The organism is Nocardia sp. NPDC051030 (assembly GCF_040683015.1).
In the GTDB taxonomy this organism is placed as follows: domain Bacteria; phylum Actinomycetota; class Actinomycetes; order Mycobacteriales; family Mycobacteriaceae; genus Nocardia.
Genome location: NZ_JBFBCD010000006.1, coordinates 230,687 through 288,357 on the forward strand (window position 1 = coordinate 230,687; position 57,671 = coordinate 288,357).

The 57,671-nt window shown below is 63.8% G+C and carries 47 protein-coding genes (1 of these 47 cut by a window edge); 30 read left to right on the forward strand and 17 right to left on the reverse strand.

All coding sequences use genetic code 11. The annotated features are described in order from the left end of the window. The first annotated feature begins 31 nt into the window (after positions 1–31). Entirely contained in the window at positions 32–418 is a 387-nt protein-coding gene (locus tag AB0N05_RS21895) for a hypothetical protein (RefSeq protein ID WP_364697107.1), read from the forward strand. Positions 419–453: 35 nt separating this feature from the next. On the opposite strand, the gene AB0N05_RS21900 is transcribed toward AB0N05_RS21895, so the two are convergent. From AB0N05_RS21900 to AB0N05_RS21915, 4 genes are read right to left on the reverse strand one after another with little or no spacing between them, the layout of a single operon-like run. Next, a complete protein-coding gene (locus AB0N05_RS21900) occupies positions 454–1,386 on the reverse strand; it encodes a hypothetical protein (RefSeq protein ID WP_364697110.1) in 933 nt (310 codons plus the stop codon). Then, positions 1,383–1,868, reverse strand: coding sequence for a DUF6301 family protein (locus tag AB0N05_RS21905; protein WP_364697113.1), 486 nt, complete (start codon positions 1,866–1,868; stop codon positions 1,383–1,385). Before AB0N05_RS21905 ends, AB0N05_RS21900 begins: the two co-directional genes overlap by 4 nt. A 32-nt stretch (positions 1,869–1,900) precedes the next feature. Further along, positions 1,901–2,467, reverse strand: a complete 567-nt coding sequence (locus AB0N05_RS21910) for a hypothetical protein (RefSeq protein WP_364697116.1) — start codon at positions 2,465–2,467, stop codon at positions 1,901–1,903. Positions 2,468–2,500: 33 nt separating this feature from the next. Beyond that, entirely contained in the window at positions 2,501–3,559 is a 1,059-nt protein-coding gene (locus tag AB0N05_RS21915) for a hypothetical protein (RefSeq protein ID WP_364697119.1), read from the reverse strand. Between the two features lie 283 nt (positions 3,560–3,842). On the opposite strand from AB0N05_RS21915, the gene AB0N05_RS21920 reads away from it, so the two are divergent. After that, entirely contained in the window at positions 3,843–5,429 is a 1,587-nt protein-coding gene (locus tag AB0N05_RS21920; RefSeq protein WP_364697121.1) for a YncE family protein, read from the forward strand. A 6-nt stretch (positions 5,430–5,435) separates the two neighbouring features. On the opposite strand, the gene AB0N05_RS21925 is transcribed toward AB0N05_RS21920, so the two are convergent. From AB0N05_RS21925 to AB0N05_RS21940, 4 genes are all read right to left on the reverse strand, one after another. Beyond that, positions 5,436–7,397: a serine/threonine-protein kinase gene (locus tag AB0N05_RS21925; RefSeq protein WP_364697124.1), complete on the reverse strand. Its 1,962-nt coding sequence runs from the start codon at positions 7,395–7,397 to the stop codon at positions 5,436–5,438. Between the two features lie 149 nt (positions 7,398–7,546). Then, positions 7,547–8,047, reverse strand: a complete 501-nt coding sequence (locus AB0N05_RS21930; protein ID WP_364697127.1) for a YbaB/EbfC family nucleoid-associated protein — start codon at positions 8,045–8,047, stop codon at positions 7,547–7,549. A 4-nt stretch (positions 8,048–8,051) separates the two neighbouring features. Then, positions 8,052–8,372 carry a hypothetical protein gene (locus tag AB0N05_RS21935; protein ID WP_364697130.1) on the reverse strand — a complete coding sequence of 107 codons (321 nt, stop codon included), beginning with the start codon at positions 8,370–8,372 and terminating at the stop codon, positions 8,052–8,054. Between the two features lie 86 nt (positions 8,373–8,458). Then, the gene (locus AB0N05_RS21940; protein ID WP_364697133.1) at positions 8,459–9,946 is read right to left on the reverse strand and encodes a hypothetical protein; all 1,488 of its coding nucleotides are present in this window, start codon (positions 9,944–9,946) and stop codon (positions 8,459–8,461) included. Here AB0N05_RS21940 and AB0N05_RS21945 point away from each other — a divergent pair. The 4 genes from AB0N05_RS21945 to AB0N05_RS21960 all read left to right on the forward strand — a co-directional run bounded on the left by AB0N05_RS21945 (position 9,945) and on the right by AB0N05_RS21960 (position 19,352). Then, a complete protein-coding gene (locus tag AB0N05_RS21945) occupies positions 9,945–10,802 on the forward strand; it encodes a hypothetical protein (protein WP_364697135.1) in 858 nt (285 codons plus the stop codon). The genes AB0N05_RS21940 and AB0N05_RS21945 overlap by 2 nt on opposite strands. Before the next feature lie 444 nt (positions 10,803–11,246). Beyond that, positions 11,247–18,131 carry an alpha/beta hydrolase gene (locus tag AB0N05_RS21950; protein ID WP_364697138.1) on the forward strand — a complete coding sequence of 2,295 codons (6,885 nt, stop codon included), beginning with the start codon at positions 11,247–11,249 and terminating at the stop codon, positions 18,129–18,131. Between the two features lie 11 nt (positions 18,132–18,142). Continuing rightward, positions 18,143–19,054 carry a hypothetical protein gene (locus AB0N05_RS21955; protein WP_364697141.1) on the forward strand — a complete coding sequence of 304 codons (912 nt, stop codon included), beginning with the start codon at positions 18,143–18,145 and terminating at the stop codon, positions 19,052–19,054. A gap of 34 nt (positions 19,055–19,088) precedes the next feature. Further along, positions 19,089–19,352 (forward strand): hypothetical protein, encoded by a 264-nt coding sequence (locus AB0N05_RS21960; RefSeq protein WP_364697144.1) that lies wholly within the window; start codon positions 19,089–19,091, stop codon positions 19,350–19,352. Positions 19,353–19,895: 543 nt separating this feature from the next. On the opposite strand, the gene AB0N05_RS21965 is transcribed toward AB0N05_RS21960, so the two are convergent. Continuing rightward, positions 19,896–20,222: a hypothetical protein gene (locus AB0N05_RS21965; protein WP_364697146.1), complete on the reverse strand. Its 327-nt coding sequence runs from the start codon at positions 20,220–20,222 to the stop codon at positions 19,896–19,898. Between the two features lie 404 nt (positions 20,223–20,626). Here AB0N05_RS21965 and AB0N05_RS21970 point away from each other — a divergent pair, with 404 nt between their 5' ends. The 16 genes from AB0N05_RS21970 to AB0N05_RS22045 all read left to right on the forward strand — a co-directional run bounded on the left by AB0N05_RS21970 (position 20,627) and on the right by AB0N05_RS22045 (position 35,384). Then, positions 20,627–21,202 (forward strand): hypothetical protein, encoded by a 576-nt coding sequence (locus AB0N05_RS21970; protein ID WP_364697149.1) that lies wholly within the window; start codon positions 20,627–20,629, stop codon positions 21,200–21,202. Positions 21,203–21,339: 137 nt separating this feature from the next. Next, positions 21,340–23,265, forward strand: coding sequence for a hypothetical protein (locus AB0N05_RS21975; protein WP_364697152.1), 1,926 nt, complete (start codon positions 21,340–21,342; stop codon positions 23,263–23,265). Then, the gene (locus AB0N05_RS21980) at positions 23,262–24,035 is read left to right on the forward strand and encodes an ESX secretion-associated protein EspG (RefSeq protein WP_364697155.1); all 774 of its coding nucleotides are present in this window, start codon (positions 23,262–23,264) and stop codon (positions 24,033–24,035) included. The genes AB0N05_RS21975 and AB0N05_RS21980 overlap by 4 nt, the downstream gene beginning before the upstream one ends. A gap of 77 nt (positions 24,036–24,112) precedes the next feature. Beyond that, the gene (locus tag AB0N05_RS21985; RefSeq protein WP_364697158.1) at positions 24,113–24,478 is read left to right on the forward strand and encodes a hypothetical protein; all 366 of its coding nucleotides are present in this window, start codon (positions 24,113–24,115) and stop codon (positions 24,476–24,478) included. A gap of 22 nt (positions 24,479–24,500) precedes the next feature. Next, the gene (locus AB0N05_RS21990) at positions 24,501–24,788 is read left to right on the forward strand and encodes a YbaB/EbfC family nucleoid-associated protein (protein WP_364697161.1); all 288 of its coding nucleotides are present in this window, start codon (positions 24,501–24,503) and stop codon (positions 24,786–24,788) included. 115 nt (positions 24,789–24,903) lie between these two features. After that, positions 24,904–25,218, forward strand: a complete 315-nt coding sequence (locus AB0N05_RS21995; RefSeq protein WP_364697164.1) for a type VII secretion target — start codon at positions 24,904–24,906, stop codon at positions 25,216–25,218. Continuing rightward, positions 25,215–26,567, forward strand: a complete 1,353-nt coding sequence (locus tag AB0N05_RS22000; RefSeq protein ID WP_364697168.1) for a hypothetical protein — start codon at positions 25,215–25,217, stop codon at positions 26,565–26,567. Before AB0N05_RS21995 ends, AB0N05_RS22000 begins: the two co-directional genes overlap by 4 nt. 91 nt (positions 26,568–26,658) lie before the next feature. Next, positions 26,659–26,982: a PE family protein gene (locus tag AB0N05_RS22005; RefSeq protein WP_364697171.1), complete on the forward strand. Its 324-nt coding sequence runs from the start codon at positions 26,659–26,661 to the stop codon at positions 26,980–26,982. 14 nt (positions 26,983–26,996) lie between these two features. Then, a complete protein-coding gene (locus AB0N05_RS22010; protein ID WP_364697174.1) occupies positions 26,997–28,031 on the forward strand; it encodes a PPE domain-containing protein in 1,035 nt (344 codons plus the stop codon). Continuing rightward, complete coding sequence (locus AB0N05_RS22015) at positions 28,028–28,816, forward strand: ESX secretion-associated protein EspG (RefSeq protein ID WP_364697177.1); 789 nt, start codon at positions 28,028–28,030, stop codon at positions 28,814–28,816. The genes AB0N05_RS22010 and AB0N05_RS22015 overlap by 4 nt, the downstream gene beginning before the upstream one ends. A gap of 100 nt (positions 28,817–28,916) precedes the next feature. Continuing rightward, positions 28,917–29,216 (forward strand): WXG100 family type VII secretion target, encoded by a 300-nt coding sequence (locus tag AB0N05_RS22020; protein WP_364697180.1) that lies wholly within the window; start codon positions 28,917–28,919, stop codon positions 29,214–29,216. A gap of 46 nt (positions 29,217–29,262) precedes the next feature. Then, complete coding sequence (locus AB0N05_RS22025) at positions 29,263–29,592, forward strand: hypothetical protein (protein WP_364697183.1); 330 nt, start codon at positions 29,263–29,265, stop codon at positions 29,590–29,592. 118 nt (positions 29,593–29,710) lie between these two features. Further along, positions 29,711–31,222 carry a type VII secretion protein EccB gene (gene eccB, locus AB0N05_RS22030; RefSeq protein ID WP_364697186.1) on the forward strand — a complete coding sequence of 504 codons (1,512 nt, stop codon included), beginning with the start codon at positions 29,711–29,713 and terminating at the stop codon, positions 31,220–31,222. A gap of 113 nt (positions 31,223–31,335) precedes the next feature. After that, positions 31,336–32,544 carry a hypothetical protein gene (locus tag AB0N05_RS22035; RefSeq protein WP_364697189.1) on the forward strand — a complete coding sequence of 403 codons (1,209 nt, stop codon included), beginning with the start codon at positions 31,336–31,338 and terminating at the stop codon, positions 32,542–32,544. Positions 32,545–32,552: 8 nt separating this feature from the next. Further along, entirely contained in the window at positions 32,553–33,854 is a 1,302-nt protein-coding gene (locus AB0N05_RS22040) for a hypothetical protein (protein WP_364697192.1), read from the forward strand. Positions 33,855–33,863: 9 nt separating this feature from the next. Then, positions 33,864–35,384, forward strand: a complete 1,521-nt coding sequence (locus AB0N05_RS22045; RefSeq protein ID WP_364697195.1) for a serine/threonine-protein kinase — start codon at positions 33,864–33,866, stop codon at positions 35,382–35,384. A gap of 10 nt (positions 35,385–35,394) precedes the next feature. On the opposite strand, the gene AB0N05_RS22050 is transcribed toward AB0N05_RS22045, so the two are convergent. Genes AB0N05_RS22050 through AB0N05_RS22060 form a run of 3 tightly spaced genes read right to left on the reverse strand, consistent with a single transcriptional unit; the run spans position 35,395 to position 39,444 of the window. Beyond that, positions 35,395–36,924 (reverse strand): serine/threonine-protein kinase, encoded by a 1,530-nt coding sequence (locus AB0N05_RS22050; RefSeq protein ID WP_364697198.1) that lies wholly within the window; start codon positions 36,922–36,924, stop codon positions 35,395–35,397. A gap of 10 nt (positions 36,925–36,934) precedes the next feature. Beyond that, positions 36,935–38,209: a hypothetical protein gene (locus AB0N05_RS22055; RefSeq protein ID WP_364697201.1), complete on the reverse strand. Its 1,275-nt coding sequence runs from the start codon at positions 38,207–38,209 to the stop codon at positions 36,935–36,937. Between the two features lie 8 nt (positions 38,210–38,217). Continuing rightward, positions 38,218–39,444, reverse strand: a complete 1,227-nt coding sequence (locus AB0N05_RS22060; protein ID WP_364697204.1) for a hypothetical protein — start codon at positions 39,442–39,444, stop codon at positions 38,218–38,220. Positions 39,445–39,664: 220 nt separating this feature from the next. On the opposite strand from AB0N05_RS22060, the gene AB0N05_RS22065 reads away from it, so the two are divergent. The 3 genes from AB0N05_RS22065 to AB0N05_RS22075 are packed head-to-tail and all read left to right on the forward strand — an operon-like array spanning position 39,665 to position 43,709. After that, a complete protein-coding gene (locus tag AB0N05_RS22065; protein ID WP_364697207.1) occupies positions 39,665–40,888 on the forward strand; it encodes a hypothetical protein in 1,224 nt (407 codons plus the stop codon). A gap of 9 nt (positions 40,889–40,897) precedes the next feature. Beyond that, positions 40,898–42,151 (forward strand): hypothetical protein, encoded by a 1,254-nt coding sequence (locus tag AB0N05_RS22070; protein ID WP_364697210.1) that lies wholly within the window; start codon positions 40,898–40,900, stop codon positions 42,149–42,151. 13 nt (positions 42,152–42,164) lie between these two features. Then, entirely contained in the window at positions 42,165–43,709 is a 1,545-nt protein-coding gene (locus tag AB0N05_RS22075; RefSeq protein ID WP_364697213.1) for a serine/threonine-protein kinase, read from the forward strand. On the opposite strand, the gene AB0N05_RS22080 is transcribed toward AB0N05_RS22075, so the two are convergent. From AB0N05_RS22080 to AB0N05_RS22090, 3 genes are all read right to left on the reverse strand, one after another. After that, positions 43,702–44,712: a hypothetical protein gene (locus tag AB0N05_RS22080; protein ID WP_364697216.1), complete on the reverse strand. Its 1,011-nt coding sequence runs from the start codon at positions 44,710–44,712 to the stop codon at positions 43,702–43,704. The genes AB0N05_RS22075 and AB0N05_RS22080 overlap by 8 nt on opposite strands. Positions 44,713–44,853: 141 nt before the next feature. Beyond that, complete coding sequence (locus AB0N05_RS22085; RefSeq protein ID WP_364697219.1) at positions 44,854–45,099, reverse strand: DUF397 domain-containing protein; 246 nt, start codon at positions 45,097–45,099, stop codon at positions 44,854–44,856. Between the two features lie 9 nt (positions 45,100–45,108). Beyond that, positions 45,109–45,966 carry a DUF5753 domain-containing protein gene (locus tag AB0N05_RS22090; protein WP_364697222.1) on the reverse strand — a complete coding sequence of 286 codons (858 nt, stop codon included), beginning with the start codon at positions 45,964–45,966 and terminating at the stop codon, positions 45,109–45,111. A 180-nt stretch (positions 45,967–46,146) separates the two neighbouring features. On the opposite strand from AB0N05_RS22090, the gene AB0N05_RS22095 reads away from it, so the two are divergent. Then, on the forward strand, positions 46,147–46,617 hold the full coding sequence (locus AB0N05_RS22095; RefSeq protein WP_364697225.1) for a DUF4254 domain-containing protein: 471 nt from the start codon (positions 46,147–46,149) through the stop codon (positions 46,615–46,617). Positions 46,618–46,639: 22 nt separating this feature from the next. Beyond that, positions 46,640–46,897, forward strand: a complete 258-nt coding sequence (locus tag AB0N05_RS22100; RefSeq protein ID WP_364697228.1) for a hypothetical protein — start codon at positions 46,640–46,642, stop codon at positions 46,895–46,897. Here the strand turns inward: AB0N05_RS22100 and eccE are convergent. Both eccE and eccA read right to left on the reverse strand, forming a co-directional pair. Beyond that, on the reverse strand, positions 46,867–48,549 hold the full coding sequence (gene eccE, locus AB0N05_RS22105) for a type VII secretion protein EccE (RefSeq protein WP_364697231.1): 1,683 nt from the start codon (positions 48,547–48,549) through the stop codon (positions 46,867–46,869). The genes AB0N05_RS22100 and eccE overlap by 31 nt on opposite strands. A 283-nt stretch (positions 48,550–48,832) precedes the next feature. Next, positions 48,833–50,671 (reverse strand): type VII secretion AAA-ATPase EccA, encoded by a 1,839-nt coding sequence (eccA, locus tag AB0N05_RS22110; protein WP_364697234.1) that lies wholly within the window; start codon positions 50,669–50,671, stop codon positions 48,833–48,835. A gap of 154 nt (positions 50,672–50,825) precedes the next feature. Between eccA and eccD the strand changes: the two genes are divergently transcribed. The 3 genes in view from eccD to eccCa are tightly spaced (at most 17 nt apart) and all read left to right on the forward strand, a layout consistent with a single transcriptional unit that may run on beyond the window. Further along, positions 50,826–52,301: a type VII secretion integral membrane protein EccD gene (gene eccD / locus AB0N05_RS22115; RefSeq protein ID WP_364697237.1), complete on the forward strand. Its 1,476-nt coding sequence runs from the start codon at positions 50,826–50,828 to the stop codon at positions 52,299–52,301. After that, a complete protein-coding gene (gene mycP, locus AB0N05_RS22120) occupies positions 52,298–53,743 on the forward strand; it encodes a type VII secretion-associated serine protease mycosin (RefSeq protein ID WP_364697240.1) in 1,446 nt (481 codons plus the stop codon). Before eccD ends, mycP begins: the two co-directional genes overlap by 4 nt. 17 nt (positions 53,744–53,760) lie before the next feature. Continuing rightward, positions 53,761–57,671, forward strand: the 5' portion of a protein-coding gene (eccCa, locus tag AB0N05_RS22125) for a type VII secretion protein EccCa (protein WP_364697243.1). Its footprint extends 115 nt past the window's final position; only the first 3,911 of its 4,026 coding nucleotides appear in the window; the start codon lies at positions 53,761–53,763; the stop codon falls past the right edge of the window.

The following is a 57,671-nucleotide window of genomic DNA, read 5'->3' on the forward strand; positions in this document are numbered from 1 at the left end:
TGAACGATCCTGCGGCGTTGAGGAGTGTGACGTGCTGTACTACAAGGCGGTTTGCAAGGGAGAATTCGGAAAGACGCCGCCCTTCACCATCTTCGTGACCACGAGCGAGTCCGATGATGCGTTGGTCTGGGCTCAGCGGATACAGATGTGGCAATACGACCCCGCGCGAGCGATCAGATTCACCACCGACTACAAGAACGATGACCGCTGGGAGATCGTAGATCGCGCAGCGGCGGAGGAGTTTTCACGCGTCCTGGCTGTCGATGGATCGTCGGTCAGCGAATTGCCGAGCGAGGACTGGATCGAGTGGTTCTTCTCCTGGAAGGGTGACCCGCCAGACCATGAGGATGTCTCGTGGGACGACGATCACTACGTCCGGAAGATGAAGGAAGATAAGGCGCGCCGAAACGACTTGTAGTGTGGGCCGTTCGGAATGGTCTGCCGGAGTCTGCTCTAGCGTTTGGGGACGAGGAGTAGTCGGATATCGGTCAATGTGTGAAACACGACGAGTCTGAGATCGGCATTGACCCAAGTGGTTTCGCTGGGATAGGTGGAAGGTGGCTCGGTGGAGTCGCCGAGGGCTTCGTACAAGGTGGGAGTCAGCAACGTGTAGCGGTAGCCGAGTCTCGGCTGATCGTCGTCGGGTATCGGCGTGCTGATCGGGATTTCCAGTGCTTGCGCTCGGCCGTCCTTCCAGTAGAGGTACCCCTTGGCTGTTTCCGGGCCGGTGTCGAGTTGATACACGCCGGGCGCGAGTTCGCGCATCACCCATCGGAAGGTCCGCGCTACGAGGTCGGGATCGTGCTGCCAGGCAGGGTCGAGTGAGATCAGCTGCGTAGCCAGCGTCATGACCTCGTCGTACTCAAGGGAGGGCCAGGCCGGTCTGGTAGCTACTACGGGGGCGGGTGGGGGATCCGGGAGTTTCTGGCTGTCGCGGAGGGAAGGGATTCCGAGTAGTGGCAGCTCGAGTGAGTAGTAGTGGTTGCGCGCGTCGGTGTTCCAGGCGTCGTAAGTCAGTGCCGTGGGGCTGGGAATTTGATGGAATCGGCGGAATCCGGTGACGATCATGGTCGCCAGCCGGCGATAGTTCGCGGAGTTCGACGGCCATGGCAGTTCGATCCACCAGTTGGTGCCGTGATCGGTGTTGCCGGGTGGCTGCCATCCGGCCGTGGTCATTACCGTCGAGTCGGTCCCGAAGGGGGTCTCGCGGTCGGACTTCGGTCTGCCTTGGAATTCTCCCCAGACTGCGTCGCTGAGTTGCACGACCTGTGAATGGACGACGTACGACGTCGAGGGGCCGGCACCGCTGAGGGTCACGACCGCGCCGTCGGGAAGTGTGCTCAACTGCTCGGCCAGCCGGTCGGTAAACTTGTCCCAGTCGGTCAAAACAGTCCCTGCTCTTGAGATTCGCTGATCTCGTCGTTATCGGCGAGCCCCTCATTGGTCCACAGGTCCAGGTGCACGGACAGGGGCAAGGCCTTGAGAAGCAGCGTGGTTTGTGCACCGGCCCAGCGAATTTCGGGATACTTACCCGGAATGCGGGCAGTCGGAGTACCGACCGCGCCAGTCAGCGCCGCCGTCATGGCGGCGAATGCGTCAGTCACCCTCGCCCAGCCATCGTTGCCCGCATAAGTGGTGACGCGCACGCTGATTCGTGCGGGCCGTCCTCCCAGGCTGGATATTCCGCCGGAGGATCTGCCGAATCCGGTGTCGAACTTCACCGACTCGGACAAAGTGTGGTTGAGGGTCCATCCGAAGTCCGTGATCAGTTTCGGTGCGTCCGCCAAGGTCCATGACCATTCGAGTGAGCGCAGCCGAGTGGCGAGTTCGACGATCTCGCTATCGGTCAACGTCCGCCATTCCGTCATCGGAGCCCCCCATCGCTGTAGGTTGTCGGTTTCTAGTACTCGAACATCCCGGTTTCCGGCCACTTCGAGGTCGTTCGATAGTGCCTGCGTGCCCAGGTCATCGCGCGGGTGAACGGCTCCGGGGCTTCGATCAGGCTCCTCCGCGGCTGCAGCGTTTTCTTGCCGATGATCAGTAGGTAGCTGTTCGTCGGTTCTGCTGGTTCGATCAGGGATGCCGCCGTCACCTGGTATTCGAGCTCGGTCTCGTCTTCCCGTGTTCTTTGCAGGGTCACCCTCCACCGCAGGGGATAGATCTGATCTCCTGGGATCGGCAGTCCGTTCCGGATCGCTTCGTCGTACTGTTTGCCGATCAGTGCTGGGTGAAGGCTCGGGTGCACGGTCACCGCTCCCGTCCGGGCGTTCACCACAAAGTTCGCCTGCCCCGGTTCACTTGGCTGGGTTGTGTTCTGGGAGTTGTCCGCAGAGAGATTCGGATGGCAAACCCAGCCGTACGCCGTCGGATAGATGTGGAACTTCGAGCCAGGCGGGAAGATGTGGGCCAGGTATCCCTCCACCTGGTCCGGGGTGCGGTACGGCTCCGGCACCGGCGATACCTCCATCGGGGAGTTGTACGAACGGTTGAAGCGTCCTACTCAGCGCTCGATTGCGAAGAGCGTGCCGCTGTTGTCGAGGACGTACACGTTGCCGGTGGTCTGGTCGAGGGTTGTGTCGGCGAACCCGACGGTCTTCATTTCCGGCGTGACTGTGACTTTGCCCTTTGCGTCACCGGGAGCTGCGCCATACACCTTCAGGTATCCCGCATGGTCCTTGTCGTCACCCCCGATGATGAAGATGTCGCCGGTGCTCGGGTCGACCCCCAAGTCAGGTGCTGTCTGGGTGAGTGGGACCTTCGAGGTGACCGTCTTTCCCTGCGGATCGATGACATACAGCACCGCAGGGTCGAGAAGTTCCTTCTCGTTGACCGTTGCGTAGAGAGTGTTCGTTTTCGAGCTGAAGGCCAGGCCGCTTGCATAGGTTCCCAGCGGAATGGTGGCGGTCGCAGACTTCGCGGCGGGATCGATGATGGTCAGGACCGTGCTGCTGCCCCGATAGATTGCGGCATACACCAAGTGGGTCTTCGGATCCGCGACCATATCGGAGACTCGCCCCTCGATCGGGATCTCGGCGGTCAGTGCATTGGTCTTTGCGTCGATGATCGAGAGCGCGGAGGTCTTGTCGTCCCATGTCGGGCCGACGACGCCGGCCACGTAGACCGTGTGGCTTTCGGAGTCGACCGCGACGACCTCCGCTGCCGAGGTGACAGCGACATTGGCTTGGATCGACTTGGTCGAGGCGGAGATCACGCTCACTTTGCTCTTGTCCACCCCGCCGTCGTTAGCCGCGACGTACAGCGTGCCGGTGCCGGGATCGATTGCAGCGCCGGAGGATACGGAACCAACCTTGATGAAGGAGACTTCACCGGAAGCGAGATCGATCGCCCGGACTGCTCCGTCGCCGTCGGTGATGAACGCGGTGTGCGAACCAACCGTCAACTCGCGGTGCGAACTGTAATCCGAGAGTGGGATATTGGTTCGAACGGTCCGCGCGGTATCTGCAAACCTGGCTTCGCTGGAGTCATCCTGGGTTACGACAACCACTGTCGCGCCGGCGGCGACTCCGACCACAATGCCTGCGACGATCGCCAGCAGCACGGTGCGTAGGCGTTTGCTCGACGACCTTCCATGCGGCTGCGGCGAGTTCTGATTCGGGGCACCCCCGGCCCCGATCGGGGATCCGAATCCCGGAGCGAACTGGTGCGGCGGATTCTGCTGGTACGTCGAGTTCATCGGCCCCCCTGCGGTAGTTCTGTACCGCTAGCACCCTAGAGGATTCGTGCAGACCACGATGCCGGCGGTCAACGCTGAAAGGCCGTCCGGTACGGAACCAGTTATGCTGTCGGGCGCTGTGTACAGGGGAGTGGAGGGGTTCCGAACAATGAGCCAACCGGTGGCGGCCTTACGTCTTGCCCGCGTGTACGACGGCCGCGACGAGGTTGGGCGACCGACTGTGAACAGGTATCCCGTCGACTCCGGATTGCGTGACGCGTTGCTCGCATATCTGGAATCGGCACCGGTGGTATTCGCCGCACGCAGCCTGGACGTAGACGAGTTCGCGCCCAGTGACAGCGATGTGCCGCTGAACTATCGCACCGACGGTGTCTGGGTGTGGGCGGGTTCGGTGCCGCACTATCTGCGCAAACACGGTCTGCCGCCGGAACCTGAGCTGGTGCAGCACATCATGAATCGCGGTTTTCAGGTCGGTGTGGTGGACGATTCGCGTCGAGAATTGGCGATCGCGGCGCTCGGTAAGCCGCATATGGAAGCACTGACCCCGGTGCGCCAGGCCCCGTTGTCCACGCCGCCACCCACCCTCCTGCCGCCCGCTCTGTCACCGCCACCGGTGAAAAATGGCCGTAGACAGACAATTCTGATCGCCGCCATCTGCGGAATTGTCGCTGCGCTGGTTTCCGGCTTTGCCACGGTGGCTGTTTTCAAACAGGACAGTGCACCTGCCGCTTCGGCTGAGGCACAGACGACTACGCCCACAGCAAATTCGACGGTCCCCGCGGTGAGTGGAACAGTGCCGCTCGGAACGCACCCAGAGGACATCGCGATCGAGGGCAAGACCGCTTATATCGCTGACACCCTCGACAACACAGTGTGGATGATCGACACGACGACGATGACAACCAAGGGCTTGCTCCCCATAAGCAACTCTGTCACCAGCGTGGCCGCCAACGCGAAGGCCGGTGCTGTGTATGTGAGTACCACCGACGGCCACGGCCAGGGATGGATCAATGTCATCGCGACCCGAAAGTACGGCTCCCCGAAGGTCGATGCGGTAATCCCGATCGGCCGCCACGCCAAGCGCATCGCGGTCGACCAGGACGCCAACAGGGCTTACGTCACCATCGGCTACGACGATGACAACTACGGCATAGCGATAATCGACACCAGTTCCAACACGCTGATCGGCACAGTGGAGCACGACGTTATGGGCGGGAGGCCGATGGATGTGGCCGTCAATCCATTCACACACACCGTTTATGCCAGCGTCTGGGATCGAAAAGGCTCGGGCTCGTCACTCGTGGCTCTCGATCCGAACACCCGGACTGTCATGGCCACAGTACATTTCGAAGCTCGCGCCCTGCGACTCGCTGTCGATTCGAACGGAGGGCTGGTGCACGTACTTTTCTCTGACTACACCTCGCCCACCAAATCCATCACGTCGGTCTCGATGACGACCAATACGATCGCGCGATCCGTCGATATCGGGAAGTCAGTGGTCGAATCCCTGGCGGTAGACCCGGACAACCATGTCCTCTACTTCGGGACTCTGGAATCCCCCAGGGGAATCTCGGTGCTCGATACCGCGACCAACACCGTGACGACAACGGTTGGCCGCGGCAACAGCTCATACATGTGGAGTTCGCCGGGATCGGTGGCAGTCGACCCGCAAACGCATGCTGTTTACGGCACTGACCAGGCGGCGCCTGGAAAGTTAGTGGTGCTCAAGCGGTAGTTCACCTCACCGCTTGATCGCCGAGACGTATCCTCCACCGTAGACGTACAGGATGTGGCTACCGGGGTCAGCAGCGATTCCCACATCCGAAGGGACACTCAAGGTTTCGCGGATGGTCCGGGTATTGGGGTCGATGACTACCACCCCTTCGGAAGTGCATGCCGCGTAGACCGCGTGACCCGGATCGACAGTCACCCCGTGCAGGCGGCAATCCGCGGGGATGATCGTACTGCGGGTATTGGTGATGGTGTCGACGACGGCAAGCCCCGATCCAGATGTCACATAGGCGGTATGACTACTCGGATCGAGAGCGATCCGCCCAGGCATACCGCCGGGCTGGATCGACGAAACAACTGCGCGCGATGTAGTGTCGACGACTTTCACGCTGCCGTCGCTGAAGCTCGTGACGTAAGCCATGCCCGTGGTCGGGTCTACCGCTACGTCCTCCGACTGAAATCCGACATGGGGGATGGTGGCGACGACAGTTTTGGTGGCCGGATCGATCACCGAAACGTCGCTGCTCATGTCGTTGGGTGCGATTGCAGGATCGGTAATGTCGACGACGTACACGAGGTGAGTTTTGGTGTCCACAGCCACATTCCACGAGGACTTCCCGGTGGGAACGGTCGCGGTGACCTTATTGGTCGAGGTGTCGATGATCGAGACGGTGCTGGCGGCATTGGTCGTAGACCCACTGTTGGATCCGCTGTTGACGACATAGACCGTCCGGTTGACCGAATCCACCGCCACGCCTCTGGGGTTTTCCCCGACCGGAATAGTCGCTGTGACTTTGTTGGAAGTCATATCGATGACGGTGACGGAGTTGCTCGACGGGTTGGCCAGATAGAGCGAGTGGGTGCTCGGATCGGCATCCATCGTTCCGTCCATTGCGCTGCCGACTGGGATCTCGGTGATTGCCTGGCCGGTCTTACCGCCAGCGGCAGTGTCTCGATTCGCGATAACAAAGCCGGCGGCGGCCACAGCGGCGACGGCTACTCCCGCCGCGGCCGTGATGGCTATTGTCTTCCGCCGCCGGCGATTCGGGCCTACGCCGGTCCCGAAAGCCGGTGGAACCGGGCCCACAGCAGGCATAGTCGGGATGGGCGGCGCATAGTGCTGGACCGGTGCTGTAGGCCCTTCCAACGCATGCCCCACCGCCGAGACCAACTCGTGGCAGCTGACGAATCTATCGGCCGGATGCTTCGCCAGCGCGATCGCGAGTATCTCGTCGAGCGCAGGCGGGAGATGCGGGCACGGCACGGTCACCCGGGGCGGTGGCGAGTACAGGTGCGCATGCATAACCTGCGCCGCTTCCGTTGCCGGATACGGATTCTGGCCGGTAAGGAGCTTGTACAGCGAGCACGCGAGACTATAGATATCGGACCGGTGGTCTACCGCTTGCCCGCGGAGCTGCTCCGGCGAGGCGTAGGCGAGTGTCGCGACGAGACCACCCGTCCGGGTCAGCTCCGTCGCATCCGCCGCCGATTTGGCAATACCGAAATCGGAAAGCAGGACCTGCCGCCAGTCCCGGGACGAGAGCAAGAAATTGGAGGGCTTCACATCACGGTGCAGCAGGCCATGCTGGTGCGCGTAGTCCAGGCCTTTACCGATCTCACCGATGATGTGCAGTGCCCGCTGCGGCGGGATCGACTGTGGATCCTGAGCCAACAGCGTGCCGGCGTCGACACCCTCGACATACTGCATGGCGATCCACAGATAGCCCTGGTCCTCGCCGCGGTCGTAAACCGACACGATGTTCGGATGCGTGAGTCCGGCAACGATATTCGCTTCGCGGATGAACCTGGCCCGGTATTCGGGATCACTACTCAGCTGAGGTTGGAGAACCTTCAAAGCATCGAAGCGAGGAAGCGTCGGATGCGCAGCCAAATACACGCTGCCCATCCCACCCGTACCCAGAACCCGCTCGATCCGATACCCGCCGATAACGGCTCCAGTGCTGACAGTCACCGGCGGTTATTCTCGTGAGCGTGCGTGCTGGTCATGGAAATCCCCTCCAGATTTCTGCAATCATCTCTGTCGACAGGCACAGCGAGCTACATCTGAGATATGAAGCTCGACCTGACTGACATGCTTGCGTTGGCCTACTAGAGCGCCGGTCACCAATTATCGTTCGCGCTGATTCGTCCCGGCCTGAGGTCGTCGAGCTCTTCGACGTCGGTGAAGACCATTTCCGGGTCGCGCCGCTGGCGCTCAGGAGCATTCGGTGGAGCGGTGGAGGCCGGAATCGGTTCGGGGATGCGCTCATTGAGATCGGGAAGGTCCTCGATCAGGTCCGACATTTTTGGCATGCGGCCGCGACGTTCCTGGATCGGGTTCATGAGTTCGGCACTCTTCCGGCCCAATTCGGTTGCGGCGGTTTGGGCAGCCTCGGTGACCGCCTTGGCCAGTTCCTCGTGGGTGAGGTCTTCGGTGTCAACGAATTTGGTTTCGATGACCACACCGTCGGCGTTCAGGGTTACTGTCACTCGCTTCTGCAATGCCGTTCCGGCGGCGGTGAGTTGGGCACGCTTCTGCTGAATGTCGGCGAGGACCGCCATCTGCACCTGGAACTCGTCGATCATCGACGCGAGTTCGGCCTTCATGAATTCGTTGGCCATAGGGCTACTTGAAAGCGCTGGCGTTGGTTTGATCCGTGTTGGCGTGCAACTTCGACGAATCGTTCTGCCCGGTCGACTGATCGTCGGACTTCTTGGAGGCGTCTGCGGTCAGCTTCGTCAGGTTCTCGCGTGCGGCGGTGTAACCCTTCCCGTCTTCACCGTTGGCGAACTTCTCGCCGTAGGTGTCGTCACCCCAGGGTTCGCCCTTGCCGTCGATCGCGGACTCCAGCCTGGTAAGCACTGACTTGAAACGGTCTGTCACATTCGCGGTTTTAGTGCCCGCCTGCCGTAGTAGTTCGGGATCTACTTCAACTTTTCCGGCCATGACTCTGACTCCTCCCCGTGCGGCGATGCCGCCGACATTAGCCGCTGAGCAGCGTCGAAGGCAATGCGAAGCATCCGTTTTCGTGATCAGCGAGCGGTTCTAGCGCGGTAGCGCTGGGTGAATCCTGCGATGTATACGGTCGGAGGCACCGAAGACGATGAGGCTTCGATCACTCCGTCGTCGGCGATGTAGTAGATCGCCCGACCCAGCATGATTTCGCCCGGCTGCGTCGGCACGTAAACCATCCAGCCGGACTCGATGCGGTCTGCCGTCAACTGATCGAGCGGGTAGCCGGTGGTGTCCCGGCCGCTGTTCAGAATGTGCCGGTGCACTTGCTCGATCGCATCGATTCGAGACAGCGGGGGTGCGGTGACGAACGTGCGCAGCCCGGCGAGCGAGAACTGATTGAGCGCGGCATCCACGTCGAATCGCGCCGGATCGATTGCGGCGGCGATGGTGTCGAAGGTAACGACGCCCGCCTCTGCTGCCGCGACCAGCGTCGCCAGTGCTGCCTTCACCTGATCGGTCAGCGGTCCACCGGTGGCTTCGGCAAGCCCACCGGCCATGATCTCGGTCGTGGTGTCGGCGGTCCAGATGCCCGGCACCGCAGCAGCCAGACCGGGACCGGTCGGGGATCCGCCGCGGTACCACCGGCCGTTATCCCACCAGTAACAGAATGACAGCAACCCGGATCCGGTGCGCGGGTTCAGAATCGCGTCGGTCACCCAATCCGGTGCTCCCGCATAGAGTTCCGGCATTGGCGTGCTGCCGTTGTATGCCGCGTCCAACTCAGGTGAGTTCCAGACACCGCCGGAGATGACGGCTCGATCGCCCGGCAGGATATAGAGAGTGCTGCCACTGCGCTTCGTGCTCTCGTACCAAGCGAGCGACGGCAGGATCCGCGGTCCTTGCGGCGCTTCGATAGCGGCGAAGGTTGCTGCGATCGCCGTCCAGCGTGCCCAGAGCAGCGGCAGCGGAGGAAAGTCCGTCGTGGAGGCTTCTCCGCGGATGCCCTTGGCGCGGTCCATTCGAGCCTGCTCGGCAGCCAGTCGCGGCGGGCGCTGCTGTCGCCCGTCGTTCCCCACATACGCTGCCAGCCAGACCGGCAGCCGCCGACGCGGATATTCGGCGAGATCGGCCTGATACGCCTCGGGCGGAAACAATTGATCGTCGGGGAACGGCTCGTCGCCGTAGTCATAGTCCGTCTGTATCTCACCGGCGCTGGTGAGGACAATCCGCATTCTCCACCACGGACCGTCGGGCAACTGTGCGGCGACTTCGCGCTGCTCCTGCACCAAAAGCAGTGTCGCCTGCGAAGGCTCGGCACGCGCTACGCGCTCCTGTGCCGTGTACACGACATTCCATGCCTGTGTGGCGACTGTCCATGCGAATACGGCGTCGAGGCGTTCCCAGCCCTCCGGCCCGTCGGCGGCGAGTTCCCGGGCGATGCGATGGCTGAGTTCGCGGGCTTGCTCGTTGATCTGATTCTCATCGACGGTGGTCTGCGGTCCGGGATGGGAAACAACGGTCATTCCGATATCGGGATCGCCACCGGCCTGTACAAAACTGTTCATGAGTGTCTTCATGAACTCGTCATCCGGGTTCCCGGCCTGCGGACTGTTCACGCTGTCGCTCCCCTCGTCGACCAGGCGGCACTGGCTGCCCGTTCGGATACGTCTGCGACCCTACACATTCGCCGGCAGTGTTTCAGATCCGGCTATCACGGTTGCTCCAGGTTTACTTGCGTGCGCTGATGCGTCCGTCATCGGCAATGTGGAGGGTGCCGAGAGCCGACATGACGGAGTCTCCGGAGACAGTCACATCCCACCCGTCGTCGACCCTCAGCGGCTGAAACTTCGCTCGTTTGGTGTGCACCCCTGCACCCTGGAGATACAGGCGGACCCGTTCGACGGCTTCGGATTGTGGCAGCCCACCGGGTGGAGCGACATGAACCGGCCAGTCTCGTGCGATGAAACCGAGACGCTCGACTTCGCGCGCTCGCTGCTCTTCTGGGGTGGAATCTCGCCTGCGGACAAGGGTTCGCCAGAGCGGGTCGCGCTTGGACCAACGGTAGAAGAAGGGCTTGCTGCTCAGCTGTATTCCTGCGGTTATCCGTTGCGGGGCATCCCGTTTGGTGAGCGTGATAACCCCGGAATGCCCATGTCGACGAGGGAGGAACATTGTGTAGCGTTCCTCGCCTGGACGGCCCTTGACCGCTCTGGAATCGTCGTACCAAATGGTGGAAAACCGCTCGATCAGATCGTCGAACGCGGATGCTGGGCCGCCGTAGGTCAACCCGGCGACCAGGCCGTGAACCCGCCCGTTGAATCCCTTGTCAACCCGGTTGAAGCCCTCGCCAACGAGATCGGTGCGACTCCAGTTCTCCGAACCGTCGTGACTCGCGACGAATCCGGCTCCCTCCAGGAGTGAGACGAGTTCCCTGGCTCGGCGCTGCCCGTGCGCGACAACCGCTGCGGCTTGTCGTCGGGTGAGGGGGTTGAGCGTGGATGACCACCCGCCCCAGTAATGGGTGGTCTTTTCGGGCCCGATAACGGCGATGCCGTGCGGGATGAACCACAGAGATCGCATGGTGACACCCCTCGTCATCAGATCCGGCCTGTTCAGCTGAACATACCCGAGCGCCCCCGATCGACTTGAGGCTGCTGGTAGGTAGCGGGTCTCGGTCGCCCAGTTGCTGATCAACGATTTCTATGGCAGCGTGGCGCAAGATCGTCGCCTGTTCGTTCTCGAAACTATCAGGTGGACAGTGGAATAGCTGAGTAGTCGTTTCGAGCCGGGGGCGGGAGTGGCAGCACGGGGGTGTCGGTCCAAAACCGCCGCTAATCGCGTGGCCTGCCACGCGAGGAGGCTTCGGTGATCTGGCGTCCGCCCGGTGCCGACTACTACGGCTGGCTCGTCGGCATGCAATGGCCGCAAGGCAACGAAGACCTCATGTGGAGCCTGGCCGACGACTGGAAGGCCGCTTCGGCGGGGCTGAACAGCATTCAGGGCGATATCGACGCCGCGATGGCGGCAGTACGACTTGCCTACCCTGAAGGCGATGGCGGCGACGCCATGCTGAGCCAGCTGAAACTGTTGAAGTACGGCGGTGACGGTGGCGCGGGATCGATCGACAGCCTCGTCAAATGGTTCGACAGCATTGCCGGTCTGGCGGAGAACACCGGAACCGAGTTCGAGTACACGAAACTCATGTTCCACGCGATGTTGCTGATCATGGCGGTGGACATGGCGATTGCCGCAGCCACTCTGATCGGTGCGCCAGCCGCCGAAGCGGCCGTGATCGCAGCCAACCGCGTCACCACGCGAGTGCTGATAAAACAGTTGCTCAAGAAACTGGCTCAGCAGGGCCTGAAGTTCACCGAGATTGCCGAGCTCAAGGCGGTGATCAAAGAGCTGTCGATCAGGGCGGGCAAGTTCGTGGCCATGTCCGCTGGCCTCGGTGCGGTACTGGGCGCCGCGCCCGATGCCGCCATCCAGTTGTGGCAGGTCGAGCACGGCCGCCGTAAGGAATTCAACTGGGAACAGGTCGGCACCATGGCGGCGGCGGGGGCGGCCGGAGGGCTCGTCGCCGGCGGGGTTGGCGCACGTCTGCACGGTCTGTTCGGTACGCCGGCCAGCACTTTGGCTCGTGTGACGACCACGGGGATAACTGCCCTGGCGGCCGGTGGGTCCGCAGGTTTGGCAGGTTGGGCGACAAGCGGATTGATCACCAACCATTGGGAACTCGACCCTCGGATGATCACGGCCGGTATGTGGGGTGGTGCGGCGCCGGGAGCAGTGCGTGCCGTCCGCCCGACCGTATCCGCTCCGCATGTTCCCGAAGCCACTGCATCACTCAAAAGCGAACCGGCGCCGAGTAATCCTGGCACGCACAACGTCGGCGCTGATTCGCACCAGAATCAGTCGGTCGTGCCCGACCACTCCACCACCGACAGCTCGAAGCTAACGGGGAATGCGACGCACCTCGGGGATTCCACTGTTGGTAAACAGAATCCCGAGGTATCTCCGGCCGCCGCCCGGGTCACGGATCCCGTGGGCAGTCAACATGTGCCGACAGATCCGGTGGTGCACAACGAGATTGCTGGCAGTCCGGTTGCGGGGACACAGCAGGCGGCTGCCGCCCCTAGCGCGCATCAAGCGCCCAGCGTGGCAGATCCGAAGGTTTCCGGCAACGTCCAATCCGCCGGTCCCGCACACATATCGGGTGAGCCCCGCACGCCTGTGGACGGGCGGCCCGCGCCCACTGTAACTCCGCGAGCGGATACCCACGGTTCCGCAACGTCGGCGGACAGCACCCGAGCCGGGGCGGCCCCCAGCCGAGAGGCGGCGGGACCAGCGGCGCAGGTACAGGCCAAGACCACCGGCGCCGAAGTGACATCACGCGCTGGCGAGCGGGTCGAGGCCGCACAGACCGAACGGGCAGGCGTGCCCGCGGCCGATCGACCGGATACCCGGATCGGTGGCCGAAACGAAGACCCCACCTCAGGGCGGGAATCCACTCCTGATGGGCCGTCGGATCGAACACCCGCACGCGACGAACAGCAGCCGCATCGGGACGAGTCCGGGCGAACGCGTGATGAGGACGCCTCGGGGAACGGACGTAGTCCCGAGCGGGATGGTAGTGACCCGGCGCATAACGGCCAAACGCCTCATGACGCACAGCCACCCCACGGTTCAGATTCGGCTGCGCCGTCCGAACATGCGCCGCGATCTGTTCTGCCCGAAGATCATTCGATCACAGAGGCCGAGCGAAACCATGCGCTGAACGCCCTGAACAAGCTCGGGGACGAGATCGAAGCACGGCATCTGCTGCACGTCGACGACATCGACCAGGCCGGAGCGCACGCGAAGGCTGCGGAGAACCACGCCTGGTGGCAATCGCTGACCGGCGACGAGCAGGCGGCGATGGTCCGAACCCATCCGCACGAAGTCGGCAATGCCGATGGTGTTCCACCGCATGTCCGAGATCAGGCCAACCGGTTGTCGATTACCAGGGATCTGGCCGAACTGCGGGAACGTAATCCGCGCGTGGACAAATGGACGAGCCGGTTCACCGATCCGGAGGGTCGCCAGCAATTCAAGAATCTAGAGAGCACGGTGCGGAATCTGCAGCATGCAGAGGACCTCGCTGATGCATTCGCCAGACGGAATCAGGCCGATCTAGACGGCCCGGCGGGCCACCGGCCGCCGGTGCACGTCCTGTCCTATGACTCGACCGCCTTCAATGGTGAAGGGCGCGCGGTCGTCGCGTTCGGCGATGTGGGGAAAGCATCCACTGTCTCATGGCACGTCCCCGGCATCACCACTACGGTTCGTAGTCTGGAAGTGAACCTGAACAACGCGTTCAACCACTACTCGCTGACGTCCGACAATGTGCGGGATCCCGCCGCGGTGGCTTCGATCGCATGGATCGGCTACGACGCGCCGAGTGGTTCGCGGATCACCAAGGAGATGACGAATCCGGCACTGGCCCAGCGCGGCGGACAGTTGCTGGCCCGAGATGTGGCTGGGTTCAATCAGACTCGCAAACTCAATGCGGCGCTGCCGGATGGTGCTCCGTCGCCGGACGTCCATCTCTTCGGGCACAGCTATGGTTCCACCACAACGAGTTTCGCTGGGGCAGGCGGTCGCCTGTCCGGCGAGGTGTCGACCATTACTCTGCTGGGCTCGCCGGGCGCAGGCCCGGTGCTGCACGCGTCCGAGTTCGGTATCGGCGGCGACAACGTGTTCGTTGCCAGCTCGTCCCGCGACCCGGTCACTTGGATTGGTTCCAGCACTCCCGGCGAAATCTCACGCGCTGCACCAGGACTCGGAATGGGCCTGGGGCTGGACCCATCGGTCGAGGCTTTTGGGGCTCGTCGGATCACTGCCCAATTTCCTGGCGGTACACAAACGCTCAGCAATATCGGCACGCACACCGGGTACTACAAGTTCCACGACGAGAACCACCAGGTTCCGAGTGAATCGCTATACAACTTCGCGAAGATCGCCGCTGGAGACAGCGCGAATGTCATCCCCGAGTTCGCTCGTCCGGATCACGAGGGTCTCAACGCGTGGCAACGCAATATCGGTTCGTTGCCGAGCGACCCGGCTCACCTGCGCCCACCCATCTACGACCCGCACGAAGGCCCCCCGATCGGCTACGAGCATCTCGTGGACGAGTACCGAAATCCGGACCCGGTTCCGGATCGCGCAACCCTCCCCGAGGACCATCAACCGGTCAATGACTGCGGACCGCAAGCCCTTCGGCACGCCCAAGAGCTAACCGGAAACGAGAACATCCGCGTTCCGAATGACCCGGATATTGCGCATAGCGGTATGTCCGCCCGCGAACTCGAAGACGCGGCCGGTGCCCGCATGCAACGCATGGAGACCCCCGGCGTACTCGCCGACCACCTGACCCGCCTGGGCGAGGGCGCCACCGCAATCGTCGTGCACGAGTTCCACGGTCCCGCTGACGCGAACGGCATCGGTGCGCACGCCTACACGATCACGAACGAGGGTGGTCGACTACTAGTCCACGACCCCGCCATCGAGGGTGGCCCCCACCGATTCCCGCCAGATACCACGAACGTTCGATCAACGTACGCGATCGTCTACGACTCGCACGGCAACCCGGTGCATCCGGTCGAATCCGCTGCCCCGGTCCGTCCGGGTGCCACGCATCCGGAAGTCCGTATCGGCCAACCTGATCCGCACAGTACTCGCCCCGGACACCAGCCCGACCCGAACCAATCACGTTCTGCACCAGACGAACACGGCCGTCGCCCGACCGAACCAGAGTTGACGCCGCACGAACAGGCCGCCAAAGACGCCTGCGATCGGCTGCCACAAGCCGAACGCGATGCTCTCAACGACTATGCCGGCGATGCATACGCCGAAATCAACCGCCATTTGCGGTTCGGCGACGACCTTCACACGGTCTCCCGAGAGACCATCGACTTGATTCGTAGTGGGCTGAACCAGCTCCCAGACCACGTCGGCCTGGTCAAAAGGTCGATCACTCTCTCACCGGAAGAGATGAAGAAGTTCTGGTATGACAACCCCCGCGGCAGGGTGCTCCCAGACCCCGGATTCGTCTCGACCTCGAAGACCAAGTTCAAATGGAATCCGAACGTCGAGCTGACAATCGTGTCAGCTACCGGGAAAGACATTTCGTTCCTCCGGCCTCCCGGCAAGCGCGGCGAAGCAGAGGTACTCATCCCGGACGGCCGAGAATTTCGTGTTCTGGATCGGAACATGGGCAAAGACGGGATTCTGCGCCTCAGGTGGGAGGAGATCACCGAAGATTCGCCGCCGACGCATGCCGAGGATTCTGCCCCCAATTCGGCTCCGCACGACCTGGAACCGGATGAGCGTTTCCCCGAGGAACGCGTCGCGGACCACGACAAAGGCTTCTCGCTCGATATTGAGGATTCAGCATCGCCCAAGGTTCACGATGATGGCGCTGCGCCCACGCCCAGCCATGTTGAGGATCCGGACTCGCGACCTGCCTATTCTCCACCTGAGGATCAGCAATCAGGACCTGGACGAGACACCGAGCCGCTCCAGGATCACCCCGATGTCACCGCCCCAGCCCGTGACCACTCGGGGGTCGTGGACCTCAACGAACACTTCGGAAAGATACGAAAGCAGACCGAGGAGATTTTCGCCGCGTACCACGACCAGGATCGCCGCGCCGAGCTACCCGAGCTGCGCAGCGAATTCGCCAGACTCCTCGACGACGTAGGCCTACTCGACAACGCCACCGCCGTAACCCCGTGGCGAATGCTCCAAGCCCACGATCCCGAACTGGCCCACTACTTCGAGAACAACGCCAGATTCCTGCTCCCAGACCCCTCCGACACCACACCCGCCCGACCCCACGACCAACGCTCGGAGCACGCACCGCAACATCAGCGGACCAACGAACCGCATAGCCGCGACCCGGAGCACCGTCCGAACCAGGATGTCTCGCAACCGGATCCCACTCACCTACCTTCCGACCACACTCCACCCGCGGACCCGCTAGGCCACTACGCCGAACGCACCCCTGCCGGCCTTTCCATCCACGACGACCCCACAACTCGCGAACTCGCCCGCCGCGTCCCCGAAGACCCCCGCTACTTCACCATCGACGCCCACCTGACCGAAGACGGCCACATTGTGATCGACGGCCGCAAATACACCATGGAAGAGTTCGCCACCCGCCTCCCTGAACTCGGCTACGACGGCGGCCGCCCCATTCGCTTCATCGGCTGCGACGCTGCCACCAATGGCGCGGCCCCCCGTCTCGCCCACGCCCTCAATCGAGATGTCCTTGCCCCCACCAAATCCGCCTGGACCGACACCGACGGCCGCGTCTACGCCAGCACCGCCGAAACTCACCCCGGCGGCACCCGCCGCCCCCGCATCCCACCCGACGGCGAATGGGAAATCCACCACCCCAACGGAACCAAAACCAAAGCCTCCGAAGACGGCTTCGTCCCCGGAACTCATGAGCAGGACAAACATGGTGTCACCGGCGATGGCGCAGGTGAGCGTGCCGCTCGACCAGGTGAGCAAGAGCGCCCATCGCACCAGAACATCGAGTGGCGAGAGCCGGAGCACACCCAGACCAAGAAGGTGGTCGTGGAGCCTGGCGAGCCGTTCTTCGACCACAACCGCCCGGTGAATCAGAATCCGAGTTTGGAACCCCGTACCAGGTACGAGATTACGGACTCCGAGGGGCGGCGTACGACGGTGTATACGGATGGGTCGAACCCTCCGAGGATCACACACATTGATGCTCTTACCGACAACACCCGCACCGGATATGTCGAGAAGCCGGTCGCGAACCCAGACGCAAGTTACCCCCTGCCGGATGTGAACTATCGGATCGATACTGGGCATCCGGATCCCTTTACGCACAAGACAGACGAGGCAGGCCGCCCCGTCTACGACATAGACCGGTTCGGTCACCCTGACGGTCCTGAGTACAGGCCGGGAGGGGCAAAGTACCGCGAGATTCACGATTGGGACCCGGACGTGAAGGCGTTCACCAGTCGCACCGATCTGGAATCAGACTGCCGCTATGAGGTCTTCAATCGAGACGGCGGTGGTCCCCCGAAGCACCATGGCACTTTCTACACCTCCCCCGAACGCGCGGCAGGCGACAAGTCGCAGTTCACTCATGTGAATACCTGGACCGACCACAACCCAGAGCTCGGCAACCGCCGCACCATGCGACCTTTCGACGCACGTGCGCACGGAGAGGTGCCGGATGGCCTTCCGCTGGCGAACACTCGCTTCCAGGTCGGGGACCGTCTCTTCCACACCGACGATGTCGGCAACGCCTCAACGTCGTTCAAACCAGACTACGTTTCGCCTCATCCGGGCCGTGACGGTGACGTGCAAGGGCAAGTGGGCAGAGGTGGTTCGGTTGACTACTCGAGCGAGGTGTATCGGGGTGGCCATACGCAGGACCACAAATCCGGTTCGGTCAACGAGGCGATCGGGCTCATTTCGCAGTTGTACCGGGAGAACAACATACTTAAGACCAGTACAGATCCGAAGAGCCTCCACAACGACAGTTGGCGACGATCGGAGATGGATCGTCGCAACGCCTACGATGCTGGCATCGAGATCGAACGTGTTCGTGTGTTCGCGTCTCTGCCGTCGATAGGCCTCACCCCTGACCACGTTTACTGGATGGAGCAACGTGTGGACCCGGATACCGGGCAGCCTGTACTGCACTTCAGAAGTCACATCAATATCTAGGAGCCGCCTCGATGTCCGACCCCCACACCCACCCCCACGACCGGCTGGGGCACCCTCGGGAACCACAGCGGGTGCGTGAAGCCCAGTCGAATCGCATCCTGGAATGGGTCGTCGGACGGTTGCTGGACAGCACCGTAGACGGCTGGGCGCGTATCGATTTGAAGGTTGCGATGGCAGCCGACATCATCGACATGAAATACACGACTATCAACAGCGATGGCTCGGTGCAACTACGAGAAATTCCACCCGGGATGCTGCCTGCCTTCGTTGATATGCGGAATCTTCGCTACGAAGACGAGACCGGAACCTGGTTCTCGCTGCGTGTCCAAGTCGAGCCCCCAGGTTCGTACAAGGGCACCTTCAATTTCACAGTCGACCCGATCTGGAACCCGCCGATCTCTCCTGACACCTATCAGAAGGATCTGGAGCTGTATCCGCGCTCGCAGGAGAGTATTCCTCGATGGCTGAGTGCGAAGCTTGACCCGGATCTGCCGCTGGTCCCTGTTGCACCTGGAAGTCTTGCCGAAATAGTTGAATACACCAATCGTGTTTCACTTCAGGTTCGATTGACTCTGCCGCAAGGGTGGAGCTACGCCCAGGTCCAATTTCGCGAGGTTGGAGGGTATTTCGAAACGAGTGCACTGGTCCAGGATGTCACCGGCCGGATGATCCCCTGGACTCCGCCGATTGAGGTTGGGGAGCGGTTCAGTGAGTTGCGAGCCGCGTCGAGAGGTCGACCAGCGATCTTTTACAAGGCTCGGTTTGAGGTCTGGTACACGGGAGAAGAGGACCTGCGGAGTTTCGGGCCTGATGAGCCGGGCTGGATCAGCCCGCCGCCTCCGGAGGCATACCAGGAGGAACTGCGTCGCTCGGAGGGTTTCGAATATGACTTGCCAGCCTGGCTAACTGCGCACTCAGTCTGACGTGCAGGGTTTTCGATAGAAGCGGAGAATGGTAATGAGCAGTTCAGGCAAGGTTCCGGAGGGTTGGGATCCTGAGGTATTCGCACAAATCCGTGCCGAATCCGATGCCGAACAAGCGGCACTGTCGCCCGAGGATCGGGAAAGATTCGCCAAAATGGATTGGGCATATCTCGATAGTCTCGATACCTCCGACAACTATGCGCCAGACAGCCTCCAAGACAAAATGCGCGATGTGCCCGGATTTGACGATAACTTGAACCCATTTCCCCTCACCAGGCAGCCCGACGAGGAGTCGTAACGCGATCATGGACTGGTGTTACATATGAATCTGGGTGTGCCAGTGGGCCCAGGACTTGACGCACACGCCGCGTCGGTCGCGCGAGCTTCCTCGATAGCGACGGCGCAATTTGAGAGACAGGCTGTCCCTCAAGATGGTTCGGATCGAGCGTCGGCTGGGATCGGTGGATAGGCTTGCATCCGTCGGCGCTATGCGCCGTCTGGGTAACGGCAGGTTGCGAATAGCCGTGGACGTGTTGTTTCCTTACGGCAGATATGCGTGAGCTCTAACGTCGTTGACAATTAAGCAATTTCGGCAGCATCGTCGTCGAGATAGCCACCAGCTCTGGAAGCGGCATGTCAGCAACATGTTCGCCGCTGTGATGGTCGGGATCGTGTTCTGCCGCGCGCACGGCGGCAAGCCCCGGATTGGGCCACGGAATCTATTGCCGGGCAGGGCGTATACCAATCACGCCATCCGGGACTGGGCGCGCCGGCACGGCATCCGGGTGGTCATTCCATGACCGGGCGACCTGACCACTCACCGCGGTCTACAGGACACGACCTAGTCGGTGGAGATAGCGCGTCGCGTCGCGACCAGGGTCGCACCTGCCCACACCACGCACAGGACAAACACACCCCCTGGGATGATCATCCGCCACGGGTTGTTCTTCCACGTCAATTCCTCATCGTAGGACGTGCTTTGGCTGGTGCTTTTGTAGCCGCCACACCGGTCTCCGGCGTTCATCTTCTCCCCACCGCAGGACGCGGTGTCGCCGCGAGAGCATGCACCGATCAGGAAGAACACCACCGCCACAGTGGCGATGATGCCCGCCCACTTCAGGTGCGTAACCGCCTTGTCGAGCACCCGATCCTCGCTTTTCTCCGACACAGATCCAATTCCCTTCCAGACCACACGGGTTCGCGCCGCCCTCGCGCTCGGCTTGGTGGCGCGAAACTCACTTCACCGCAATCTCAGCGCATCGGAGTCTCGTGTGCGAATCGGGAGGCGAGAAGCACCCCTGCAGAATTCGGCGGCAGCACGAATCGATCGAGCCTCGATGACTCCGACAATGCACCGGACAGCCTCCAGGACAAGATGCGTGATGTGCCCGGGTTTGGCGACAACCTGAATCCGTTTCCCCTCACGAGGGAGCCGGGGGGGGGACTCGTAAGCTGGTCACGAGTGCACCGCGCGGGACGCCGCAGTGCACAGTTCCCGTGTCTGGCAAGATCAATCGGTGCCGGGGTGGAAAGTGTCTGCCCGGTGGGGAATTCGATGTGGGGAGTACAACTGTGAAGCATCCTGTATTCGCGGCCATCGGGGCTGTTGTTGCGATCGCCGCTCTGACCGGCTGCGGGTCCACGACTTCGAGCGGGGCGATGGCGACGTCGGCAAGTAGTAGTTCCATCGCCGCGACGACCACACAGGATCGTGCAGCCGGGTTGGGCTCGGCGTCGAAGACCACCTGCGCCGCGTTCCTGGCCAAGAGCCGGTCCGACAAGCAGTCGTTGCTTCGGCAGGTCATCGCCGAGAACCCGAACTGGAGTGGGCACGATGCAGATGATCTGGGCATCACGTGGGCGGAAATGAACTGCAAGGGCAGCGGTAAGGAGAACCAGGCGATCGGAGTCGCGTTGGAGGTTCAGCCCTCGACCGTGGCGACGTTCCAGAATGTGTCCACCATGACCTGCCGTGAATTCCTTATCAAGGACACCGACGATGACACGGGAATCGCGCTGATGCAGCAGCTCACCAAGGAGACGCCGAGCGTCGGCGCCGCGGGCCCCTTCCCCACGCTCATCAAGATCCGAACGGAGTGCAAGAAGCCCGGTTCTGCGGACAAGACACTGGCCTCGGTGGCCAAGTAGCTGCGGATGATGCGGTGAAAGGCATAGCGGCCCAAGTGATCATGGGAAGCTGAGCCGACGCAGGTCGTCATCCACGGTATGACTACGACCGCGCCAGTGGTTACGCTGCGAACACATCCACCTGGGAGGGGATACCGATGGCAGACGGCGACAACACCTTTACCGGCCTCAAGGCCGACGCCCGCGACGGCGGGTTCACCCCGACCGATCCCTCCAAGGGGTTGAACTTCAACCATGACGTGGCGACAACGCTGGCGACGCATTGTGCCACCCTGCTGGACACGGTGGATGCGGCTCTCGAGGTCGTTCGGCCGACGACGGACCTGAAGGCACTCAACCAGAGGACCTCGGGAGCGAGTCTGGCGGACAAGTTCAACGCGGCCGCCAAGAATCTGGTCGAGACGGTGCTGAAGAACCACCAGGCAATTCTCACCGATATGGGCGAGACATTCGCGGCGGCAGGCGGGATATACAGTACTGCCGATCAGGGATCGGCTGAGGCATTCAATGGGAAATACACTGATCAGCAGCTGAGTTCTGCGTTCCAAAGCCTTCGCGCAAAGCCCGGTCAGCCCGGCTTGGCTGTATCTGGAATACACGTCGATTCGGTGAAGCTCCCAGGTTGGGGGCAATCGAGTTGGAGTGCCGGCTGGGACGGAACCGACAACGGGTATTCCTGGTCCGGTACTGCAAAGAAGGATTACGGCAACAAGCTCACCGACACTCAAGAAGTATCCGGACTCAACAATAGTGCTCACGCAAATGGGGTCACGCTCGACCCGGTCTACATCGAACCGGACTATGGCGCCCAATATGAGTGGGATGATTTTCATAACCATTGGGTACATGTCAAGGATTCGAAGGTTGTCGATCAGCTTGCGAACTTCGCGCAAGAATGGCATACGGCGCATGTGTATATCAAGGCTGAGGTGGCAAACTTTAAAGCTGCCGCAATGAAGTACCTTCAGGGATATCAGGGCAACATGTCGGAGGTGGACAAGGTCTGGGCGTCACCGGCGGCGCTCAAGGCACAGACCGCCATCGTGAAATACCTGACCAACCTGGAGGGTTTGACAAATTCTATGGCGGCCATGAGCGAGAATTACGCTTTCGCTAATGGATGGCTCAAGAAGTTGCAGAATTTCCTGCCCTACAACAGTATTTCCGATACTTACCCTGCATCCAGTAGAAGTGCTAATCAAAGTGAAATCGATAAAGCGATGAAAGCCATGCGAGAGGCATGGAATAATTGGTACGTCGAGGGTCTCAAGGATTCCAGTGCTGCCGTTCCGATCATGCAAGATCCGAAGGCTGCGATTGCGGTAGAGCCGCCGAAGCAAGAAGGCCCTCCGAATCCGAAGACTACGCAGGTCGACAATACTTCGCCGAGTGGTAGTCCAAAGGTTCAGACACCGAATCTGGATAACGCTGATCCTGCCAATACTAATCCCACGAATACCAACCCGACGAACACGAATCCAACAACAACGAACCCGACTAACACTAACGACACGTCGCTTTCAACTATCGCCTCCACGCTTTCGAGCATGGTGTCAACGGGGGCGCAGGCTTTGGAGACGGTCGCTACGCAGATCTCGACAGCTATTCAGTCCGCGCAGAAGACCACTACGACGACTACGAGTCCCACGGATACGACGACCACCACGACGAGCCCGGTCGATACGGCATTGACCAACCTTGCGTCCTTGATTTCTGGTGGTGGTAGCCCCAGTTCGACCAACCCCATCACTACGGGGGGTAGCCCGACTACGGTGAAGACCGACGACAAGACCACCACCAAGCTCTACCCGCGCGCAACCGTGGCGGACGACAGCGGGACGACGACTTCTACAACCACCTCGCGCGCGGGTTTAGCGTCGACTTCGACGTCAGGAACCTCGTCGACTACGCCCATGAGTGGAAGTCCCATGGGGTCGAGCGGCGCTGCGGGCGGGCAGGGACAGAAGGATTACAAGCGGGCCAGCTATCTCAATTCCGCACAAAACCTGGACGAAGTCCTGAATGTCGCTCCCGAAGCTGTGACATCGGTGGCCGAAAAATGACCTCGAGCTGGCGGTTCACCGAGGCCGAGTTCTACGTCCTCTGGATGGATCAGGCGGGGGAAGAACCACCCGAACCGTTCATGTTCACGTCCCCGACAAGGACTCCAGAGGACTTCGAAACCGAGCTACGCGAGGCACGAGAAAGCCTGAGCGACAAGTTGGCTGGCTTCCATTCGGCCTCCGATGCCATGGCGAACCCGGATCTGTTCCTGTCCGCATACGGGTGGAACGAGCAGGATCGGTGGGGCAAGGGCTCGCTGATTCGTGTGCTCGCAACGAGGAAGGGGGCGAAAGGTTATGTAATCACCCAGCTTCCGGGGTCAACGTATTGGCGTCGAGGTGGATACACGGTGGTCGAGTGTGATCCGCTCCGGCTCGCCGATGCGGTCATCGGCGCCATGCCCGCCGCTGGTCGTGGGAGCCGGGGAGACATCGGGCTGACATCCAATGATCAGGATTTGGACCATGACTTCGGCCGTTCAGCCATTTCCGCTCCCTCTGACACCGCAGTATCGAGGACCAAGGAATTCCTGAAAGCACCGGCGACGAGCGCAGGTGAGATCCACATCGTCCAAGGCAGTTCGGTTTTCGGCCCACGGGGCATTACTCGCCATCTGGTGCGTTTCCGGGATCTCGCTGAGGACGGCCGCTACGCCGTGACCGAGAACCCTGAACAGGCTCTTGCGGTGGACGAAGCCAGGTTTACTTCTGTGCTCAACAGCTACATCGCGGCGGTGATCCGCACGATCAAGGAGGAGCGCGGAACGTGAAGTGCTGGGAACTAGGTGGCGTCGTCGGCGGGCCCTGTGATAGTTGTACGGTTAGCTAACTGGGAGGGGAGTTGTTCATGACCGAGTCGGGGGCGGCGAGTTCTGGGGCTGCTGAGCAGGATTGGCCTTCGGTCACTGCGGCTAGTTCGAACGGGGCTATTCGGGTTCGGACCACCGAGCAGGGCCTGCCGCTGGCGGTGAAGATCGATCCAGCTGAGCTGCATCGGGATCCAACCCAGTTGGCTGCGGAGTTGCTGCGGGTTTGTCAGCGGGCTGCGAATCGCGCCGGGCTGGCCAGGCGGAAGCAGTTGGAAGAGGCCGGGATGAGTGCTGCGGGGTTGGCTCGGACCGGGTTGCCGACTGAGGCTGATGTTGCTCGACAGGAGATTGTCGAGGAACAGGATTACGATACTGAGCCGCAGAGTTGGCTCCGTACGGTGTGAGGGGCGCGTGATGGTTCAGTCTATGGATGAGCTCGAGGATCGGGTTCGTCGGCAGCTGTATCGGTTTCAGGATTTGGCCGATCAGATGGCCGCGGTTCGGGGGCGGGAGACGTCCGAGGACGGGGCTGTCACGGCCGAGGTCGATGGGAATGGTGCGCTGAAGGATTTGCAGTTCAGCAGTGCTGTTTCGCGGATGACGCCGGGGGAGTTCGAGCGGGCCGTGGTGGATACGGCGGCCGCGGCGGCGCGGAATGCTTTCGAGCGGCGGGCCGAGATCGTCAACCACTTCAATGAGGAGATGGCCGGCTAGCGCGGCCGGTTTGTTTACGCAACCTTGAGCCAGAGTTTGCGCCTTGCTATCTGGCACAACCTAATTCGTGCTTGTACTGTTCATTCAAGATCTTTGTACCTGGGAGGGATCACCGATGGCTGCCGAACTTGTTAGAGCTGACCTCGAGAAGATTGCGGCTTACGGCACTGAGCATGCGGGAATCGCGGCGAACATCGCCGGTGCCGCGGCCGCCGACTCGATCAGCGCGCTCGCGCAAGCGGTGCCGGTGTTCGGCATCATCGGTCAGGACTTCCTGCTGGCTTTCGCTATCGCGCAGGGCAATTACCTGACCTCCTCGGCCGAGGTTGCCGCCGTGCACGGCCAGACCGCGATCAGCGCCATGTCGGCCGTCGGCGTCTACCAGGGTGCCGATCTGACCTCGGCGACGAGCTTCCTCAAGTCCCTGTGACCGAAGCAACTGGCGGTGCGACCGCCGCACCGAACACGACCGTGCTGGATGTGCTGAACTCCAGCGGGGTCGGATCGGCGTTGAATCAGCCGGTATCGGAGGTGTTGAGCGGGCTGAACCTGCCTGCGCTGCCGCAGCTTCCGTCGATCACGCTGCCGGATCTGTCGGGCATTCAGATGCCCACACTGCCGACGATCGATCCGACCACGCTGATCTCCCCGGTGATCAGCTTGATCTCCTCGTTTGGCAGCGGCACGCTCGGCACTGCGCTCACCTCGATCTTCTCGGCGGTTTCCAGCGCGCTCTCCTCGTCGTCGACCGCCAGTACGGCGGCGACCACCGCGGTCTCGTCCGGATGGCAGGGCGTAGCCGCGCAGGCAGCCGAGGTGAAGAGCAAAGAGGTTGAGACCAATGTCCCGGGGCTGCTCGCGCAGGCCGAGAATCTGAAGGTGATCCTGCTCGAAGCGGAGCAGATCGTCGCGGAGGGATACGCCGAACTTTCCGCGCTCATCGCGAGATTCGTCGGCGAGGTCATCGCCGGGATGACCTTCTTGCTCACTCCCGCCGGATTGCCGTATCTGATCACCATGGCGACGGATGCCGTCTCGGAAGCGGGCGCCATCACGGCGAAGACGCGGGTTCAGTTGTCCGCCAGCACCGTCGCGGTCACGGGCGCGGGCACCAAGCTGCTGATCGCCGGCGCGCCCACCGCTGCCGATGCCGCGTCGCTGGCCAATCAGGTCTCGCAGGCGATGTCGCCGTTCGTGAGCGTCGGCACGCAGGTCGCGGAGAAGGTGGTCGAAAAGGGCAGCAGCGTGGTGACTTCCGGTGCGTCGGCCGTCAGCTCGGCGATCAGTAGCATCACCTCGAGTAACAGCACCACGACCACTACCACCACCAGTCCGACCACCACCACGACCACGAAAACCAACGACGAGAAGACGACCGAGAAGACTCCGACCGACACCACCACGACCACCACGGGCGGCGGACTCGATACCGGTGGCAGCGGAATCGTGAGCGGCATGCCGAACGGTGGATCGCCGTCGAGCCCGCTCTCCGGATCCAGGATTCCGACGAGCGAAGTCAGCTCCGGGACGCCTACCGGTCGCTCTCTCACCTCGAACAAGTCGAATTCGACGACCACGGTGCCCAGCATGATGTCGCCGTCGGCGGCCGGTGCGGGACGGGCCGGGGATGCCGGGGAGTCCGATGTGGATCGGATGCCGAATCTGGTCACCGGTGCGCATGGTGACGAGGTTGTCGGGCTCATCGAAGGCGTGTCGATCCCGGTTGTCGGTGCCATCGAAGCCGTCGACGAACCACCGGACAAGGCGCTCACACTCTGATGGCTCGCACCGGTGCGATGCCCGACAGCTGTCAGCGTTTGAAACTGACGGTGTTTATAACTGAAAACGCAGGGGTAACAGGAGGATTGGCATGAGCACCACCGATTTCGAGGGTTTGCGGTTCGACGCGTCGACGGCACTGTCCGTCGCCACGAGCCTCGACGCGCTCGCCGACCGCATTGCCGAGGGCATGGGGATCGAGCAGGCGAAGCTCACCGTCTCACCGGCCGGGTCCGACGAAGTGTCGGTGCGGGCCTCGCAGACGCTGAACACCGTCGCCGCCTCGTTCCAGCAGTCCGGCGGCGCCGGCGTGGACGAGGTGCGCAAGCTGGCCGCCACCCTGCGCGCGCAATTCGATCAGTTCGGTCAGATCGAAGAGCAGAGCGTGCAGAGCTTCACGGCGCCCGCGGTGTGAGCGGATCGTATTTGATGGAACCGACGACACCCGGCTTCACCGGCGTTGTCTGGGATGCCAGGCAACCCGAACAGCTGGCCCGAGACCTGGTGAACGGGGCCGGCGCCGTGCCCGCCGCCGAGGCGGGTCTCGCATGGGGGCGCTTGAGCGCCAGTTTCGGCGCGGCCGCCATCGAGTACGAACGCATTCTCGAAACCCTCGACAGCGCTTGGGAATCGAAGAACAGCAAGCCGTTCATCGAACGCATCAAGGCGTTGCGGGATTGGCTGGTTACCTCGGCCGGGGCGGCGGCATCCAATGCGGCACAGGCCGAAACACACGCTGCCGCATACGAAATCGCTCGACTCGCCATGCCGGATGCCGGTGATGTCGAGAAGATGCGGGACATGCAGAAGCTGCTCGAGCAGCTCGGGGCGGCCCTCGGTGCACCCATGCTGGCCAAGGTCGCACAGGCCGACACCGACGCCGATGCGGCGAAAGCCGTTGCGGCGCGGGTGATGACCACCTACGAGGCGGCCACCGAACCGCTCTCCACGCCTTGGGAGCAGCAGGCTCCGCCCGCCGTCACCGAGGGGCTGGTCACGACGGTGGAGACCACCGCACCCGTCGCGGAGGAGACCGCGCCGAGTCTGGCATCCCTGGGCGGGCTCTCCGGGTTGAATCTCGGCGGGATCAGCATCGCGCCCATCAAGACGGAACTGCGCGTCCGCAATGCCGAGAACAACACGACCACCACCACGGAACAAGTTGTGGTGCAACCGGTCACGGTGCAATCGGGGGGTTCGATGCCCATGGCTCCGGCGGCAATGGCCGGTGCCGCGGGCCAGTCCGAAGAAGAGCACACCCCGCGCTCCAGCCTCGGCGGTTCGCCCAGTGACGCGGAGCTCGGATTGACCTCCGGCATGCAGGTCGCGCCCGCCGTGCTCGGCGGTCTGGATCCGAATGCGCAGCGCCCGTCGGTCGATATCGCGTTCAATGCATCGAGTACGGGTTCCGAAGTCGCGAAGCCTGCGGCCGCTACGACCGGTGAGGAGGTGACGTCCCCATGACCACACTCACCAATGACGGCGTGATGGTGCTCGCCGCCCAACTCGGCGTGCAGACCTTGCCTCTCGTGCTATCTGTTGGGCCCCAACAGGAGTCGCATCGCGAATGGCGAATAGCGCAGGAACGTGCACGAGCCGAACTCCTCACCGCCCGACTACTCGACCGCCATGGTGATGTCGATCCCGACACCGCCGCAGCACTTTTCGTCCTGGCTCAACCGGATCGTGAACTGGCAGCGCGCATCTTCACCAGCGAAGGCCAGGTGCGAGTCTGCATCGCCCGCCGGGGCGAAGAAAACGTCCTAGCGGTCCGCCGCGGCGACCACCTAGAATTCCACTCCATCTGGGCAGACGGCTCCGGCGATTCCCTATCCCGCCCCATCCTCAACGCGCTGTCCCCCTGCCCGCCCGCCGAAGTCTCCAGCTTCAGTGCCCTCTCGGCGGACCTGAGCGAACGCTTCAACACCGCAATAACTTCCGAGGATTACACCAGCGCCGTCTACAGCCTCGGCGTCCCCGACACCGACGCCATCGCCTACGGCCTCGCCCTCTCCTCCTGCCACGCCTACGCCGAAGTGGTGGCCTACGCCTACACCGACGGCGTCACAGACCGATCCCCGGGAGCCGTGGTGGTGTACGACACCACACGAGGCCGCATTGTGGCCGCCCCGGCGATCGCCCCGGACCAGCAACTCTGGTCCACCCTGACACCGGGCAGCGATCACCGTATCGCGCAGTCGATCTCGGCACTGATCGAGTCGCTGCCTGGGGGGAGGTGGCTGTCGTGATCCGCACGTGACCAGGACAGCTGATCCACTCCCAAACGGGTGCTGCGCCAGCCGCATTACCCGCTCATCCCGCAAATAGGCAGAGACAAAGGTACATACGATGGTTGCATCAGCACATGACGTTGCCGTAGCGGCGCAAGGCAAAATGGCCGACGTTATCGCCTCGATCAAGTCGACCCTGAGCAAGGTCACGGACGCCGTGGACGCGGCGAAGGTCGGCTTCCAGGGTGAAGCGGCGGGCGCGTTCCAGACCGCCGCCGCCAACTGGGACACCGAAGCCGCTCGCCTGAACGGCCTCCTGAGCCAGTTCGAGCAGCAGGTCGGCCAGGGTACGGCGACCTTCCGCTCCCTGGAGTCCGAGAACGAGTCGGGCTTCAAGCAGCTCACCAACCTGGCCTGATTGAGGCGTCAGCCTCGACTTACCGACACCTGACGAAGGATCTGACATGCTTTACGACCCCAAAACCATGAACGAGCTGGCGGCCTCCCTCAAGGAGAACTTCGGTCAGCTGAAGGTCATCGCCGGCGATGGCGACCCGAACAGCAGCAGCGACCTGCACGACGCGACGCAGCAGCTGACCCAGGCGTGGACCAACGAGCACACCGGCGACGCGAACTCCGCGCTGACGTCCTTCAACGCCGTGAAGGCCAAGTGGGACGCCGAGTACAAGGACACCCTGCACACCCTGAACGCGGTGGCCTCCGAGGTCGAGAATGCGCTCGGTCGCGCCCTGGGCGCCGACCAGAAGATCGGCGACGGCTTCGGCGGCGTCTAAAAAGCCGATCGAACTGTTCGATACAGCGCATCCCTCTGTCGCAGAGGGGTGCGCTGTTGTCGGAACATCGCCCAGTAGTCTCGTGCCCGAAGTTCTCGGCCCGACGGAGGATTAGTTAGTGCCAGCCCAATTGACCACCCGTGCCCAGGTCAATGGGTACCGCTTTCTTCTGCGCCGACTGGATCACGCCTTGGTTCGTCGCGACGTGCGCATGCTGCACGACCCGATGCGGGCGCAGTCCCGGTCGTTGATTTCAGGTGCGATTCTGGCCGTCCTGGTGGTGGCAGGCTGCGCGATTCTGGCCTTCATTCGCCCGCAGGGCTCCATCGGCACGGCGAATATCGTCATGGGAAAGGACAGCGGCGCACTGTATTACGTGTACCGCGACAAAGACGACAAGAACAAGATGACCCTGCATCCCGCGCTGAACTTGGCTTCGGCGCGGTTGCTCGCGGGCAGCAACGAGACCCCGAAGTCCGTGAAGGACTCGAAGCTCAATACGGTCCCGCGCGGCACGATTCTCGGAATCCCCGGTGCGCCTGCGGCTTTGCCCGGCACCGGTCAGGGCGATCAGTCGCAGTGGACCTTGTGCGACTCGGTCCAGCTGTCGTCCACCGGTGGCGCGGCGTCGTCGGCAGGTTCGACGACCACGGCGATCGCGGGTGACCTCGAACTCAGCGAGCGCGCCAAGCAGGCCGATGCGAATTCCGCGCTCTACGCTCGCAAGGGCGACAAGACATACCTGATCTACAACGGCAAGAAGGCCGAGATCGACCAGCAGAGCACCGTCATCGCGCGATCGCTGAACCTCGCTGGGCAGCGACCGCGGCCAATCACCACCGGCCTGCTGGATGCGGCGACCCAAACGCCCGCGCTTACCCCGCCGACGATTCCGCAGGCCGGTGAACCCGGACCGGGCAAGCTCAGCACCGTACCCATCGGTGGTGTCATCCGCGTCGCAGCTGCGGGCGGCTCCGGTAAGTCCGAGCTGTACGTGGTGGTTTCCGAAGGCGTGCAACCCATCTCGGCATTCGCCGCACAGGTGATTCGTAATGCCAACTCCCAAGGCATGAGTGAGATCAAGTCGGTGACACCGGACCTGCTCGATGGCGTCGCGACGGTGCACCCCCTGCCGGTCGATGATTTCCCGAGCGAAGCGCCCAAGATCATCTCGGCAGAGGACAGCCCCATCGCCTGCATCGAGTGGTCGAAGTCGAGCGGCGCGGGCCGGACCGAGCTCGACACCACCGAGGGACCGAGTGACCGTGCCGCAGTCTCACTGATTGTCGGGACGCGGCTGCCGCTGCCCGCAGCAGCGGTGCCTGTGGCGCTGGCGACGGCCGACAAGACCGGCGATCACATCGACGAGGTATATGTCCCGCCGTCCACTGGCGAGTTCGTTCGCACCACCGGGACCGAGCCGGGCAGCTTGCGCCGCGACAGCCTGTTCTATGTGGCCGACAATGGAATCCGCTACGGCATACCGGACCTGGAGACCGCGCAGATTCTCGGACTCGGCACGAAGCCGCATTTGGCCCCGTGGGCGATCGTGGGTGAGCTGGTTGTCGGCCCCACCCTTTCCAAACAGGATGCTCTGGTCAGCCGCGATGTTCTTCCGACCGGTCGCTGAGGCCGGTGCACCTGCTCGGGCACGGTGAGCGGTCCGACGAGGGTGACTATTACACTCTGCTAACAAAGTGCCGCGTTATAGGCATCCGGTATCGGTCGGGGGAGTAGTAGGACGTGTTGTTCGACATCGGTCGGCGCCCGCATGCGCGCGCCGCAGTAGCCGCCGTCCTGTCCGCGCTGGCGTTGGTGACCGTGTCCTGCGGGTCCGAATCCGACTCGGACACCGGGCAATCGGTGGATCTCGCCAAACTCGACGTCGGCAATTACCCGACGAAGCCGCAACCATGGGAACCCAAGGACCGCACCGAAGCGGCCCGGAATCAGGAGGGGTTGCGGCTCGGCGACATCATGCCGGTAGGTGAGGAGATCGATCCGGCGCTGAAGATCCCGGGCGCAACCCGCCCCTTCCTGAAGGCCGCCAAGCCCACGGGCGGCACCATGTTCAGCTGGTTGAACACGAGCGAATTCACCAATAACACTCCGGGATTGGTGGCCGGATTCGGAGCTGCCGCCGAATCCAACCTGGACCGCGAGATCTCCACCAGACTTTCCAACAATGTTCTGCTCTTCGACAGTGACGCGGCGGCCGCATCAGCCGCATCGGCATTGGCACGCAGTGGATTCGAGAAGAGCTCCGGCGGCCCCGCCCAAACCCGGTCGACGCAGTACCCGACCGCGTCGGTGATGTGGTTGACCGAGTACCAGGTGCTCGCCTCCTGGTACGCCACCGGCAGATTCGTCATCGTCGAGGTGGTCGAGGAGCACACGAACGTCCTTCTCAAGCAACCGGATCAGACACCGCTGCTGGCGCTGGCCGATAAGGCCATCAGTGTCACGGCCGACCGGCTGAAAGCCTTCCAGCCGACTCCGAAGGACAAGCTGGCCGACTTGGCGGTGGACTCCGAGGGCATGTTGCAGCGCTCGCTTCGCACTGCCGACGCCACCTTCACGGGAACTCTGGATGCTCACGGAGCTCTGCACATGGCCGACGGGCTCGATAGCAGGTCCAGTGCGCTCTATGAGAAGACCGGCGTCGACATCGTCGGCTTCGGTGGCCGGGAGTTGTTCCGTGCGAGGGATTCCGCGGCCGCTGCGACCCTTGTCCGGGAAAGCACGACCAATCGGGTTCTGGTCGCGGCCGAATCACCACCGGAGCTTCCGCAGGCCCGATGCGTCAAGTACCGCGGGCCCGTCACGTCCACCGTCCCCTACTACTGCAATGTCTCGTACGGGCGTTATGCCGCCCGAGTGTGGTCCGACCAGTTGAAAGACGCACAGCAGCAGATCGCCGCACAGTACGCGATTCTGGTCAACAGCAAGTAGGGGCGGACATGAACAATATTCGTACTCGGCGCATGGCATTCCGGAAGAAACTACGTCCCCTGATCGCCGCGGTAGCGGCGGCCGGTGCCATGGCAACCGTTACCGGATGCGGTATTTCCGGAAGCCCGGCCGCGAGTGAGGCCGATATCCGGAAGCTCGATGTCGGGAGCTACCCGACCGATCCGCTCGACCTTCGAACCTTCTACGAGCACTCGACTCTCGGCGGTCGGGCCTTGGCCATCGGGAGGTTGGCGGGAGCTACCGCCAATGGCATCGATATCGATCCGAAGCTCAAATACGGATTGCGGACGAGAACAATCATCTCGTCGTCCTACGCGGTAGACGTCCTGGCACACGGAATCGAGCCGATTCTCGACACCAACGGCATGATGTTCGGCTTCTCCGCCACCAGCAGTACGCATCCGGTGCTCGATTCCAACTGGGTCGATATCCCAAGCACCATCAACGCTTTCAACGGTGAAACTCCGGACCCTGCGGCGGACAGCGTCAATATCACCGTCTTGCAGTTCCCTGATGAGCAGCGGGCGCAGCAGGCAGCCGAACAGATCGAGGCAGCCGACTTCGCGGTCGCTCCTGACGAGAATGTCGCGGTGCCGCTGGCGAAATACCCCTCCGCTCGATCCCACTGGCGGCCCGGTGTCCCGTCGCTGGGATCGGCCGTGGCGCACGGCGCGTACGTGATCAATGTGTATGTGCAGCAGCCGACCCCGGATCTGGCCGGGCTCCAGGCATTCGCCGAGAGGGTGTACGGCGCGCAGATCCCACTCCTGGACCAATTGCCGCCCATGAATCCACGGGAATTGCTGCTCCAGGACTACGACCCAGACTTGATGATGCAGCGAACTCTGCACCCCAACACGGTTATCGGCCCGAAGGCGGGCAATGAGCTTGTTCACACGCCGCGCGCCTTCCTGCACTTCATGTCCGATCAGAGCGTATGGAAGAAGCTGATCGACGATGGCGGCGTCGACCGAATCTCCTTGGCGGCGAAGGGCGCGCTCTTGCTGCGTGCTCGCGATGCCAGGGCGGCCACCAGCCTGTGGTCGAGCTTCAAAGCGCCGGAAGACAAGCCCGCGGATCAGCCGGCAGGCGTGCCCGACGTGTTCTGCACCGAGAATCCGAATCCGAAATCGGTCGACTTCTCGGACGCCTGGAACAACAACGACCGCTTCTACTGCACGATCCGGTATGGCCGCTATGTTGCCCGCGTCGCGGGTGCGCAGCTGAAGGACGTGAATCAGCGTGCGGCGGCGCAGTACGCGTTGCTTGCGAAGAGTCAGTACCTGTAGGGGGAACCGATGACCATCGGCATGGGTAGCGTCGTCGGCGGCTATCGGATCGAGCGGGTGCTCGGCACCGGGGGAATGGGAACGGTCTATCTCGGTCGGCATCCGCAGCTCCCGCGCTGGGATGCGATCAAGGTGCTCAGCGGCGAGATGACGATCGATGAGGAGTTTCGGGCTCGGTTCGAGCGGGAGGCGAATCTGGCTGCGGCTCTGGATCATCCGAATGTTGTCGCGGTGTACAACCGGGGCGAGGATTTCGGGCAGCTGTGGATTGCCATGCAATTCGTGGACGGCGTGGATGCCGCCGCGGCCATGCAGTCCGACCCGAGGTCGATGACTCCGTGGCGAGCGCTGCGGATCGTCACCGAGGTGGGCCGGGGCCTGGATCACGCGCATCGGCGGGGGCTGCTGCACCGCGATGTCAAACCGGCGAACTTTCTCTTGTCGGCCGGAGACGGCGATGAAGAGCGAGTGCTGCTCACGGATTTCGGGGTCGCCAAGTCGACCGAGGATGTCAGTGAGCTGACCCAGGCGGGTGGTTTCGTCGCTACCATCGCCTATGCCTCGCCAGAGCAGTTGAGTGGGATGCCGCTCGATCACCGCACGGATATCTACAGTCTGGCTTGTTCCTTCTACAAGCTGTTGACTGGTCAGAATCCTTATCCCTCAGTGCAACCGGCGGTTGTGATGACGGGCCATCTGTACGAGCCGCCACCCCGCGCCACTGCGATCGATCCTGCGCTCCCGGTAGCGGTCGACGAGGTCTTGGCCGTCGCCATGGCAAAGGATCCGGCGCGCCGATTCGATACCTGCCATGAGTTCACGGCGGCTCTCAATCAGGCTCTGCGCTACGGCACGTCGGATCTGTCCCAACAGACGGTTCCAGGTGGGACCGTGTCGCGGCCTGTCGCGCAATCGAATCCGGCGCCGAAGAAACCGCGCGCCCGCTGGTTCGCGGGTGTGGCCGCGGCGGCCGTCATTGCACTCGCCATCGGGGTGGGCATATGGGTTTTCGGTAGCGGAGATACCGCGGACACCGCAGCGTCCGCAGCGACTTCCTCGACGGTGGCGGTACCTGCCTCGGTGGCCGACGCCCGTCGCCAGAACCCGTCCTTCGACGGGAAGACCATTGCGGTCGTCGATGTTTCGGGCACGACTGGCCGCATGGCCGATGTCGAGCTGCGTCTGAAGCCCAGTGCGCAGACCCAGTTTCTGGAAGACCTCGGTTTCGTCTATCACCCGATCGGTGCTCGGCGAGGCAATGAAACCGATCTGCGCGCGGTCGACGTGGTCACCGTGGCGGAAACCTCACTGACCCAGATCGATTCCGGCTACCTGCTCGTGCTGCGTAGCGACACCGGCGCGGGCGGCGGCGGCATGACGGATCTGCCGTCCGCCATCACCAACCGGAAAGCCACGGTGGTGGTCGTAGACGATGCCTCCGCGGTTGCCGCACTTCGTAACTGGTCGGATCGCTCCGAGCAGGTCCTGCTGGAGAAACTGCTCCCGATTCTTCGTCAGAACGTCAAGTAGCCACTGAGGGCTACTTCACGCCCTTGCGCAGGATGGGGAGCAGCTTTTCCAAGAGGATCTTTTCTGATTGGTCTGTCCACTGGCGGAGGGCGGTTACTGCTGTGGGGTCGTCGAGGATGAGGACTGTGGCGGGGGAGCTGGCTATGGAGGTGGGGAGGTTTACCAGGCCGCCGTTGCCTGCGGCGGTGTCTGAGCGGACTGCTAGGACGTAGCCGTTGGCGGTGTTGGTGTTCATGGCCTTGTAGAGGTCTATGGAGTCGGTGATGGGGCGGGGGTTGGGGTCGTTGGGTTTGGCTAGGAAATTGGGGTTGTAGGCGAAGCCCAGGTCTTCCAGGAAGTTGGCGGTGGGGCCGGGTTTCAGGGTGATGGATACGGTGGCGGAGGTGCCGCTGGTTCCTGAGATATCCACGACGACAATCGTTTTGCCGGAGAACGTGGGGTTTTGGGTTCGGGCTTCCGCTGCTGATTTCGGGGCGGAGGAGGGGTTGATGGCTGTTGGGGTGGATGAATCGTCTTGGGTGGCCCACACTCCGATACCGGCGGTCAAGGCCAGAGCCGCGGTGGCGGCTGTGCCGATCAACCACGTGCGTCTGCTCACGGCAGGTTTCGCGGGGGCGATGGGTGCCTGAGCTGGTTGGGAGGCGGGGGTGGCGGGGTCGGGGCGGCGGTGGGGGACGGTGTGCATGGACAGGCCCGAAACACCGTATTCAAGTGCTGATTTCAGGGCTGAGGTGAATTCGTGGCAGGACTCGAAACGGTCTGCGGGGTGCTTTGCCATGGCTACGGCGAGCACTTCGTCCAATGCGGCGGGGAGTGAGGGATCGACGGCGGTGATTCGGGGTGGGGGCTCTTGGAGGTGGCCCATCATCACCATGGCGGGTTGTGTTCCGGGGTACGGGTTTCGGCCGGTGGTGAGGCGGAAGAAGGAGCAGGCCAGGCTGTAGATGTCGGCTCGGTGGTTCAGGGGCTGGCCGGACAGCTGTTCGGGGGAGGCGTAGGCGATGGTGGCCACGAAGGTGCCTGCCTGGGTTAGTTCGTTGGTGTCCTCGGTGGACTTGGCTACGCCGAAATCGGTGAGGAGGACTCGCTCTTCGTCGCCGTCGCGGGAGAGGAGGAAGTTGGCGGGTTTGATGTCGCGGTGCAGGAGGCCGCGCCGATGGGCGTGGTCGAGGCCGCGGCCGACCTCGGAGACTATGCGCAGGGCACGCCACGGTGTCATGGAGCGGGGGTCGCGTTCCTGGGCCTGGGCCGCATCGGTGCCGTCCACGAACTGCATGGCGATCCATAGTTGGCCATGGTCTTCGCCGCGGTTGTAGACCGAGACGATATTCGGATGGTCGAGGGTGGCAGCGAGATTCGCTTCGCGTTCGAAGCGGGACCGGAATTCGTGGTCGGCGCTGTATTGGGTGCTCAGTACTTTCAGGGCGTCCCAGCGCGGGAGTTCTGGATGCTTGGCCAGGTATACAGTGCCCATGCCGCCCGCGCCGAGTACCCGTTCGATGCGGTAACCGCCGACTACGGCCCCGAGTCCGATGCTCATCAACGATTCCTTACAGGTACTGGGCTTTGGCGAGCAGTGCGTATTGAGCGGTGGCGCGCTGCTGGGCGTCGGCGAGTTGACTGCTGGCGACTCGGGCTACGTAGCGGTCGTAGTGGAGGGTGCACAGGTAGCGGTCGCTGTAGTCCCAGGCCAGGATGTTGCTGGAATTGCTCGATTTCGGGTTTTGGGCGCAGGTGACGCCGGGGACGCCGGGTGGGGCGTCGGTGGAGGTGGGGATGAGGGCGTTGATTCCGGACCAGAGGGTGGTGGCGGCTTCCGCGTCGCGGGCTCGGAACAGTAGTGCGCCCTTTTGGGTGGTGGAGGTTTGGTCCACGCCGTTGGTGTCGAGGAGTTGTTTCCAGACACCTTGGTCGGCAACATTTTTCAGGTAGCCGCGCGGGGTGCGGGTGACCTCGTCCTTGCTGGGGTACGGGTAATCGCCGGGGTGCAGGGTTCGGCGCAGCATGTTCTGGGGGTCGTAGTCGAGTCGGAGGATGTCGCGCTGGGTGAGGGGCGGAATTTGATCGAGGAGAGGGAATTGAGCGTCCAGGACCTTTCCGGCGAGATCCTTCAGCCCATCCAGTTCGGGTTTGGGCAGCTTCACGTACACGCTGACGACGTAGGCACCGCGGGACTGGATCGCGGCCAACGTCGGAACCCCCGGCCGCCAATGGGCCCGCGCGCTCGGATGCTTGTCGAGGGTGACACGGGCATTCAGGTCGGGAGCCACGTCGAAGTCGGCGGATTCGATCTCCTCGGCCGCCGCTCGCGCCCGCTGCTCGTCGGGGAATTGCATGACCGTGGCATTGAACGTGGTGGCCTCCGGGTCGCGCTCCCAACCGCCGAGCGGACTGGCGTTGCCGGAATTATCGAAATAGAGAGTGTCGAGCCGCGGGCGGTCGCTGACCGACGCCGAATAGGCGAGCACCATATTGTTGCGGTCCAGCGCCGGTTTGGCGGCCGTCGCGATCGCGTAATCGGTGCTCGGCTGGGACAGCGCGGTGTAGACGAAGCCGGGACCGACATCCGCGCCGATGACCACGGCATCGGACAGGCGCGCGACGGCCAGCGCTCTACCGTAGGAGACCGAATGCCGGTAGGCGCCACGCACATCGATCGGATTGGTCGGATAGTTGCCGACGGCCAAGGTGCGCACATCGATTTCACCGGCCGCCGGACTTCCGGCTACGGTGCCACAACCCGCCAGCGCCGACGAGGCGAGCGCGATACTCAGCGCGGCGAATACCGCTCGGCCAGTACGGCGGCCAAGTCTCGAGTTCCTCACGACTCCCCCTACTTGTCGTTCGCGAGGATGGCGTACTGCGCGGAGATCCGCTGATACACATCCTGCTGTTGCTGCGACCAGACCTCCGCCGCGTACCGCCCATAGGTGACGTAGCAGTGGTAGGGGAACTGATGGGAGTCCGGGCCTTGATATTTCACGCATTTGGCGACCGGCAGACCCGGCGGCGACTCGATCAGGTGCTGGAACCTATTGGCGGAGACCGTGTTGAGATAGGTCTCGGCCGCCGCCGCATCACGGGTCCGAACCAGTTCTCCCGCACCGTGACCGATGAATTCCACCCCGGTCTTCTCGAACAGCGCCCGGCCCTTGTCCGGGTCGTCCACCGTGTGCAGAGCCCCGCGCCGGTCCAGCGCGCCGTCGAAACCGAACGCGGTCTGATCGCCGGACGGACGGAGCAGCGTCAGCCGGAGCATGCCTTCGGGGTCGACCGGGAGAGCGGCGAGCTTGTCCTGAGCAGTCGGCTCGAACCCCTTCAACCGCTCCGAGATGACGGTGATCGCCTTATCGGACAAGGTCAGTAGCCCGTCCAGATCCGATGCGCTCAAGGACATGTTCTCGTGATTTCCGACCACGCCGCCGATCAGAAACTTCCCGGTGGGATACCAGAATGCGAGCTCCTGGAAGTCCGGAATCCAAGTGATACGAGCGCTCGGATACTTGGCCGACTCCGCCGGAATCCCTTGCCGTGTATCGAGCTTGATGCCGGTGAGCGCGGTCGCGGCGGCCGTGGCCGAAGCGTCGCTGCCGAAGATCATGACGGCGTGCCGCAGATCGTAGGAGATATCGCGATCCTCGTCCGAACGCGCTGCGCCTGCGAAGCCCGCCACGAAACCTGGTATGGCGGCGAAGAACTCGGGAGCATCGAACGATTCGAAGGGTGAATTATTGAACGACTGGGCATCGACGAAGGGGTGCGCGCCACCGGAATTGTGTGTCAGCGCCGGATCGACATCCTGGGGCAGCGGAACGACGTCGGCGAGCCGCAGCGCCTCCATATTGCGAGCCATACGCTCCGGATTATTGGCGACCAGATCCTGCGGTTTAGTCGCATAGCTGCCGGTGTCGAGCTTGCTCAGGTCAGCGGAAGCCCGCACGGTCGCTTCGGATTCCGACCCGCATCCAGTACTCCACAACACGGTTATCGCCAGCGCCGCAGTCAGAGCGGCGCGAAGTCGCGCCCGGCTGGACCGCCGCCGAACATGGTCGTACAACAATTCTCGCTCCCCCCTCGCCGACACCCGATTGCCGGTGAGCTGCTCTCCCAGTGTGCAGAGTGTACTGGCGAGCCTGATTTACATTCGCGCCCTGTCGGTGTGGGCCGGTTTCTCGTTGTGCGCTGGGGATTCGAGGAGATACTCTCCGCTTGTATTGCGGCAACTGGTCGGTCTGCTCTGTGAGCGGTTCACGACCTGAGTGGGGACTGGGGGCGGACCGGTGGGGGTACGACGGAGGGCGCTGGCGGTAATTCTGCTGGCCATGACGGTGGGGGTGGTCAGCTCCTGCGATTCTGGATCCGATGCCACGCAAGCGGATCCGGTGATCGATGTGAGCAAGCTCGATGTGGGCAGCTACCGGGCGGAGCCGAAGGATTTCGCGCCGAAGAACACACAATTTGTGGCACGTGTCTTCGAAGCGGAGCGGATGGGGCGGGTATTGCCGCTGCCGTCAGAGGTCGACCCGACGTTGAAGGTCAATCGAGACGACTGGACGCACGTATTCCTCGCACCCGATGAAGCTCATACCAGCCCTATGTACGCATGGCTGCGGAAGGACGGATTCGCCGAGGACGCCAAGGGGTTCGTCGCCGGTTTCGCGGCCACGGGACAGACCGGCGAAGACGTGAGAGTGTCCGATACCGAGTCGACGTCGGTGCTGCTCTTCGAATCCGATCAGGCGGCGACCGCAGCGTCCGACGCCCTGGCACGCCGCGGCTGGAATCTCACCGCGTATGAGGACGGGACACAGGTGGAGCCGGCGCGGTCCGTCATGCACCCCGACGCCGTGACCTCCTGGGTTCCCAGTCAGCAGATGCTCGCTTCCTGGTACGCGACAGGCAAATTCGTCATCGTGGCGATTGCGGAGAGCGAGGAGAATCGCAAGCTGAAGGTCTCGGATCAGAGCAGGCTGCTCGCTCTGACCGATCGCGCCATCACGGTCACCTCTGATCGGCTGAAGTCATTCCAGCCCGCCCCGCCTGATCAGCTGACCAGCGTGCCGATGGATCCCGATGGCATGCTGCGGATGTCGCTGGAGCGGCCCGACGGGGACTCGTACCAGAATATGCCGGGCGTCTACGACCTCGCGGGATACCTGCATTTCACTCGTGACCCCGCGAAGGCGAGATCCACGTACGAGAACTTCGGCATCGATCGCGTGAGTTCCTATGGCAGCGAACTGTTCCGCACTCGAGATGCCGCGGCGGCCAAAGACTTTCTGGCAACCGAATTGGTGGACAAGTTCAAGCGTCACGCGGAATCCCCGGCAGGCCTGCCGAACGCACGCTGCAACCAGTACCACGGACCCGAGGGGAAGTTGGCGACGCCGTTCTACTGCTATGTGGCCTTCGGCCGCTATGTGGCCATGACCTACGGCTCCCAGCTCGCCGATGCCCAGCAGCGGATTTCCGCCCAATACGCGATTCTCGCTCGAAGCGCATAGGCGGCAATCATGAATCCCTACCGCAATTCGCTCCGCCGCGCCGTGCCCGCGGCACTGGCCATGCTGACCGCCGCCCTGCTCGGCGGCTGCGGCTCGACCGTCCCCGGAACGACCGTCGCCGCCGAGATCGACGTGCGCACCCTCGATGTCGGCAGCTTCCCGACCGAGCCGCTCGAATACCGCACCGCGTACTACGCCGACACCGACAAGGGGGCGGAGCTGGCCGCGATGCGGCTGGCCGGATACGTTCCCGACGGCATCGAAATCGATCCGAACCTCGCGTATGGGCGGTACGCGAAGGCTATCTGGTACCCGTCCCAGCTGAGTTACCTACTGGCCGAGGTCGATACGCCGATTGTCGAACGCAACAATATGTTGTTCGGTTTCGCCATGTCGGCCGCTTCGTCGGCGACCGGTGGGGGCCGCATGGTGCAACACGACGTCAACACCTATGACGATCAGAAGCCGCCCACAGATCAGACGAGCGTGAACCTCACCGTCCTGCAATTCCCGGATGCGGAATCCGCGCGCCGGTCGGCCACCGAGATCGAGGCCGCCGACTTCGCCGTCGCGGCGGACGCGAACACACCGGTTTCCTTCGATGCGTACCCGGACGCGAAAGCACACTGGCGGCAGGGCATCCCGACGCTGGGATCGACCATCGCGCATGGCAATTATCTGGTCAATGTGTTCGTCACGCGGCCCGACTCGGATCTCGGCGCGCTGAAAGAACTGACCCAAAAGGCGCTGGCCCTGCAACTGCCGCTGCTCGATCAGCTGCCGCCGCTATCGGCGCGGGAGGTCCTGCACCTGGACAGCGACCCGCAAGCGATGCAGCGCCGGACGCTGCATGAGGATGGCTACATCTCGCCGGATCTCGAAGAAGAAGCCACCTTTACGCCACGAGGTTTCCTGCATACCGTTGAGCAACAGGCGAAATGGCGGCAGATGACCGATGCCCGCGGGGTTGATGCGATCGCTCAGATAGCGCGCGGTGCACTGATGTTGCGGGCTCGGGACGGCGATGCCGGTTCGGCCTTGCTGGAAGACTTCCGAACTCTGGCCAAGGACAAGATCGACGGGCCGCCCGGCCTGCCCGATGCGTTTTGCCAGCAGTTTCCGCCCGAGAGCGGGAGCAACTTCTACATCTGCACAGTCCGCTACGGCCGCTATGTCGCCCGCGTCACAAGTACTCAACTACAGGATGCGCAGCAGCGCGCGAACGCGCAGTACGCACTCCTCGCGAACAGCTCATGGATGTAACGCGGGGTGAATCATGAGCCTCGGTCCGGGGGCGGTGGTCGGCGGGTACCGCATCGAGCGGGTGCTGGGCGTCGGCGGAATGGGGACGGTGTACCTGGCCGGACACCCGAGTCTGCCGCGCCGGGATGCCCTGAAGGTGCTCAGCGTGCAGTTGAGCCAGGACCGGGAATACCGCAGCCGCTTCGAACGGGAAGCGAATACCGCTGCCACACTGGATCATCCGAACATCGTCTCGGTGTACAACCGCGGCGAGGATCACGGGCAACTGTGGATCGCCATGCAGTTCGTGGACGGCACCGACGCCGAGGCCGCGAGGAAACGCGATCCGCAAGCCATGACTCCGGCCCGGGCCCTGCGCATTGTGACGGAGGTGGGCCGAGGGCTGGACCACGCGCACCGGCGCGGCCTGCTGCATCGCGATGTCAAGCCGGCCAATTTCATGCTCTCCGAGGCCGGCAGCGAGGAAGAACGCGTGCTGCTGGCCGATTTCGGCCTCGCCAAGTCCGCCGAGGACACCAATGAGCTCACCCAGACCGGCAGCTTCGTGGCCACCATCGCCTATGCCTCACCCGAACAGCTGTCGGGGGAACAGCTGGACAGGCGCACCGACATCTACAGTCTGGCCTGCTCGTTCTACAAACTGATCACCGGGCAGAACCCCTATCCCGCGACACAACCCGCGCTGGTGATGATGGGGCATCTGTCCGAGCCGCCGCCGCGCGTCACCGCCGTCCTGCCCGACTTACCGGCCGCCCTCGACGAGGTGCTGGCCGTCGCCATGGCCAAGGACCCCGCGGAGCGATTCGCCGACTGCCACCAGCTCACCCAGGCACTCGACCTGGCGCTCAACCGTGGGGTATCGCCGCTGTCGATGCGGACTCGGCCCGGGTCGTTCGCTACGCCCGTCGCTTCCCGTGCCGCCGTCGCATCGGCCACACTCGCGAAAAGGGCTGTCTGGCAGCGATATCGGACAGTGGCCGCTGCGGCTGGCGTGAGCGTGGCGCTCGCCGCCGGGATCGGCGTGTGGGCCGTGCGCGGCCACGAATCCGTCGCGTCGTCCCCGACGCAGCAGACACCGGCCACGAGCGCAGCCGCCGCACGATCGGTCGCCGAGGCACGCCAGCAGAACCCCGTCTTCCTGGGTAAAACCATTGCGGTCGTGGATATTTCAGGCGAAGGCGGATGGACGGCCGGTGTCGCCGTTCACCTGAAGCCCAGTCCACAGGCCGCCTTCTTCGAGCGGCTCGGCTTCGTCTACCACAACAGTTGTGTGCGTATCGGCGACGAACCCACTCCGCGTCCGATCGATACCATCCACCGCACCGAACCGAGTGTGCTGAGCCAGATCGAATCCGGCTACCTGCTGGCCGTGCGCAGCGATACCGCCGCGGGCGGTGGCGGGCAGCTGAATCTGCCGCCCGATATCCGAATCCGAAGCGCCACAGTCCTGATCCTCGACGACCCCACCGCCGTCGACGCACTGCGCAATTGGACCGATCATTCGGAGCAGATCCTCCTCGACAAACTCCTCCCGGTCCTCCGCAAAAGCGTCAAATAATCCTGCCTGCACCGGGAGGGGCACTGCCGTCGACTGTCGTACCCGCGCCGGGCGGCGGAGCGTGCGATTCGGCCGCAGGCTCACCGAGGCTATTCGGGAACATGTAGAACCGGACGGATATTCGTTGCGGTTCGCCTCGTTTTCGGGAGCGATCAGACTTCACATCCGCCGTCTGCTCGCGGAGTGCACCGTATCGGAGGAGTAGTTCCAAGTACTCGTCGAAGAAGCGGTTCAGTTCCTCGTGTGTGAGCAGCGGTTCGCTGCGGGAACCCTTCGTCCATGGACCGTAGCGCTCGGGGTGTCGAGCGACCGTGCCGAGCAGTGCCAAGTCCTGCGCCAGCTTCTGGTCCTGCCACGCCCCGAAGTGCACCCAGTCCTCCGTGTTGGTCTGGTTCGGCACGGGCCAGCGCAGATCGAGCGAACGCTTGTGCCACCGGTCACCGTCGCCGCGGACGAATCCCGCGGCCTCCAGTGTGCGCAGTTCGGAGACGACATCGGCGGGATCCGCATGCAGCCTTACCGCGAGGGACTGCACCGTGGTCGGATCCAGCGTGAGCGCTTGCATGATCTGCTGCCGAACAGGATTGGCGAGGACAGCGCGGGCCTCCTGCGCGGTGACGACCCGTGGTGGGTTATTCGCGGACAGCAGATAGCGGGCGCGCAGCGACAGGAACAGTGCGAGCGGAATCTCCAGGCAGACAGCCATCAGCAGACTGCTCCACCGGGATTCGCCCGACCAGTCGAGAACGACATCGAACCAAGCGTCGCAGAAGAGCAATGCCGCGGTAGCGATCAACACCGGAACCGCCGCGCGCCGCCGCCTGAACCCCAGCCAGGCGCTGGAACCCAGACCGGCGAGCAGCATGACGTCGAACCCCACCCATGCGAGTCGCCACTGGTCGGTGGTGAAGCCATCCGGGAGGTCGTGTGCGAGGAACACGGTCCAGGGCACGAGGACGACGGCTCCACCGGCAGTGATGAGCAGCAAGACTCGTCGATTCACCTCACCGAATCTATTGACCGACAAGCACTTCAGCCACCGGTATTCTCCTTGGCCTTTCCGGGAACCGGGCGGAGGGTTCGGCGGATGGCGTGGCGGAGCCACTGGTGGGCTCCGTCGGCTGTGTCTCCACCGGAGCACCCGTCAGACGCGTGCGATGGAGAACTCGCCTGCCCGAACGCCCGCGATGAAGGCATCCCACGCCGCCACCGACACCGCGATGATCGGCTGGGCAGCCGGATCGTTGCCCGGCTCACGCAGGTACTTGCTGTCGCGGATCAGGACCAGGTCACCGTCGAATCGCACTTCGACGCACGCCGCTCCGTGGTCGGAGTGGGCGGACTTGAACCAGCCGGTCGTCCGAGCTAGGGCAGATTCGGAAGCGCTCATGTTTCCACTCTAACTTCGCAGACCCTCCTTGATCAGCGCCAAAGTTGCTGCACGATCAATGGTTTGAGAGAGGGCCTGGTTGAAAGCGAAGCCGAGACTGCTCACAGAGGCCGGGTCCTCGAGGATTTCGCCACCCAGCGCGGTTTCCGACCACGCGAGGGTGGGGAGCTGCGGACTGGCGAAATCGAGTAGATGGTAGGTAGATCCGCCCAACGCGGTGCCCTCGGTGGCGGTGAAAGGGATCACTCGGATTTCGATCGTATCGGGGTGCTCTTCGATAAGGCGTCGAAGATGCTCCAGTTGCTCGCGGAGCACATCCGGGCCACCGGTCTGCTGAACCAGCGCCGCCTGGCTGAAGACGGCGGTGAGCTGTATCGGGTCTTCTTCGGTCAGGCGCTGCTGGCGGCGCATTCGCACCGCGAGGTGCTGTTCGACCTCGAAGGGGCGAATCAAGGCATTCGCGCCAATGATCGTGCGCGCGTACCTCTCCGACTGAAGCAGGCCGGGAATGAGCAGGCTGTTGTAGCAGCGGATGCTTTCTGCGCCGTACTCGAGACCGTAGAGGCGGGCCAGTTCGGGCTTGATGAGCGCCGGGTACTTCGACCACCAGCCGCGTTCCTTCGCCGCGGACCGTAGTGCGATCACCTCCGCACGTTCGGCCGGATCGCAGCTGAACAGATCGAGCAGACGTTGCAGCTTGTCCTCGGTCAGCATCCGGCGATCGGCGTCGACCTGCGACCAGTAGGGGCGCGAGATGCCGACGGCCTCGATGATGGTGTCGACATCGTCGATGCCGGTCAGTTCCCGCAGTCGGCGCAGCCGGAGCCGAAGTTCCCACCGGGCCACCGTGGGCGACGTGGGTGCCATGGGTCAATCCCCTTCCGAGTCCGGCTGTTTCGGATGTGCCGTCGCCTCAGTATGCCGAGCGATGCTCACTGCCTATCGCACTTTGAAAGAACTGGCTGCATCTTGTTCTGCAAATGTTGCTGCTATATCGTCAAGTGTGTCGGTCGTCACATCAAGCTCGATTCGCTGGAGGGAGCGATCATGACGACATCGTTGCCGTCGAAGGACATGTTGCTGGAGGCATGCGCCGGGGCTGTGGCGCTACCGCATCCGGTTCTGCAAGCCGCTTATGAGCTGGCCAGTTTGCATGAGGCTCGGATGGTCGCGGGGGAGGTGGGGGTGGTGCGGGAGATTGATTGTGCTCGTTATCGATTGGTGTGCGAGATCGATCGGTGGGTGGTGCGGGAGATGCCTCGGCCGTATGCGGCGGCGAGTTTGCATACCGAGACGCTGGGGATGGTGGTGGATCGGGTGGCACAGTTCTCGGTGGACGCCTACGCGGTGCTCACGCGGGAGGAGGGGGAGGGGCGGCTGCATCATGCCTGGAAGCGGCTGGCGGAGTTGTCGTTGGCTTACGGCGATTTGTCGTATGACCTTGCGGCGCGGACTCGTCGGCTGCCCGACTATGGCACTCCGCGCCCGGGGGATGACGCCCGGCATGGCGGGATTTGAGCCGGAACGGAAGGGGTGCGGCATGATCGGGATCTGGATGTACTTCTTCGTCGGCATGATCGCGGGCGGCGCGCTGGGGTGGGTGGCGAGCATGGCCGCCGCCCCCGGCCGGGTGTCGACCGGGGGCGACGGGTGGACGGTGGCAGCCATCGCGTCTCGCATCGAGCAGGAACGCGACAGCGGCATTCGTCAAACCCCTTGCACCCGTGCGCAAGAGCGTCGGCGCACGCACTCGCGGGGATACGGCCGTCAGGCCATGGCCGGGGCCGCGCCGATGTAGCGCTGCTCGGCGGGGGTGGTGACGAGTTGCGCGGTGGTTCGGGCGGCCGGGGTTTGGACGGTGACGGTGTGGGGGGCGTCGGGGTGTTGGACGATCGTGACGTCCGCGTCTGGTTGGTAGTGCTCGGGGATGGTTTCCAGGACTGTGACCACGGTGGCGGAGCCGGGGGGAGTGGTGGAGGGGACGCCGTCGAAGACGATGATGGTCGCGGCGGGGTGGGGGGCTCGGGCCATTGCTGTGCTGTGGCGGGCGCTTTGGGTTACCGAGGAGGCTAGGGAGAGGGCGTGGGGGGCACCGACATTGGCGATCATGCCCTGCCAGGCCCAGGGGCGGTTGGTGTGGACTACCGCGCCCGCGCCTAGGGCGATGGCTCGGAGGATCACCTGTTGGGCCAGGGGGAGGCCGGAGATGATGTCTATGCGACGGGAGCCGTCGCCGATGAGGGGGACGGCGATGCCTCGGCCGGTGGCGTCCGCGCCGATGAGCTGGCCGCAGCCCGCGGTGGGGACGGCGATGTCGGCGAGTGCGGAGAGGGGGCCTCGGTAGCCTGCAGCTTGGACCTCTTGGGCACCGAAGGAGAGTGTGTCGAGCAGGGCCCACATTTGGCGGCCGCCAAGCTCTTTCAGGCCGCGCACCGGCGGGGCTTCCAGAGCGGCGGGGGTGTCGTAGCGGACGCGGGCATCCACCTCGATAGTGTCGCGCGGCTTGTCGGCGCGGGGAGAGTCGTCGGTGGCCAGGCGCAGGCGCACGGAGACGGTGGTGGCCAGGCTGCGGGCCGCCCAGATCTCGGCCAGGCCATCGGCATTGAAGGATTCGGGCTGGATTTGGAAGCTCGTCAGGTGGATGCCGTTGTGCTCGAGCGACTTCTGGTTCTCGTCGAACTCCTCGAGCGGAATGCCGCGCGTCAGTTCGCGAGTGGCGGCGGTCATTTCGGCGGTGGTCAGCACCGAGGCGGTAATGCCCCGGGCCGCAAGACGATTGGCCACGCGGCGGGTGGCGATGATCGCGGAGCGTAGCGCGCCCTCGCCGCCGCCACCGCGATTGTCGACGGCCTCGGCATTGGCGAGCGGGTTCAGGCGCAGCACCAGCCACATGGTGCGGTGCGCGATAGCCGGTAGCGGGCCGAGGATTTCGTCATAGAGGCGGCCCAGCGGGGCGATGGATGCCGCATAGCCGGACAGGACGGCCTCGGTGCTGGCGGTGCGGGTACCGGTGCTGATCACATCGGCGGAATCCAGCGTCACATCGTATTGCCGTAGGCAGGAAGCGATTTCGGAGAGCGGGAGCACCTGATCGGTGCTCAGCGAGCCACGCCGCAGCAGGGTGAGCGTGTCCGGCGGCGGGTCGATGCGGAGCATGGTGGTGAGAAGTGTTCCGTCCCAGCGCACCCCGTAGCTGCCGCCCTCGGGCAGCGGGACGTCGAACTGGGTCGACTCGACGAAGTCGCGACTGCCGATCTGCCGCCAGCGGTAGGCGATCCAGCGCGCCAGGCGCAGGCCGAGCGGGACACCGCGCAGCGGGGCCAGACCGATCAGCGCGGGAACGAAACCCGCCACGGGCACGGCCCACCACGGCGCGACGAAGACCACGGCGAGCAGCGATGCGGCCACGCCGATCAAGGCGACCGGAATCACCAAGTTCAGCGGCAGCATTCGGAACAGCCACATTTCGTCCGCGCGCAATTCCGCGGGCGCTATGGTGCCACGTTCCGGCTGCGGCTCCGACTGCCGGGGATCCGGTCTCCGCGAATCGGACCGACGCGAATCGGGCCGACGGGAATCGGCCCGCCGCGGACCCACCCCCTGCGGATCCGGCTCACGCGAATCCGGCCCGCGAGAATGCCGCGGTCCCGGATCGCCAGGCGTAGGCGCTCCCGGGCGCGGCGGCGCATTCACGCCGGGGTGCCCATTCGGGAAGTCGTTCACAGGTTCCCCCTCAGTCGACGGCGGCGGATGCGAGGCCGAGCGAGGAGAGCATGGTGCTCAGCGCGGCCTTCATATCCGGTGCCTCGATCCGCATCAGCACCGATTCGTCGATCGCGCTCAGGTCGATCGACTCGTCATTGGCGAGGCGGAATTCCCGTTCCTCCTCGGCGGCTTCGATCAGGTTGCGGATGAAACGGCCATTACCGGCCATGTCCACGCCGCGCCGCGGTTGCCCGCTCTGATCGGTGCTCTCCAGGTCATAGAGCCGCTGACAGGTCTCCACCAGCAGCGCCAGCGCATCCTCGGACAGGTCCGAATCTCGCTTGTGCGAAATCACCTGGCCGATCTGGCCGAGCTCTTCCGCGGAGTAGGAAGGGAATTGCAGACGCTTGGCGAAGCGCGAGGCCAGACCGTCATTGGCGGCCAGGAAGCGGTCGATCTCACCGTCGTATCCGGCGATGATCACCACCAGCCGGTCGCGGTCGTTCTCCATCCGGGCCAGCAGCGTGTCCACCGCCTCGCGGCCGAACGCGTCACCGCCGGAAAGCCCGGTCTGGATCAGCGTGTACGCCTCGTCGATGAACAGCACGCCGTCCATGGCGGTATCGATGAGCGCCTCGGTCTTGATCGCCGTCGAACCCAGATGCTGGCCGACGAAATCGGAGCGCTTGGTCTCCACGACCTTGTCGGTTTTGAGAATGCCCAGGCCACAATAGATTTTGGCGACAACGCGGGCGATCGTGGTCTTACCGGTGCCGGGCGGTCCGGTGAAGGCCAGATGCTGACCGCGCGAGGAACTCGAAAGCCCCTTCTCCGCACGGATCTTCGCCATCTGCGCACTGGACTGCAGCTTGGCCACCTGCGTTTTCACCGCGGCCAAGCCGATCTGCTTATCCAGTTCGGCACGCGCCGCGGCCAGAATCTCCTTGGCGCGATCCTCGTGCTCGGCCTGCTGCTTCTCCTCCAGAGAGGGAGCCGACGCCGGATCCCACTTATCGGTGCGGGCCTCGATCACCTCCTTGGAGGTGACCGTGATGCGGAAGGTGCGGTCGCGCATGGCCGCGGTATTGGTGTCGAAATCCGGTGCCTGCGAATACACCTTCTCGAACAGCGCCTGCGCCTCGTCGGCATTGCCCATCTCGCGCAGGCATAGGCCGCGGCAGAACATGGCGGCGGTGCGGGCGGCCGGAATCGGGCCCGCCTCGGCCGCTTCCATGCGGCGAATCGCCTCACCGAACAGACCCAATTGCGCGCAGGCTGTGCCCACCATCACATGTGCGCCAGCGGCGAGATAGGGATCTTCCCACTGATCCGAGCGCGACAGAATGGTCATCACATCGGGCCAGCGCTGGGTGTTGTAGTGCATGATGCCGCGCACATAGGCGATGATGCGGCCGTCGACTTCGAAGTCCGGATCGCTCGCGCGTTCGCGCCGATGCTTCTCCAACTCGTCGAGCACCAGCTCGGCCTCGTCGAACTGCTTGTCGGCGATCAGATGTGACGCGTACGCCAACCAGATCTCGGTGAAACTGGCCAGCGGATAGTCGATATAGAGGCCGGGCAGAAAACGTCCGGCCAAGACCCGCGGCGGTAGCCCCAACCTGCGCTGTTCCCGGGCAAGCGAGGCGGTACTCGTCTTGTACAGGTTGTAGAGAACATCCTTGGTTACCTCACCAGCGACGGCCCGGCCGAGCCAGGCGTCGCACATGGTGGGATCCCATTCGGTCGCGCGCTGAAAGGCCAGCTTCGCGTACTCGAGGTCGCGGTTCGACTCTTGTCCGTCGATGCTCAACCCCAGTGACAGCACTCCCGCATCGAAGGCGCGTTGTGCCTGGCGAGTGTCGATCATCCTTGTCGAACCCCGAATTCGTTGAACCTGGTTAGTCTTTCGTTCATAATCCCCACCCGCCGCCGTGCGATCGCACCGACGGGGACAGTCGGATACATTATGGTTAACCGCCCTAGGCGGGCAACTGTTGAGAAGACAGGGAGCTGTTCAGCAAGTGACCGCACAGTCGCTCAGCGGCCTCGGAGCCGTTGAACCCGAATTGTGCCGCGTGTCCGTCATCGGGGGGAACACCCAGCTCGACGTCGGGTTGCCGGCAAACACGCCGATCGCCGCTTTCATCGACGATCTCGTGAAACTCATCGAATCTCGCAACCCGGATCCACTGGGTGGCGAGGAAGGGGGAACGCCGCTCCAACCGCAACATTGGACGCTGGCCAAGCTCGGCCGGGACATGATCCCGCCCAGCCAGACGCTCAATGACGCCGAGATCTATGACGGCGAACTGCTGGTGCTGCGCGCGGTCGCCGCGCGCGAGACGCCCGCGCTGTTCGACGACGTCATCGACGCCGTATCCCGGCTCACCGGTGAGGAATTCCGCGGCTGGTCGCCCGCCGCGGCCCGCTGGACCGGACTCGTCGCCGGAGCCTTCGCGGTGGTATTCGCGCTGCTGATGGGCTATATCTCCCGAAGCGGCGGAGACGATTACATCGCACCGGCGCTCTTCCTGGGCGGTGCGGTCGCGGCCATGGTGGCCGCCATGATCGCGGTGCGCAAGTACTCCGACGAGCTGACCGCGACAGTACTTACGCTGTGCATGCTGCTGCTGACATTCGGCGGTGCGGCCTTGGCGGTTCCGGGTGAGCTCGGCAGTCCGAACGCGCTGCTCGGCGCGACCGCGACCCTGCTGGTCGCCGTGATCGGATTCCGGATCATCGGTGCCGGAGCCGCGGTCGTCTCCACAATCGTCACGCTGGTCGTGCTCGCCGGTGTCGCCGCCGCGGTCCGCATGATCTGGGACGCCGACGTGCCGAAAATCGCTGCCGGAGTGCTGGTCGCGTCGATCCTCGTGCTGTCCATGGTCCCGCGCCTGGCCGCCATGCTGGCCCGCCTGCCCGTGCCGCCCGTGCCGACCGCGGGCGCGGCCATCGATCCGGCCGATCACGAACCACGGCCCACCATCGAGGGCATCGGCGCGATCGGTGCGACCGTGCTGCCCTCGGCGCACGGGCTCGGGCTGCGCGCCCGCATCGCCAATCAGTTCCAGACCGGCATCGTGCTCGGCAGCACCATAGGCGCGAGTCTCGGCGTGCTGTTCGCGGCCGATCCGATGGGCGCGGCCCGCTGGCAGGGGATGGCGCTGGCCGTGGTCGTCGCCATCATCCTGTGCCTGCGCGGTCGGTCCTTCGCCGATCTCATGCAGGCCGCCACACTGGTCGCCGGTGGCTGCGTCACCTTCGTGGGGTTGGCTGTTCTTTTGGCTCTGGGGGATTCAGACCTGCTGGTGGTCTCGACCGGACTGCTGCTCGCCTTCGCGGTGGGAGCGATCGGTTTCGGGGTCATCGGTCCGCACGTCGAGGTGACCCCGGTGACCCGGCGCTTCAACGAGATCTTCGAATACGGCTTGATCGTGTCGATCGTCCCGCTGGTGCTGTGGCTCATGGATGTCTACTCGATGGCGCGGAACATATGAGCCGGTTCTTTCGACAAGCACTGCCCGGAAACACCGCACGAGTTTTTTGCGCCGCGGCCGTTCTCGGCGTCGGCCTGTTCGGGACACCCGGACCCGCGAACGCCGGTGTCACCCAGCCGAATCCCGACCTCTCGGCCCTGGGGGAGGCGCAGGCGCTGAGCGGCAAGCCCGCACCGCTGGTCACCACCGAACAGCACGGAATCTGTGTCGAACCGCTGCTCAGCGGCTCCGCGCCGAAGGATGAACCGCTATCGCAGAAGGTGCTGAACCTGCCTGCGGCATGGCAATTCAGCCGGGGCGCGGGGCAGAAGGTCGCGGTCATCGACACCGGGGTGAGCAGGCATCCGCGCCTGGGCGCGCTGCAAGCCGGTGGGGACTACGTCTCCGACACCGACGGCACCGTCGACTGCGATGCGCACGGCACCTTCGTGGCGGGCATCATCGCCGCGCAGCCGAGCACCGACGATGCCTTCGTCGGCGTCGCACCGGATGCGGAGATCCTCGCCATCCGGCAGTACAGCGATGCCTACAAGGCCAAGGACAATAATGCGGAGAAGCCGAATGGCTCGCTCAGCAAAGAGGGCTACGGCCCCATGGTCACCCTCGCCGCGTCCGTGGTGCGCGCCGTGGACATGGGCGCGACGGTGATCAATATCTCCGAGGACGCCTGCGTCTCAGCCGGATCCGATGCGGGTGACGCCGCGGTCGGCGCGGCGGTCCGCTACGCCTACGAACGCAATGTCGTGGTGGTCGTCGCGGCCGGAAACGTGGACCAGAACAATGGTTGCGGGAATCAGAACGACGACAACAGCGCCATCGGCGACGGCAGTTGGAACAAGGTGAAGACCGTGGCCAGCCCGGCCTGGTTCAACCCGTACGTGCTGTCGGTCGCGTCGGTAGATTCCACCGGCGGGCCTTCGAACTTCACCCTGTACGGCCCGTGGGTCGGCGTCGCCGCCATCGGCACCAATATCGTTTCGCTGGACAGCAAGCCCGGCAATACCGGACTGGTGAACCGCTATGTCAGCGAGAAGGGCGCGCAGACCATCAATGGAACCAGTTTCGCCGCACCGTATGTGGCCGGACTGGCCGCGCTGGTCCGCGCCAAATTCCCGGAGATGACCGCACAGCAGGTGATGGACCGCATCACCCGCACCGCGCACGCGCCCGGTCCGGGCCGTGACGATCGAATCGGGCACGGCCTGATCGATCCGCTCGCCGCGCTGACCGCCCAACTGCCCGACAAACCGGTGAGCGAGGGCGCGGATACCCCGCGCGCCTTCCCCGAGCCGATCAAACCCGCGGGCCCCGCCCGCCTGCCCCGGCTCATCGCCGCCATCGGGTCCATCGTCTGCCTGTCCGCGCTGGGAATCGGTCTCGCCCTGTCGATTCCGTTCCGGCGCAAACGCCGCGACGACGAGCTACCCGACCTCGATTCGTAACGACCGGAGAATTACCCATGGCAACCGAAGGTTTCGTGCGTCGGCCCCGCATCGCGCCCCCGCGCGCGCCGGGCGGTGAACTGGCGCTCACCCCGCCGCCGGAAATCCCCAGGGCGGTACCGGCCAACCTGCTCAGCAAGCTGATGCCGGTGGTGATGGTCGTCGCCATGGTCGGCATGGTCGCCATGATGGCCATGATGGGGAAGTCGCTGCTGTCGAACCCCATGATGATGATGTTCCCGATGATGATGATCATGTCGATGGGCGGCATGCTCATGGGTCAGCGCAGCGGCAACAAGGGCGCGGCCGAGCTGAACGAGGAACGCAAGGACTACTTCCGGTACCTGGACCAGACCCGCCGCGAGGTGCGGCGCACCGCGCAGAAGCAGCTCGAGACGCTGGTGTGGAGCCATCCGGAACCGGCCGACCTGCCCTCGGTGGTCGGCACCCGGCGCATGTGGGAGCGCCGCCCGAACGATCCGGACTTCGGGCATGTGCGGGTCGGCATCGGCACACATCGACTGGCCGCCAAGCTCGCCCGGCCGGAGACCGGTCCGCTGGAGGATCTGGAGCCGGTGTCGACCGTGGCGCTCCGGCGGTTCGTGCGCACGCATTCCGTTGTGCACCACCTGCCTACGGCCGTCTCGCTGCGCGCCTTCCCCGCCATCAATGTCGAAGGGTCTCCCGAGGACGCGCGAATGCTGGTGCGCTCCATGCTGATGGGGCTCACCGCATTCCACGGCCCCGACCATGTGGCCGTCGCCATCGTCTGCTCCGATCCGGACTCCGAAGCGTGGGCCTGGGCGAAATGGCTACCGCACCTGCAACATACGAGCGAGCGCGACGGCATGGGCGCGGCGCGCATGATGTACGGCTCACTCGGTGAGCTGGAGACTTCGCTCGCCGACGATCTGCTCGAGCGCGGGCGGTTCATGCGCAATCCGCAACCGACCGCCGGGCGTGTGCATCTGGTCGTGGTCATCGACGACGGCTACGTCAATGGCACCGAGCGGCTGATCAGCGAATCCGGTTTGGACGCGGTCACGGTCATCGACCTCAGCGCGGCCGAGAACAGCCTGGCCGCGCGGCGTGGCCTGCAGCTCGTCGCCAATGGCGGCGATGTATTCGCCAAGAGTGCCGCGGGCACCGAGAAATTCGCGACCGCCGATCAGGTGACTCTCGCGGAGTCGGAGGCCTTCTCGCGCAACCTGGCCCGCTTCCGGATCGCCACCGCCGCCCAGATCGTCAGCCTCGGTGACAACACCTCCACCACCGACCCGGGTCTGATGGCGTTGCTCAAGATTCCGGATGCCGCGCAGATCGACGCCGCCAAGGTGTGGCGGCCGCGCTTCGGACGGGAACGACTGCGGGTGCCGATCGGCATCACCCCCGATGGCACGCCCGTCGAGGTCGATATCAAGGAATCCGCCGAGAACGGCATGGGCCCGCACGGGCTGTGCATCGGCGCGACCGGTTCCGGCAAGTCGGAATTCCTTCGCACCCTGATCCTTTCGATGGTCGCCACGCACTCGCCGGATCAGCTGAACCTGGTGCTGGTCGACTTCAAGGGTGGCGCGACCTTCCTCGGCATGGATCCGCTGCCGCACGTCGCGGCCGTCATCACCAACCTCGAGGAAGAGCTCGAGTTGGTCGACCGCATGCGTGACGCGCTGGCCGGTGAGATGAACCGCCGCCAGGAATTGCTGCGCACGGCAGGCAATTTCGCGAATGTCACCGACTACGAGAAGGCGCGCGCCGCGGGTGTGCCGCTGGATCCGCTACCCGCACTGTTCGTGGTCATCGACGAGTTCTCCGAACTGCTCTCGCAGAAGCCGGATTTCGCGGATCTGTTCGTCATGATCGGCCGCTTGGGCCGGTCGCTGCATGTGCACCTGCTGCTCGCCTCGCAGCGTCTGGAAGAGAACAAGATGCGCGGGCTGGACGCGCACCTGTCCTACCGGATCGGTCTGCGCACCTTCTCCGCCAATGAATCCCGCGCCGTGCTGGGTATCACCGACGCCTACCACCTGCCCGGTGTGCCCGGCTCCGGTTATCTGAAGAGCGATGCGTCGGATCCCTTGCGGTTCAACGCCACTTACGTGTCGGGGTCCTATGTCGCCCCGCGCGCCACCCGGCAGGCCGACGGCACCACCGTTGCCGAAGCGCCGCCGCGCGAGTTCACCGCCTCGACGGTGGAGCGGCTCGCGCTGCCCGAATCGGAGAACCCCTTCGATCCGCTGGATCTGCTGCCCCCGCCGCCGCCCGCGGCAGACGAAGGCATCCCGGACACGCTGCTGCAGGTCGTGGTGAAACGCCTTACCGGACACGGCCGTCCCGCCCACGAGGTGTGGTTGCCGCCGCTGGCGGAATCGCCGACCGTGGACATGCTGCTGCCGGACCCAGACTGGCGTTCGCCGGTCAATCGGCACGGGCAGCTGTGGATGCCGATCGGCATCGTCGACAAGCCGTACGAGCAGCGGCGTGACGTGCTCACCATCAATCTCGGTGGCGCGCAGGGCAATGTGGCGGTGGTCGGCGGTCCGCAGGCCGGTAAGTCCACCACGCTGCGCACCATCATCATGGCCGCGGCGGCCACGCATACGCCCGAACAGGTGCAGTTCTACGTCGTCGACCTCGGCGGTGGCTCCATGGCGGGCCTCAATGGACTCCCGCATGTCGGCTCGGTCGCGCCCAAGATGGACGTGGATCGGGTGCGGCGCACCATCTCCGAGCTCATCACCGTGCTGCGCCAGCGCGAGGAGCGCTTCGCGCAGCTCGGCATCGAATCCATGACCGAGTTCCGGCGGCGCAAGCACGCCGCGCTCGCCTCCGGCGCCACCGACGACCCGATCCTGGCCGACAAGTTCGGCGACGTATTCCTCGTGATCGACGGCTGGTTCGAATTCCGCGACGAGTTCGACGTGCTGGAGCCGATGGTCAACAGCATTGCCGCACAGGGCCTCTCGTACGGCATCCACCTCATTATCGGCGCGAAGCGCTGGCCCGAGATCAAGCCGGCCATGAAGGATATGATCGGCACCCGGATCGAACTGCGCCTCGGTGACCCCTCCGACTCGGAGATGGGCCGCCGGGTGGCGATGAACGTCCCGCAGAACCGGCCCGGCCGCGGTCTCACGGTGGAACAGCTGCACATGCTGATCGCCCAGCCGCGCTTGGACTCCGAGACCGATCCGCAGACCCTGGCCGAGGGCGTCAATGCGGCCAAGACCCAGCTGCAGGCCCTCTACGGCGGCCGCCGTGCCCCCGAGGTCCGCATGCTGCCCGCGAGCATGCCCCGCGAGGAAGTGCTCGCGGTGGCCCGCGCCCACGGCATCGTGCAGACCCGCACCAAGATCGTGGTCGGCATCGGCGAATCCGAATTGCAGCCGGTGGTCATGGATTTCGGCGCCGACCCGCACCTCATGGCCTTCGCCGATGTGGAATCCGGCAAGACCACGCTGCTGCGCAATATCATCAGCGGCATCGCGGAAAGCTCCAATGCCGACGAGGCCCGCGTCATCCTCATCGACTACCGCCGCACCCTGCTCGGTGCGCTGGAAGGCGATCAGCTGGCCGGATATTCGACCTCCTCGCAGACCTCCGGCGGGATGATCATGGAGGTGGTCAACTACCTCTCCAAGCGAATCCCCGGCTCGGACATCACCCCTCAGCAATTGCGTGAGCGCAGCTGGTGGAGCGGTCCCGAAATCTATGTCGTGATCGACGATTACGACATGGTCGCCACCGGCGGCCTGCAGAACCCGTTGGCCCCCTTGGTGGAACTGCTCCCGCAGGCCCGCGATATCGGCCTGCACGTGATCATCTCCCGCCGCATGGGTGGCGTCTCGCGTGCCCTCTACGATGGCGTCCTCGGCACCATGAAGAACATGTCGGTCTCGACCCTGCTCATGAGCGGCCCCAAGGACGA

Bases quoted from the DNA above. Each gene is read 5' to 3' on its own strand.
- AB0N05_RS21905 (WP_364697113.1), bottom strand. From the start codon at position 1,868: ATGACGGAATGGCGGACGTTGACCGATAGCGAGATCGTCGAACTCGCC.
- AB0N05_RS22100 (WP_364697228.1), top strand. From the start codon at position 46,640: ATGATCGGGATCTGGATGTACTTCTTCGTCGGCATGATCGCGGGCGGC.
- AB0N05_RS21975 (WP_364697152.1), top strand. From the start codon at position 21,340: ATGGCAGACGGCGACAACACCTTTACCGGCCTCAAGGCCGACGCCCGC.
- AB0N05_RS22025 (WP_364697183.1), top strand. From the start codon at position 29,263: ATGCTTTACGACCCCAAAACCATGAACGAGCTGGCGGCCTCCCTCAAG.
- AB0N05_RS22010 (WP_364697174.1), top strand. From the start codon at position 26,997: ATGGAACCGACGACACCCGGCTTCACCGGCGTTGTCTGGGATGCCAGG.
- AB0N05_RS21910 (WP_364697116.1), bottom strand. From the start codon at position 2,467: ATGGAGGTATCGCCGGTGCCGGAGCCGTACCGCACCCCGGACCAGGTG.
- mycP (WP_364697240.1), top strand. From the start codon at position 52,298: ATGAGCCGGTTCTTTCGACAAGCACTGCCCGGAAACACCGCACGAGTT.
- AB0N05_RS21930 (WP_364697127.1), bottom strand. From the start codon at position 8,047: ATGGCCAACGAATTCATGAAGGCCGAACTCGCGTCGATGATCGACGAG.
- AB0N05_RS21945 (WP_364697135.1), top strand. From the start codon at position 9,945: ATGAGTGTCTTCATGAACTCGTCATCCGGGTTCCCGGCCTGCGGACTG.
- AB0N05_RS22075 (WP_364697213.1), top strand. From the start codon at position 42,165: ATGAGCCTCGGTCCGGGGGCGGTGGTCGGCGGGTACCGCATCGAGCGG.
- AB0N05_RS22095 (WP_364697225.1), top strand. From the start codon at position 46,147: ATGACGACATCGTTGCCGTCGAAGGACATGTTGCTGGAGGCATGCGCC.
- AB0N05_RS21955 (WP_364697141.1), top strand. From the start codon at position 18,143: ATGTCCGACCCCCACACCCACCCCCACGACCGGCTGGGGCACCCTCGG.
- AB0N05_RS22050 (WP_364697198.1), bottom strand. From the start codon at position 36,924: ATGAGCATCGGACTCGGGGCCGTAGTCGGCGGTTACCGCATCGAACGG.
- AB0N05_RS22020 (WP_364697180.1), top strand. From the start codon at position 28,917: ATGGTTGCATCAGCACATGACGTTGCCGTAGCGGCGCAAGGCAAAATG.
- AB0N05_RS21980 (WP_364697155.1), top strand. From the start codon at position 23,262: ATGACCTCGAGCTGGCGGTTCACCGAGGCCGAGTTCTACGTCCTCTGG.
- AB0N05_RS22085 (WP_364697219.1), bottom strand. From the start codon at position 45,099: ATGAGCGCTTCCGAATCTGCCCTAGCTCGGACGACCGGCTGGTTCAAG.
- eccA (WP_364697234.1), bottom strand. From the start codon at position 50,671: ATGATCGACACTCGCCAGGCACAACGCGCCTTCGATGCGGGAGTGCTG.
- AB0N05_RS21995 (WP_364697164.1), top strand. From the start codon at position 24,904: ATGGCTGCCGAACTTGTTAGAGCTGACCTCGAGAAGATTGCGGCTTAC.
- AB0N05_RS21990 (WP_364697161.1), top strand. From the start codon at position 24,501: ATGGATGAGCTCGAGGATCGGGTTCGTCGGCAGCTGTATCGGTTTCAG.
- AB0N05_RS21985 (WP_364697158.1), top strand. From the start codon at position 24,113: ATGACCGAGTCGGGGGCGGCGAGTTCTGGGGCTGCTGAGCAGGATTGG.
- AB0N05_RS21940 (WP_364697133.1), bottom strand. From the start codon at position 9,946: ATGAACAGTTTTGTACAGGCCGGTGGCGATCCCGATATCGGAATGACC.
- AB0N05_RS22015 (WP_364697177.1), top strand. From the start codon at position 28,028: ATGACCACACTCACCAATGACGGCGTGATGGTGCTCGCCGCCCAACTC.
- AB0N05_RS22090 (WP_364697222.1), bottom strand. From the start codon at position 45,966: ATGGCACCCACGTCGCCCACGGTGGCCCGGTGGGAACTTCGGCTCCGG.
- AB0N05_RS22040 (WP_364697192.1), top strand. From the start codon at position 32,553: ATGAACAATATTCGTACTCGGCGCATGGCATTCCGGAAGAAACTACGT.
- AB0N05_RS21960 (WP_364697144.1), top strand. From the start codon at position 19,089: ATGAGCAGTTCAGGCAAGGTTCCGGAGGGTTGGGATCCTGAGGTATTC.
- AB0N05_RS22005 (WP_364697171.1), top strand. From the start codon at position 26,659: ATGAGCACCACCGATTTCGAGGGTTTGCGGTTCGACGCGTCGACGGCA.
- AB0N05_RS21920 (WP_364697121.1), top strand. From the start codon at position 3,843: ATGAGCCAACCGGTGGCGGCCTTACGTCTTGCCCGCGTGTACGACGGC.
- AB0N05_RS21935 (WP_364697130.1), bottom strand. From the start codon at position 8,372: ATGGCCGGAAAAGTTGAAGTAGATCCCGAACTACTACGGCAGGCGGGC.
- eccE (WP_364697231.1), bottom strand. From the start codon at position 48,549: ATGCTGCCGCTGAACTTGGTGATTCCGGTCGCCTTGATCGGCGTGGCC.
- AB0N05_RS22070 (WP_364697210.1), top strand. From the start codon at position 40,898: ATGAATCCCTACCGCAATTCGCTCCGCCGCGCCGTGCCCGCGGCACTG.
- AB0N05_RS22045 (WP_364697195.1), top strand. From the start codon at position 33,864: ATGACCATCGGCATGGGTAGCGTCGTCGGCGGCTATCGGATCGAGCGG.